Source organism: Chryseobacterium sp. MFBS3-17 (genome assembly GCF_020687745.1).
In the GTDB taxonomy this organism is placed as follows: domain Bacteria; phylum Bacteroidota; class Bacteroidia; order Flavobacteriales; family Weeksellaceae; genus Marnyiella.
On the sequence record NZ_JAJEWK010000002.1, the window covers coordinates 1 to 57,671 of the forward strand.

Sequence of the window (57,671 nt, forward strand, 5' to 3'; positions counted from 1 at the left end):
TAGTCCTTAACTCCTCCGGAGATTTTTTTTTGTAGCCATTTTATATGTTTTTTAGGGTTTAATAAAAACAAAATTACTAAAACGGCGAATGGGAAAGCTACCGGAGGTTTAGTTCAACAGTGTATTTGCAAAAAACGGGGTGAAGTTTTCCTTTGAGAATTTATTTTTAATATCCGCAAAAATGCTTTTCATCTTTCTTTTTTTTCTTAATTTAGAAATCTGAAAAAGCATTTTGCTCCAGGCGGTATTCTTTCCACTTTTGGTTTGCAGTAGCCCGTTCTTCGCAAATACTTTTTCGTTAGCCGTAATACAATTCAAGACACATAGAATATCAAAATAATAAACGCTGATTCCTTTTTGAAATCAGCGTTTATTTAAATACTTTAAAATCACATTAGGATTTGATTGGTTTTTAACCACAATCCATTGACTTTAAACTATAATTAAATTCTTCTTACTTTAACAGCCGCCAAGCCTTTCTGACCTTGTTCTGTATGGAAAGAAACTTTATCACCTTCTCTGATATCATCTATCAAATTTGAAGTATGAACAAAAATTTCTTTACCTGTTTCTTGAATTGTAATAAATCCAAAACCTTTTGAATCATTAAAAAATTTCACTGTACCTTCTTGCATAATAATTACTTTTATAAGAGAATTTATTATTTTAAACTCTCATATTCTTATCAACTTAACGTGTGATATTTAACGTTTAATAAAATGAGACTAAAATCAATAATAAATTGAATATATTGAAAGTAAAAATCAAAAGGGGGTAAAATACAGTAATTTAAGAAGTGTTTGGCTTGGCACCAAAAATTTAAAAATAAAGTAAATCAAACACTCTAGTTTGTAACTTATAATATATCATCTCTGATATTAGTGCAAATATACTAAAATAAAATTACTCTTGCAAATAAATTAAATAAAGGTTGTTTATCATTAAAAATCAATTTGTACTACAGCTAACAATGGTCGCCGTTGCACAACCCCAATTTTCTGCAAATAATGGCCAAAATGTGTAAAATATGACCTCTTCAGAAGCGATTTTGGGGAGGTTTTGATTTACGGTGGGAAAATTATTCGGGATTTCAGGTGGGCTTATACGCGGGCTGTAACGGTTCTGATGAGATGGTTCTGGCAAAACCACAAATTCATCCCTGGTACGGGTAGAATTTGGGCATTTCGGTGAACTTTTCGGGTAATACAATAAATCATTACCATAACCAACTGGATAACAATGTTTTACACGATTATTTTCAACAAAAACCCGTCGCCATCAAAAAATTAGTTTAACTTTGGAAAAGGAGTTGTGCAACAAGCACAAGGGTTTGGCGTCATGCGGGGTTCAGTGGTTAAATTCAAGTTCAGTTCTTCGATTGAACTTTTGTGCAAAACTGAACATTTGTGCTTCGATTTCCGCTCCTTCGCCAAGCTGCCGAACCGTTAGCTGCAACCTTATCAAAACTGCGACCAACAAAGATAGAATGGAAAATATTGACATTGAGAAAGTAGCAATAAATGACATTGACCAATTACAAAAAATTGGACGACAAACTTTTTACGAAACATTTTCTGAAAGTAACACCGAAGAAAATATGGAAAGTTATTTAGAAAATGGTTTTTCGACTGACAAATTAAAAACTGAACTTAATGACAAAAACGCAGAATTTTATTTTGCGAAAATTGACGAAAAAATAATTGGATATTTAAAACTGAACTTCGGACAATCTCAAACCGAACTAAAAGACGACAAAGCTCTTGAAATTGAGAGAATTTATGTGCTTAAAGAGTTTCACGGAAAAAAAGTTGGACAAGTGCTGTATGAGAAAGCAATGCAGATTGCCGAAGATAGAAAAGTGAATTATGTATGGCTGGGAGTTTGGGAAGAAAACCCAAGAGCCATCCGCTTTTATCAGAAAAATGGATTTGTAGAATTTGACAAACACATTTTTAGATTAGGAGATGATGAACAGACTGATATAATGATGAAAAAGTTTTTGTAAAAAACTATTTATAGGAGTTGCGGATGCAATAGGTGCAGCCGCTGGTGCTGTCGCAGGTTCTGCTACAGTTATAGGTGGTATAGCGGGTGGAATTGTTGGTGGAAGTGCTGCTAGTGCAGGATTTGCAAAAGCATGGGATTTGTTTGCAGAATAAATTATTCTTATGAAAATATTTAGTTGCATCCTATTGTTTATAGTTTGTCATAGTTCATTACATTCACAGACTACAGAAGATTGGAATTCTATTTCATCAGGAAAATGGGCCTTTGAAGTGAATCCTAGTTTGTTTGTGCTAAATTACAAATTGGATTTTTTTCTTTCATCTGATGATAAAAAATATTCAATAAATGAAATTTTGAAAAGTAAAAATTTAGATGTTGATGAGGGAAATGCACAAAAATTTAAACATGGTGATACTTTTTATTTAGTTACTAATTTTAAGAAAAAGTATAGAATATTTAGGATATTAAAAGAAAGGGATCGATATTATTTATTGTGCAGTGAGGATGAAAAAATATGTGATTGCAAGCAAAATAGTTTTATTTATTTTAAAAATAAGAATATTTTGCAAAGAGTCGAAAAACCTTTTTCATTTTCACTAAAAAATAATTTGATGGATAGATTACAAACGCAAAATATCCAGATACCTAGTAATACCGACACAATGTCTTATTGTGAAGTTTTAGAGTCTCTTTAGTATTCAAATATAAAAGAGTGTATTAAATGAGCACGACTTGATCGTGCTTTTTTTCCAAAGTTAAAGTTAATACTCCAATTTTAACCTGTCTGAAAAAAGCAGCCATGTACCGACTTCTAACTGGACTGGAATCTGCACAATATGGAAACGTAATAGTGACGTTAATCTCTGCAGTACTCCTTTCATTAGTCGTGACACCGCTGATAATGAAAATTATAAAACCGGCGACTGGATAGAAGTAATGCTTCCCGGTTTTTCAAACCGGCTTTTAACAACGATTCGCCAAAATATCCTATTTTTGTGTAGCTCGCCCAGAAGCAGCGCCGCTAAAGCAGTTTATGTCCCGCATTTTATTTTTAACCACCGCACACCAGTATGACGACGACCGGATTTTTTATCATCAGGCGCAGGAACTGCACGCCCGCGGTCATCAGGTGAAAATATGTAGCCTATCTTCTGTGTTTACTGGAACTCTGGCCGGCATTGAAATTGAATCCCGGGAGATGCTCCATTTGCCGGTACAGGAAAAAATATCAATTTTGCGCGAAATCTGTGCTGATTTTATGCCGCAATGCATCATCTGCTCAGAGCCTCTGGCAGTCGTGGCTGCCCGTCAGTTCGCCCGAAAGCATACCGCCACCGTCATCTATGACATTACAGAATGGTATCCCTCTCAGCGCATGCTACAGCGTTATCCGCACCCTGCGAAAATCTTCCACTTCTTCCGCTTCTTCCTGATTCATCTCTATGCCGGAGCCGTGAGCAACCGGCTGATTTTTGGCGAAAAATACAAGCAGTTCCCCCTGAAACAGTTGTTTCTCTGGAAGAAAAGTTTGCGTTCCACTTATTATCCGGATCAGAAGTATATTTCACCCGCAGTAAAACCGCTTACGCCCGGCGAAATCACCCTGGCCTATACCGGTTCCTTCAGTCGGGAGAAAGGCATTGAACAGTTTTTTGAAGCGGCAGATGTCTTCAGGAAAAACCGTCCGGACATCCGGACCCAATTATTACTGGTGGGATTCCGGGAGAAGGGCGGGGATTATTTTGAAGCGCTTCTGGGTAAGTACAAATGGGAATCCCTCATTATAAAACCACCGGCGGCATTCGAAGATTTTACGGATTCGTACGCAGAAGCGGATCTCTGTTTTGATCTGAGACCGGCAACTTTTGAAAATCACCATTGCCTGCCCATCAAATTGTTTTATTACCTGGGTTCCGGCAAACCGGTGATTTACAGTGATTTGAAGGCGATTAGAAAGGAAGCGCCTGTGCATCAGTTCGGATTTCTGGCAGATCCTGGAAATGCTGAGGAAATTGCGGCGAAAATTGCGTGGTATGTAGATCATCCGGATCAGTATCTGGCACACGCTCGTGCCGCTCGTCAGCTGTTCCTGGAAAAGTTTCACCGGGGAATCCTGCACAAGGATTTTGTGGAATTTGTAGAACAGGCAATTCCGTAACCTATGAGCAGGACTTTTATACACACCTTTCTGGCGCGGGCACTGATCATTGTCCTCAGCTTTGCCATCATCATCTGCACCACCAATATCTGGGGCAGCGAAGGCAAAGGCATTATTTCAATGCTGATTGCAGATCTGGCCATCATCGGGTTTGTGAGCAATGTTTTCGTGGGCGGCAGCATGACGTATTTTGCATCCCGCCACCGTACAGAGCAGATTGTTCTGTATGCGTATCTGTGGTCGGCAGTAGTGGGACTGGCGGTTCCGGTGGTATTTCACACTCTCATTCATGAAGTGTATGACCTCACGTATTTGATGGTACTTTCGGTGCTTTTTGCGCTATTTACGGCCAATATCAACCTCTTTATTGGTCAGCAGAAAATCCGGTGGTTTAATGTCTATTCCATTCTTCAACAGGCCGGGCACCTGCTCTTCATGCTTTTTTTGGTTTTTGGGCTGCAGATTCGTGAGGTGGATGCCTATTTTCAGTCGCTGGTGCTCTGTTATGCGCTTTTGTTTGTGCTGAGTTCCGTTCAGTTGCTCAGGAAGATGAAGTTTTCTGCCCTCAGTTTTTCGGGTAAAATCATCGCCAGTATGTTTTCATACGGCTGGAAATCCCAATTGAGTGCCTTTATGCAGTTTCTCAATTACCGGCTCTCTTTTTATTTCCTTGAATTTTTCCGGGGAATGGGCAGCGTGGGGGTGTTTTCTGTAGGTGTAGCGCTTTCTGAGGCCATCTGGGCGGTGAGCAGAAGTTTATCCCTGATTTTATATGCAAAAGTGGTCAATAGCGAAGACGAAAAGGAATCCCTGAAACAAACCAGAATTTCCCTGAAACTGAGTTTTGTGATTACCTTATTTTTTATCCTGATTATTTTCCTGATTCCGGCGCAGGTGTATACCTTAATTTTCGGTGCGGAATTCCATGAGGCCAAAATGATTTTTATGCTGCTGTCTCCCGGGATTCTGGCCATTGCGGTGAGTAACATCATTGGACATTATTTTGCGGGTATCAATGCGCTGGGCATTCTGAATGTGAAATCTCTCGCCGGCCTGGCGGTTACGGCGGTGGCCTCTTATTTTATGATTCCGCGGTGGGGCGTAGCGGGTGCATGTGTGGCAACCACGTTATCGTACTGCGTGTCATCCGGCATTTTATTGTTTAAATTTTACCGCATCACACATTTCAGTGTGAGAGATTTTGTACTTACCCGCGCAGAATGGCGGCTGGTGATAAGAAAATTCCGCCGTCATTAACGCAGGAAATGCCGGATATTTGATGGCCGAAAGGTTCAATTTTCTATCTTTGTTTCATGAAAAATCTTTTTTTCTCCTTCCTCGTACTGGGAACAGCCGTTCTTTCCTGCCGTCAGGATACAGATGAACTGCAGCGCATAGATCAGGTGGTACATCTTTATATAGATTCACTGGGTCAGGACATGCTGAATTCCAAAATTCCGGGATCATACTTCTCGGTAACCATGAACGATGTGGATGGCCAGACCGATAATGCTCCGGTAGCAGTGAGTTTAAGAAAAAATGAAGATACCCTGACCTATATTCAGTATACTGCCGGAGCAACCCGCATATTGACCGATTCTGTGAGTCCGGAACAGAAAACCTACCGCTCCCGCATTGCCCTGAACATGACCCGGCGCATTAATGACAGTACCACCGCGCTGACCAGTGATACGCTGGTACTGAATTACTTGTATACCGCTCAGGTTTTTCAACTTTCATCTGCCTTATACAATAATGTACAGGTCTTTACCAAAGCAGACGGCCAGCCAAATGTGATTCAAATCCATAAATAGGCGTTTCGGCAAGCAGAAAAATTGTAAATTTGCACGAATGGTGAAAAATAGTGCCTTTGCCTGATTTTCTGCAGGTCACGGGCTGTTATTCCCTATAATAATCACTCATCAATACGATTTTAGATGTTACAGGTTAATTTTTTGCGCGATAATAAAGAGCGCATTTCCGAAGGTTTAGTTAAAAGAAACTTCAAAGAGCTGCATTTGGTAGACGATGCCATTGCTGCTGATGATGAACGAAAAAAGTATCAGTTCGGGCTGGATCAGAATCTGGCAGAGATGAATAAAATCTCGAAAGAAATCGGGATGCTGATGAAGGAGGGCAAAAGAGAAGAAGCAGAAGCTGCCAAGGCAAAAACGGCTGAGTACAAGGAAAATTCACAACAACTGCAGCAGAAACTGAAAGAAACCGAATCCAGACTTCAGGAAATTTTGTACCTGATTCCCAATATTCCCCACAGCAAAGTAGTAGCAGGAACCGCTGCAGAAGATAATGAAGTGGTGTACCAGTCTCATGATGTGGAAGGTCTGGGCGAAGGTGCCATCCCACACTGGGAACTGGCAAAGAAATACAACCTGATTGACTTTGAACTGGGCGTGAAAATTGCCGGAGCTGGTTTTCCGGTCTATCTGGGTAAAGGCGCGCGTCTGCAAAGAGCACTGGTGCAGTATTTTCTTGATAAAAACACCGACGCGGGATATCTGGAAGTGAATCCGCCGCATGTGGTGAATGAAGCGTCAGGATACGGAACCGGACAGCTGCCGGATAAGGAAGGACAAATGTATTTTGTGAATGAAGACAATCTCTATCTTATTCCTACCGCTGAAGTACCTGTGACCAATATTTACCGTGATGTGATTCTGGACGAAAAGGATCTTCCGGTTAAAAATACGGCATTCTCACAATGTTACCGTCGGGAAGCAGGCAGCTACGGGGCGCACGTTCGTGGCCTGAATCGTCTGCATCAGTTTGAAAAAGTGGAAATTGTACGCATAGAACATCCGGAAAAATCTTATGAAGCTCTGGAAGAAATGGTGCAGCACGTGAAAGGAATTCTGGAAGATCTGGAATTGCCGTTCCGCATCCTCAGACTTTGTGGTGGTGATATGGGCTTTACCTCTGCCATGACCTATGATTTTGAAGTGTGGAGCGCCGCTCAGGAGAAATGGCTGGAAGTAAGTTCTGTGTCCAATTTTGAAACCTTCCAGGCCAACCGTCTGAAATGCCGGTACAAAGGCAGTGAAGGCAAGGCACAACTGGTACACACCCTGAACGGATCTGCTATGGCACTGCCAAGGATTATGGCCGCGTTGCTGGAAAATAATCAAACGGAAAACGGCATTAAAATTCCTGCAAAAGTGGCAGAATATGCCCGCTTTGATATGATCAGCTGATTGACGATTATTTGATCTATACTATATAATCCACCGCTTCAGCGGTGGATTTTTTTTTATTTTGATAACGAACGGTCTCGTATGACTTGATCTATTTGGTGTGCACCACAATTTTTTTGTCTTTATTCTTTAGTTTTTTATCCTCATCCCAGAGATCTGCAGTTCTTACGTTGACCCGAATAGTACGGTCATCCAGCTGTTCTACAAAGTCATGTTTCCCTACAATTTTCTGAATTGGCCGCTGGAATTTAAGGGTGTGCGTGAAGTTTCCATTCACCATTTTCATCAGATTAAGCATCCCGTCTGCCATTTGTCTGCCATAGGCTTCTACGGAGTCTGATTTCGTTTTGGGTTTGGGCAAGGGAGTACGTTCCGGCTTCTGCAGGTCGTAAAGGGTTTCCGCTATCTGAAATTTTTCGGTGTCTATTTCCAGTTTGCTGCCGTTCCACTGGGCAATATCCTGCAGCGGAATACTTTTCAGTTCCTTTTTATGGGCGAATAGTTCTGCAATTTCTTCAGGCTGCAGTTTATCGGATTTCAGTGAAATGCCCAGAATTTCACCTTTGTTTTTGTTCAGTTTTACAAACATTTTCTTCAGCGCACCCACTTCCTTTTCATTCAGCACGACTTTGCCGTCCTTCTGCATATCGTACAGACTCTTCCATTCCGTTGTAATCTGTTGCAGATCCGGCACAGCGTGAACTGTCTGGTCTTCTGTGCCCAGCATTTTCAGCATGCCCATCATACCCTGATCAATCAGGATACTGGATTCCATGCTGGTCGCCGCATCTTTATAGTACGTGGTTTCGGTGTTTACAGAACAGGATTGCAGCAGGATGAGTATGCCGGCTGCGAGCCATAGTCCGGATTTCTTGAGCATTTCTTTGATTTTTTCAAATGTATGATTCAAATAAAATGCCGAAGTTAAAGCAAATGTTCTCGGGTGATTTGAAGTGAAAAGACAATCTCAGATAAACCTGCGAATCTCATTGAACAAGATATTAATGACAGGTGGAATGATCTCCGTGATGATGCTCCGCAGAGTCATTGTGGATGACCTGCATGGCTTCTTCTTTTGGGGAAACAAGTGGGATGCCCAGTTCCATACCACGCAGTACAAATAATCCGCCGAGGATGAGCATGACTATAGGAACAATCTTCAGGACTTTCAGCCGGAATGCGGAACTCATCATACTTCCGAAGAAGACCACTGCAAACATAAAGGGAAAAGTACCCAGCCCAAAAGTGGCCATGTACAAAGCGCCCTGCCATATTCCGCCTGCTGCCAGAGATGCGGTGAGCGCCATATAGACCATGCCGCAAGGCAGAAATCCATTCAGCAATCCTGTAATGAACCGGGACGAATAGCCCGGACGCTGCAGGTATTTGCCGAGATTCATTTTTACAGACAATAAAAACTTTGACAGGAAGGGAATTTTTGAGGCAAAATCTTTTCCGCCGAATGAAAATACGGCCATAATCATCAGCAAAAGGCCTACTCCTATGGTGAGGTAGCGCTGAATGCCCGCCACGTGAAATCCTTCGCCTACAATGCCCAGTAAAGCACCCAGCAAAGCGTAGGTACATATTCTGCCCAGGTTGTAAGTGATATTTTGCAGTTGAAAGTTCAGTGCCTGTTCACGGGTGAGACCCATAGACAAGGCTATGGGGCCGCACATTCCTATGCAGTGAAATCCAGAAGCAAATCCCAGAATCAGTGCCGAAAGCAAGAGACCGGTTTCCATATTACCATTCTAAATCGTAATCCAACTGATAGTTTTTCTGATCTTTTACCCAGTGCATCCGCAGAACATAATGCCCGTTAACCATCACGTTTGCCGGTACAAAGATGCTGTTTCTGTTGTCCAGTTTCATATCCCGGATGATGTCCAGCCGCTGATCATCTGCGCGGTGCAGGTCTATGCGGAAGGTGCTGTTATTATTATTGATGGCTGCCGGGAAAACAATACGGATTCCTTCTTCGTTCTGTATATACTCAGGTTTTTCTGGAAGCTGTTCTGCCAGTGTTTTGGCATCAATTACTTTTTGATATTCAAGTTCTTCTTCGTAATAATTTTCGGTGATGAGTTCAGAATTGCTCATGGTACTGGTGAAATAGAAAATAAGTCCCAGTATAAATAGCATAAATGTTCCCAATGCGATTGCAACGCCGTGTCCCCACGATATTTTCTTCAACATATTTTTTTATTAAAACTGTAATTTAAACGGCCCTTCGAAATAGGTTTCATAATCATCAATAAGTTTACCATTTTCATCGTAAATACCAATGACAATGTTTTGCTTGGCACGGGTAATCTCCTTTTCCGGGAAACTCACAGAAACAGAACCTTTGGCCATTTCGTCTTTGTTTACATGAATGGATTTCTGGCCTATGGCTCTGACCTCGCCATGTGCCGGGCTGATGACTTTGATGGTGATTTCGCGGTCGTTGTTGGTTTTATTCAGCAAGGTGTAATTGTACGTATTATAGATGTAGCCGTCCCGTACCACGTATGAAGTTCCTACGGGTTTAATGAATTTTGCTTCCATTTCTGCACGGTTATACAGCAGGAATCCCAGGAATCCGATGAGCAGCATCAGCACTACACTGTAGGCTTTCATCCGGTTGGTAAATCTGAATGGTTTTTCCGATTCTATTTCATCTTCGGTCGCATACCGAATGAGGCCTTTTGGCAGACCTACTTTCACCATCACTTCATCACAGGCGTCTATACAGGCGGTGCAGTTTACACACTCCAGTTGTTGTCCGTCGCGGATGTCAATTCCTGTAGGGCATACTACCACGCACTGGTGGCAGTCTATACAGTCTCCTTTTCCTGCCGCTTTCCGGTCTTCATTTTTTCTCCATTTCGCACGGTTCTCGCCGCGTTTGTAATCGTAGAATACATTAATGGTCTGTTTGTCTATCAGTACCCCCTGCAGTCTTCCGTATGGACAAACCAGGGTGCAAACCTGCTCACGGAACCACGCAAATACAAAGTAAAACGCACCGGTAAAGAGAATCATGACCAGAAAATTGGTAGGGTGGGCGAAGGGACCTTCTGCCATAATTTGCAGTACCTGCTCGTAACCTACAATATACATGAACATGAAATGGGTAATGATGAGGGAAATGAGTGCAAAGATGAACCATTTCAATCCCTTTTTCCAGATCTTCTCAGTATTCCAGGGCTGTTTATCCAGTCGCATCTGCTTGTTTCTGTCGCCTTCTATGGCATATTCCACTTTGCGGAAAATCATTTCCAGAAATATAGTCTGAGGGCAGATCCACCCGCAGAATATTCTCCCGAAAACTACCGTAAACAGTAATATGAACACAATAGAAGCGATAGCGCCAAGTGCCAGGATAAAGAAATCCTGAGGATAGAACGGCTGCCCCATAATGTAAAACTCACGATCCAGCACATTAATGAGTAGCATTGGATTTCCGTTTATTTTGATAAATGGAATTCCAAAATAGATGATGAGTAAAACTACAGATACCAGGTACCTGTAATTGGTATATTTTCCTTTTGGTTTGCGGGGAAACACCCACTTTCGTTTTCCGGTTTGATCCATAGTTCCCACGGAATCGCGGAATGTTTCCGGATTTAAAACCTGTCCTTGCCCTCCTTTGTAGTTGGTATCTTCTGACATTATCTTTAGCAATTATTTTAAAAGAAAAAACATAATTCGCTACCTCTTCACTTGTGAATTAATAACGAATTATGTTTTCTATATTTTTCAAAGTTTCTTATTCTTTTTCCCAGTTGGCCGGGTCTCCTTGCGGAGCAGCCCCTCCTTCAGCCACAGTTATTGGTTGTTTTTCCTGGTTAATATGATAAATATAGGCAGCCACATTCTGGATGTCAAATCCTGTAAGTACCCCGTTTTTTCCGAATGCCTGCATGGTAGGGTTGTTCTGGGAACCGTTTTCAACCATGTGGAAAACCGTTTTGAAAAGCGTGGATTCCGGCTGGTTAATCCAGTAGTTATCTGTAAGGTTGGGCCCAATTCCTCCTTTACCATTGTCCATATGACAGGACACACAGTTGGTTTTAAAAACCTCTTCACCTGCAGCAATATTATCTGCAGAATATACTGCATTTTCTATAGTTGGTGGCGGCGTTTCTTCCATCCATTTAGCAATACTCGCAATCTGCTCTTTGTGCTCTATTTCATATTCCTTAATAGGATCTGCAAAATCCGTAAGGAAGAAAGAGGCCATGTACAGAACACAATATGCTACGCCGAAGTAGAAGAGTCCCAGCCACCATTTCGGCAACTGATTGTCCAGCTCCATAATCCCGTCAAACCCGTGGTCGATAAGGATATCTTTTTCTTCAGTATTAGACTGCTTCTTGAATGCTCCCTTGTACAGCCCTACGAAGTAGTTTTCTTTCTTCAGTTCCAGATACTGAGCCTTCTCTTCTGGAGATAATTTTTTAAAACGGTCGTTTTCTATAAGGTCACCAATGGCGTGGTGAATAAATGACATAATGATACCGATTACTACCGTTCCCCAAAAATAAGGCGAGGAGAAGAATGCTGTGCTTTGCACAAACATATAATAAACGATGAATAACAATACCAGTACAATAATAATGTTAATGTAAACCGGGGTTCTCTGTTTCATGATGGTTAATTATTTGAATTAAATGGTTGGTCATCGTCCAAAGGGGCACGCTCTTCATCACGATAATATTTTTTTGGCCTGCTGAATACATAAAATATCAGTCCCAGAAAAAATATCAGTAGTGCCAGCAGGGAGAATATCTGCAGTAATGATGCATAATCTCCGTTCGCCATTATATCCTTTAAACTTTGAGGTATCATAATCTTATTTACTGATGATTAATCGATACTTGCGGTTTGAATTTCGGTCGTTTTAATGTCTGTTCCCAATCTTTGCAGATAAGCAATCAGTGCAATAATCTCCTTTTTCTCCAGTTCGCCTGCCGGTCTTGTAGCGTATGCTGCTTTCAAATCCGGTGCTTCCGCATAAATATCTTTTACAATCTTGGCAGCCTGGTTATCTGCCCACTGGTCGGCACTGTCTATCTCTGCTTTGGTGTATGGAACATCAAACGTGGTTTTGAGACGATTCAGTTTTGCAGTCATAGTAGATCTGTCCAGGTCTTTGGCAATCAGCCATGGATATCTTGGCATAATGGAACCTGCAGAGGTAGATCTCGGGTTGTACATATGCTTGTAATGCCATGAACTTGGGTTCTTGCCTCCCTGTCTGTGCAAATCTGGACCGGTTCTCTTAGATCCCCAAAGGAACGGGCGGTCATATACAAACTCACCTGCTTTGGAGTATTGTCCGTTTTTACCGTTAAAACGTACCACTTCATCACGGAACGGACGAATCATCTGCGAGTGACAGGAGTTACAGCCTTCACGGATATACAGGTCTCTTCCTTCCAGTTCCAGTGGTGAGTAAGGTTTTACCGCCGAAATGGTTGGAACGTTTTCCTTGATGGTCAGCGTAGGAATAATCTGAACAGCACCACCTATCGCAACTGCCACGAAAGCGAGAATGGACAGCAATACCGGCATTCTTTCCAGCCAAAGGTGTTTACCTTCTCCTTCTTTACGTTCATTACTGATTTTGGCCAGTGCAGGTGCTTCTGCAGGAACTTCTTTCTGGAAAGAACCTGATCTTACAGTAGCAACAACGTTAATACACATCAGGATTGCTCCGGAGATATACAGGAATCCTCCTACAAATCTCATGATATAATAAGGAATAATCGCCGTTACAGTATCCAGCCACTGCTTATAAACCAGCGTTCCGTCCGGATTAAATTGTTTCCACATCAGTCCCTGAGTGAATCCGGCGATATATAATGGAACGGCGTAGAATATAATACCTAAAGTTCCAAGCCAGAAGTGCCAGTTGGCCAGTTTTACAGACCAAAGTTTGGTTCTCCACATAATCGGCAGCAGGTAGTAAATCATACCAAATGCCATGAATCCGTTCCAGCCCAGTGCACCTACGTGTACGTGACCGATTACCCAGTCTGTGTAGTGACCGATTTTATTTAAAGTTTTTGTAGCCAGCAAAGGACCTTCGAAGGTGGCCATACCATAACAGGTTACCGCAACCACGAAGAATTTCAATACCGGATTTTCTCTTACTTTATCCCAGGCTCCACGCAGGGTAAGAAGTCCGTTCAGCATCCCTCCCCAGGACGGAGCGATCAGCATGATGGAGAATCCGGTGGCCAGAGCTTGTGCCCAGCCTGGAAGCGCCGTGTACTGTAAGTGGTGAGGACCGGCCCAGATGTATACGAAAATCAGTGACCAGAAGTGGATGATGGATAATTTATAGGAGAAAACCGGGCGGTCCGCTGCTTTTGGCAGGAAATAATACATGAGCCCCAGAATAGGAGTCGTCAGTACAAAAGCTACTGCATTATGCCCATACCACCATTGTACCAATGCATCCTTCACACCTGAATAAGCGGAATACGATTTCCAGCCGGCAAAAGATACCGGAACTTCCAGGTTATTGAAGATGTGCAGCATGGCAATAGCAATCCACGTGCCCAGGTAGAACCAGATCGCTACATACAGGTGGCGCACTCTTCTTCTGGCAATGGTTCCGAACATATTGATTCCGAAAATCACCCAGATTACCGTAATCAAAATGTCTATCGGCCATTCATGTTCTGCATATTCCTTGGAGGTATTGATCCCCATGAAGAAAGTAATTACTACCGCTACAATCATTAACTGCCAGCCCCAGAAGTGAATCCACGAAAGGGTGTCACTGTACATTCTTGTTTTCAGTAAACGCTGCATAGAATAATATGCACCGGCAAAGAATCCGTTACAGACAAAGGCGAAAATCACGGCACTTGTGTGCAACATCCGGATTCTTCCGAAGCCAAATGCACCCTGGGAGTTGATCAATCCCTGAATGTTGCCGGCTGCAAGACTTTTGATGGTGTCATCATCAGTACCGAGGAAAAATTCCGGTAATTCGGGATAGAACAGCATGAGGGCTGCCGTAAGTCCGAACAGGAATCCTACCACACCAAAGACAACCGTCGCGTACAGGAATGCCCGGACAATACTATTGTCATAACTAAACTTTTGTGTTTCCATATCAATTAATCACTTTTTTCTTCTGATTTATTTGCAGATTTATTTTGGTCATCTTCGTGTCGGTCAGCAGGATTGTCACGGTCCAGCAACATCCTGATCGCGGGCGATTCATCATCTTCAAACTGCCCTTTTCTTGCATTGTAGATGAAGATAATCAGGAATACTACTCCTACAGAGACGCTGCAAATGATCATCAAGTAGAGTATATCCATATTGTAAGGCAAATTTAGTAATATATGAAAGCCCAAATTTAAAGAAAAATAATGATATTAATCAGTAAACACCAAAATCAATTAATTTAAAATGTTTCTAAATAAGACCAAAAATTCTTATTTAAAAAGGCTTCCCAAAGTACTTAAAACTTCTGATCCAGGTGGTTGCGCTCGTAAAAATCACCACACTGATGGAGCTGATGGGCATCAGTATGGCTGCAACCAGCGGTGACATATATCCCAGAACGGCAATGGTAAGGCCAATGACGTTATACGTAAGGCTCAGAGCGAAGGTACATTTTACAATGGTGATGGCATCCCGGGTAAGATCCAGGTACTGATCCAATACGGTGACTTTGTCCCCATGCATAATCACATCAGATGAGGGGGTGAAAGAGTGGGTGTCATCTGCCACTGCGATTCCCACATTACTCTGTTTCAGTGCACCGGCATCATTCAGTCCATCGCCCAGCATCGCCACTTTCTGACCTTGTTCCTGAAGTTCACGGATGAAATTCAGTTTGCTTTCCGGATCCTGGTTGAAACTCATTTTTTCTGCCTGCGGAATCATTGTCCGCAGATGTGTTTCCTCTGATGCATTGTCCCCGCTCAGTACATGGATGTGGAACCTGCGCAGTCTGCCGAATAATGCCTTCAGATTCGGGCGGTACTCATTCTTAAAGATAAACCGGCCCAGGTATTCATCATCTTTGCTGATGTACACCGCTGTTTCCAGATTCTGGAACGGCTGTCCGTTGTAGCCTGCCGAACCTATTTTGTAGACGTGGCCACGTACCTTTGCACTATAACCTTTAGAAGGAATATCCGTGAAATCTTCGGCAGGGAAATATTCATCTTCGGTTTTGATGTTTTCGTAAAGCGTTTTGGACAGCGGGTGATTGGAGTTTTTCAGCAGTGATTTGATGTTTTTTAAATCTGCTTCTGCAATTTCTGTCCCGGTATAGGTGATGTTTGATTTTTTACTTTGGGTAATGGTTCCGGTTTTGTCAAAGACCAAAGTGCGGATTTTCGAGAGTTTCTCGATGGTTAAAGTATCCTTTACATAGAATTTATTTCGGCCCAGAATCCGCATAATGTGCCCAAAGGTAAACGGCGCCGAAAGTGCCAGCGCACAAGGGCAGGCTACAATCAGAATGGCAGAAACTACCTGCCACATTTTTTCGGTATCAATCTGATACCAATAGATTCCGGCGGCCAGGGTAATGCCCAGAATGATGATGGTGAAATACTTGCTGATGGTATTGGTGAGGGTGTCCAGACCGGTTTCGTGCTTTTTGAAGGCTTCTTTGTTCCAGAGCTGGGTCAGGTAACTTTGATCTACATTTTTTATAGCTTCCAGTTCCAGTACAGATCCCATTTGCTTGCCACCGGCAAATATCTTATCGCCCGGTTTCTTGGTCACCGTTGCACTTTCACCCGTGATAAAACTGTTGTCTATATTGCCTTCGCCACTGATCAGGATGGCATCTACCGGAATAATTTCCTGATTGCGTACCATAATCCGGTCCCCGATTTTCAGCTCAGAAAGCATGATGTTGTTTTGCTTGCCTTCAAAATCGACCTTGGTTACGGCAATGGGGTAGAAAGATTTATAATCCCGGTCATAGGAAAGGGCGCTGTAGGTTCTGCGCTGGAAAACCTTGCCCAATAGCATGAAGAATAACAGTCCGCAGAGGGTGTCAAAGTAGCCAGGGCCATAGTCTGTAATCATTTCATAGATGCTGCGTCCATATAATACCAGTATTCCCAGAACGATGGGCACATCTATATTGATGACTTTATTTTTCAGTCCGTACCATGCCGACTGGAAATAGCCGGAAGCAGAGTAGAATACCACCGGTGTAGACAGCAGGAACAGGATATAGCGGAAGAGATGCTTGTATTTATCAAACCAGAAATCTGAGGAACCCAGGATTTCGCCGGCATATTCCGGGTAAGAGAAAAACATTCCGTTTCCGAAGGCAAATCCGGCAATGCCGAGTTTAATCAGTAAGCTTTTGTCCCAGTTTTCAGGGTTTTTATCTGCCGTTTCCAGATTAATGACCGGTTTGTATCCCAGATTGGTGAGGAATTTTGCCAGTTCACTGAGGGGTAATTTCTGGTGATTAAAGGAAATCTGAACGGTTTTCCGGGTGAAATTGACATGCGAATATTTAATGTCCGGATGCAGCGTGTGCAGACTTTCCAGCAGCCAGATGCATGATGAACAATGGATAACAGGAATTTTGAAAGTCACCAGCGTGGTTTCACCTTCAGAAAAATCGGTTACGGCATCAAAAATCTCCCGGGTGTCCAGATAATCAAATTCCTGTGTGTTTTTGTCCGGACGGATGCCGGAACTTTTATTGAGTTCATAAAAATTCTGCAGTCCGTTCAGGTTTAATATTTCGTATACAGATTTGCAACCGGTGCAGCAAAATACCTTGCCGTCCAGTGTTATGCGCTCTGTATCTGCAAGTTGTCCGCAATGAAAACAATTATCCGCCACTCTTCTTTTTTATTGAATGTACAAAATTAGGGTAAAAAACTTTGTGCCTCCGTTTAAAAAGCCCTATTTTTGCTGATAAATATCATAAAAATGTCTCAGGAAAAACAGATGATGCTGGAGAAGCTGATTCGGGATGTATTCAGTGCGGAAGAACTGCAAAAACGACTCTCTGCCGAAGATTTTAAAAAGTATCAGCATACTACAGAAAATGTGAAGTACCGCAAAGGTGAAATGCTTTTTGATGAACAGGAACTTCCTCAGAATGTGTATCTTATAAAGAAAGGAACCGCAAAGCTTGCCAAGCAGGGCTCCTATGGCAAAGAGCAGATTCTTCGTTTTATTAAAGAAGATGATCTCATAGGCTACCGTTCTATTCTTTGTGGTGAAAATTTCCAAGCCCGGGCAGAAGCCATGACCGATATTGAGGCAGTGAAAATTCCGGCAGAATTTTTCATGTATCTTTTGGAAAACGATGGTAAACTTTCTTTTGTCATGCTTCAGAAGACCGCTTTTGAACTTGGCGAAAGTGCCAATACCGTAACATTCCTCGCTCAGAAAACCGTACGCGAAAGACTGGCAGAAATTCTGCTTTTACTGGAGCAAAAACTGGGAACAGACCCTGAAGGTTTTATCAATATCTCACTTACCCGAGAGGAAATTGCCAACCTCATCGGAACGGCTACTGAAAGTGCCATACGGCTCATTTCGGAGTTCAAACAGGATAAACTGATTGAAACTGAAGGCAGAGCCATTAAAATTCTGAATCACGACAAGCTCATTAAATTAGGACACGTTATCATTTAATTTTATACAGCCAGCAATCAGCAGCCGGCTGTTCTTTTATTCTATTTTCTGCATTGCTGATGGCAGAAAACCAAATACCAGACTGCGCTATGTCCGTTCACTCTGAATTAAAGAAAATTACGACAGAAACTTTGCGAAAAATGAAATTCGACAAAGAAAAGATAACCATGCTTACGGCTTATGATTTTACTACTGCAAAAATGGTGGATGCCGGCGGGGTAGATTCCATACTGGTGGGTGATTCTGCGGCCAATGTGATGGCCGGGCATGAAACAACGCTTCCCATCACCCTGGATCAGATGATTTACCATACGCAATGCGTAGTACGGGGTGTAGACCGTGCGCTGGTGGTGGCAGATCTTCCTTTTGGGACTTACCAGAGCAACCCGGAGAAAGCGCTGGAATCTGCGGTAAGAATGATGAAGGAAGGAGGTGCGCACGCCATTAAAATAGAGGGCGGTGCAGAAATAGAAGATTCCATCCGCAAGATTGTGAATGCAGGAATACCGGTGATGGCACACCTGGGACTTACGCCACAGTCCATCTATCAGTTCGGTACCTATAAAGTCCGGGCCAAGGAAGATGCCGAGGCAGAAAAATTACTCAGTGATGCGCGCCTGGTGGAAGAACTGGGATGTTTCGCTCTGGTACTGGAGAAAATTCCGGCCGGTCTGGCCAAAAAAGTAACCGAAAGCATCTCTATTCCTACCATAGGAATAGGTGCAGGGGCAGATTGTGACGGACAGGTGCTGGTGTATCATGATATGGTGGGGATGAACAAAGGATTTTCGCCAAAATTTCTGAGAAGATACCTCGATTTGCATTCCGAAATTACCGGAGCAGTTTCACGGTATGTAAGTGATGTGAAAACCGCTGATTTTCCTAATCAAAACGAAAGTTATTAATGAAAAATTTACAAATGATACAGGGGATTCTTTCCCTGGCAGCAATATTTTGTCTGGTGGCGGGTTGGATGAATCTGTTTTCGCCGGAAATCAATGATTTTCTGTACCGGAAGGTGTTTTTTGTGCTCATAGGGGCCAGTTTTTTATTCATGGCGCCTGTAATCTCCAATAAAAATTTCATCTATCCTATGTATATTGCCGGTGTGCTTTGCATAGCCGGTTCTTTTATACCGGAAGAAAACCGTTTTGCCGCTATTAAAACAATCGGGTTGTTTGCGGGTGTCATTATTTCCCTGTTTAACAGACCTAAAGTGCAGCGTGATCAGTCATGACCCGTCATCACAAGAACTTTGACGCATCGCAGATTGTTTTTGAAGACAACCATCTGCTGATTATTAACAAAAAAGCCGGCCAGCTGGTACAGGGAGATAAAACCGGTGACGTTTCATTGCTTGACTTCATCAAGGATTTTATTAAAGAAAGAGATCAGAAACCCGGAAATGTGTTCCTGGGTCTGGTGCATCGTATAGACCGGCCTACCTCGGGTCTTGTGATTTATGCCAAGACATCAAAAGCACTCACCCGCCTCACCGTGATGGTAAAAAACCGGGAGATCAGGAAAATCTACTGGGCAGTGGTGGCCAAAGAAATGATTCCGCAGCAAGGTCGTTTGATTCATTATCTGCAGAAGAATGAGAAAACCAATAAAGCCACGGTCTTTACAAAGCCTACGGAGAAAGCAAAAGAAGCCATCCTGAATTACGAAATTATTAAAGTTCTGGATAATTTTCAGTTGCTGGAGGTGGATCTGGAGACCGGTCGTCATCATCAGATTCGTGCACAGTTATCTCGACTTGGGGTGCCTGTGAAAGGTGACCTGAAGTACGGCTCGCCGCGTTCCAATCCAGATGGGGGCATTCATTTGCATGCCCGCCGGCTGGAATTTGTGCATCCTGTGACCAAAGAATCAATGGTCATTACTGCGCCGGTGCCGGCTCGTGATGCGTTGTGGGCCGCTTGTGAATAAGGTGCTACTTCTCCCCGTATGATGTGTTTGATGATACTAAAGTAAAAAAATCCTTCAAAGCTTGGCTCTGAAGGATTTTTAATAGTTTGGAAGATCCGTTTAGTTCTCCATTTGCTTAATCAGGTTCAGTGCAGAACCGGCCTTAAACCAGTCAATTTGCTGAGCATTGTAGGTGTGATTGGCAATAATCGTGTCCTGAGTACCATCTGCATGGGTAAATACCAGGGTCAGTGGTTTGCCGGGAGCAAACTGATCCAGATCCGTGAAATCTACCGTATCGTCTTCCTGAATTTTATCATAGTCCGCTTTGTCTGCAAAAGTCAGACCCAGCATACCCTGTTTTTTCAGATTGGTTTCGTGAATTCTCGCAAAGGATTTTACCAGTACTGCTTTCACGCCCAGATGTCTTGGCTCCATGGCCGCATGTTCTCTGGAGGAGCCTTCACCGTAGTTTTCGTCTCCTACTACGATAGACGGGATGCCGGCAGCTTTATACGTTCTCTGCACCGCCGGTACTTCACCATACTCGCCGGTCAGTTGGCTTTTTACATGGTTGGTTTCCATATTGTAAGCGTTTACGGCACCAATCAGCATATTATTGGAAATATTGTCCAGGTGACCTCTGTATTTCAGCCATGGTCCTGCCATTGAAATATGGTCTGTGGTACATTTTCCGAATGCTTTGATAAGTACCTTCGCACCGGTAATGTTTTGTCCGTCCCATGCCGGGAATTCCTCCAGCAACTGAAGTCTGTCTGAGGTCGGGCTCACATTCACCACTACAGAAGAACCGTCTTCAGACGGCGCCTGGTAACCATTGTCGTCCACATCAAAACCTCTTGGAGGCAGTTCATATCCTTTTGGTTCGTCCAGTCTTACCTGTTCTCCGGCTTCATTGGTCAGGGTATCGGTAATCGGGTTGAAATCCAGTCTTCCGGAAATAGCCACTGCTGCAACCATTTCAGGGGAAGCTACGAAAGCATGGGTGTTCGGGTTTCCGTCTGCTCTTTTGGCAAAGTTCCGGTTAAAAGAGTGGATGATGGAGTTTTTCTCTCCTTTTTCAGCACCTTCTCTGTCCCATTGGCCAATACATGGTCCACAGGCATTGGTAAAGATTCTGGCAGATTCAAATTTTCTGAAGGAATCCAGGAAACCGTCTCTTTCTGCGGTGTATTTTACCTGTTCGGAACCAGGGTTGATTCCCAGGATTGCTTTTGGTTTTACGCCTTTAGCAAAAGCGTCTTCAACGATGGAAGCTGCTCTGGAAAGGTCTTCGTAGGAAGAGTTGGTACAAGAGCCGATCAGTGCCCATTCTACCTCCAGCGGCCATCCGTTGGTTTCTGCTTTTTCTCTGAATTCTGCTACCGGTGTAGCCAGATCCGGAGTGAACGGTCCGTTCAGGTGGGGAGTCAGTTCAGAAAGGTTGATTTCAATTACCTGATCGAAATATTGTTCAGGGTTGGCATATACTTCTGCATCACCGGTAAGGTGTTCTGCAATCTGGTCTGCTGCATCTACCACATCCTGTCTTCCGGTAGCGGCCAGATATCTTCTCATAGAATCGTCATATCCGAAAGTGGAAGTAGTCGCTCCGATCTCTGCACCCATGTTACAGATGGTTCCTTTTCCGGTAGCGGACAGAGATTCTGCTCCCTCACCGAAATACTCCACGATGCATCCGGTTCCGCCTTTTACAGTCAGAATTCCGGCTACTTTCAGGATCACGTCTTTGGCAGCGGTCCATCCGGACATTTTGCCGGTCAGTTTTACCCCGATTAGTTTTGGCATTTTCAGTTCCCATGCCATCCCTGCCATTACGTCTACGGCATCAGCGCCACCTACTCCGATGGCTACCATGCCCAGACCTCCGGCATTTACAGTATGAGAGTCTGTTCCAATCATCATTCCGCCCGGGAAGGCATAGTTTTCCAGAACTACCTGGTGTATAATTCCGGCACCCGGTTTCCAGAAACCGATTCCGTATTTGTCACAAACAGAACTCAGAAAGTTGAATACTTCAGAGTTTTTGTTAATCCCTTCCTGCAAATCTGCCTCGGCGCCTACTCTGGCCTGGATCAGGTGATCTGCATGTGCCGTAGAGGGTACTGCCACTTTTGCTTTGCCTGCCTGCATGAACTGCAATAATGCCATCTGTGCTGTTGCATCCTGCATCGCCACGCGGTCTGGTGCGAAATCTACATAGGAATTTCCGCGCTCATAATTCTGAGTCGGATTTCCTTCCCAAAGGTGGGTGTAAAGAATTTTTTCTGAAAGGGTAAGCGGTTTTCCCACAACTTCTCTTGCCTTGGCAATGCGCTCCGGGTAACGTTCGTACACCTTTTTAATCATATCAATGTCGAATGTCATATCTGTATAATTTTGATTAATTTTTTAAGGACTTCAAAAATACGAAATTTTTAAGTGGAAATCGGGAATATGATATTTAGAATAAGTATAAATATGATGCAGAAATTCTATTTTTTATTATATTTACACAAACAATCAATAATGGAAAACACACATCAAAACATGGGAAATCAGGGTAACTTTGGTGCACAGCCGCCTAAGAACTGGCTGGTAGAGTCTATTCTGGTCACTTTATTCTGCTGTCTGCCACTGGGAGTAGTAGGCATTGTGTATGCCGCCGGGGTAGAGGGTAAATTTGCCCGCGGTGATGTAGACGGAGCTTTCAAGTCTGCGCAAACGGCAAAAACCATGGTGTTGATTTCTGCTGTTTCAGGGATTGTGGGATTGGTGATATATTTTGTGTTCTTCGGAGGAATGATGCTCCTGAGTGCCGCCGGTGTCTAAGATTACCCGTAGATATCTTTATTTTTCTGTCTCGGTTGTTGTCTTCATTCTGGGACTTTTGTATTTTTTTAATAACCCGGCAGACTCTGCCTGGTTTCCCAAATGTCCTTTCCTCTCGGTCACGGGGTTGCAATGTCCGGGGTGCGGTTCGCAGCGCGCTGTTCATGCATTGATGCACTTGCGTGTGGGCGAGGCTTTTGCGCACAATCCGCTTTTGGTCTCTGCTGTTCCGTATCTGGCTGCCGGTATATTGTTTCGCCGGGCTTCTGTGCAAAGGCGGTTTCCGAAGATGCGGGCATTTCTTTTCGGTCAGACCGCAATTTTCGTTGTTCTGGCAGTGGTATTATTGTTCTGGGTGCTTAGAAATGTGACCTGAGGGCGTGCTTTTATCAGAATGAAGGCGGTGTTTGTCCTGTTGTGAAATGGTTTCGCGTGTCCATTCTATTCGTTTTACAAAATCATGCTGTCTTACCGGGCATTCTGCAAGCTGGCAAATCTGACAGGAAAAGGGTTTGCAGTCGTCCAGATGAAAATTAAATTCAATATGCCGTTCTGTATTTTCTGCAATAAGTTTATAGACTTCCTCCATTTCATCATGCGCTTCGCGAAGCTCAAAATACCAGGGCAGCGTAAGGTGAGCGTCTATATGAAGACCGCTCCCGAACTGCTGAATCCGGGTGTTGTGCAAATCGACCCACTGGGTTTTTCGGTTTTCATTCAGGAATTTGGCCAGTCTGTTGATGAGTTCCAGATCAGCCTCATCCATAATCCCACTCAGTGCTTTCCGGATAATTTTATACCCTACAAAAATAATATAGCCGCCAAAAAGTATGGCTGCCACAGCATCCAGCCAATAGAGTCGGGTATAATACACCAGTATTAAACTCAGAATCACTCCTACGGTACTCAGGGTGTCACTCTGGAGGTGTCTGCCGGAGCTTTGCAAAACGAGCGAATTATGCCGGAGGCCTTTCTGATAGGAAATATAACCCAGCAGATAGTTGATTAAAGCGGTGACTCCAATAATGAGGATTCCCCAGTCCAGTTTTTCCGGGATATTGCCCCGCACCAGTGAGTTGATGGACTGAATGATGATGACAATGCCCGCAAAAATAATCAGCGCTCCTTCTATTCCGGAAGTCACAAACTCTACCTTGCCATGGCCGTACGGGTGTTCTTTGTCTTTTGGCTTGGCTGCCAGGTACAATGCATACAATCCCATAAATGCGGCAATGATATTGACGGTACTCTCCATCGCATCAGAGAAAACTGCATCAGAATGGGTCAGTTTCCATGCGGCAAGTTTGGCAATGAACAGTAATATGCCGAAGATCGCCACATTACGCTGAAATGTAAAACTTGATTTTGTACTCTGTTTCTTGATGACGGGCATTGTTTGAGTTATTTTAAGCCAATTGTTTGAGGGGTCTAATAAAAAATGCTCACCTGTGTGAGCATTAGTTTATACCAGTTTGTTTTCTATTAAATATTCTGCAATCTGTACGGCGTTGGTGGCAGCGCCTTTCCGCAGATTGTCTGCCACAATCCACATGTTCAGTGTCCTGGGCTGTGACGGATCGCGGCGTATGCGGCCTGCGAATACCTCGTCTTTTCCTTCGGAATAGAGCGGCATGGGATAGATGCCGTTTTTCACATCATCCAGTACCTGCACACCCGGAGTTTCTGCTAAAATGCGGCGCACTTCTTCCAGATCAAACTCCTGTTCAAATTCGATATTCACACTTTCGGAATGCCCGCCCTGCACCGGTACACGAACAGCTGTTGCGGTGAGGCTGAAGGTATCATCATTCAGAATCTTTTTGGGTTCAGTCATCAGTTTCAGTTCTTCCCGGGTATAGCCCTCATCTGCAAATACATCACATTGCGGTAATGCATTTTTGAAGATCTCATAAGGATAAACTTTGTTTACCGGCGCCGATTCGGGATTTACTGCGTTTTCAATTTCTGCATTCAACTGATCTACTGCGTTCTTGCCGGTTCCGGTTACTGACTGATATGTAGATACGACTACGCGCTTCAGGTTGTATTTCTGATTCAGCGGATGCAGTACCATGACCAGCTGAATGGTGGAACAGTTGGGATTGGCAATAATTTTATCGGTCTGCGTCAGTTCGTGGGCGTTGATTTCCGGAACGATGAGTTTTTTGTCCGGATGCATGCGCCAGGCAGATGAGTTATCAATTACGGTAGTGCCTGCTTCTGCAAATTTTGGGGCATATTCCAGGGACGTATCTCCGCCTGCAGAGAACAGTGCAATTTCCGGTTTCAGATCTATGGCAGTCTGCATGGAAACGATGGGGTAGTCTTTATTCTGAAAGCGGATGGTTTTGCCCACCGATTTTTCCGAAGCCACAGGAATGAGTTCTGTGACCGGGAAATTTCTTTCTTCCAGGATTTTTAACATGACCTGACCCACCATGCCGGTAGCGCCTATAACTGCTGTTTTCATTTGATAGAGATAATCATTTATTTAACCAAAAATTCTGACCGTGCAAAAATCAAAGTTCACACCGTCAGAATATAGGGTATAGGTATTTATTAACCGAAAAGTCTGGTCCACTGGAATGCCCATAGCATCAGTGCCAGAGCAAAGAAAGCCATGATGACCCATGACATTTTCAGTTCATCGTTTGTTTTCAATTTTTTGTTAACGATGGTAAGCAGCACTGCCGCTACAATCATCGCAAACGGGTGCTCTACATAGGTGTTTCTTGCTGTAGCGTCACTCATGAGTGTTCCTGCTTCAGTAGCAGCCTTGAACCCCGGAGAGAAGAAGAACAGCATCACCAGACCGATGAGCGCCTGAACGTGAAAGAAAATCATGGTAAACAGGGTAGATTTTCTGAGGAGTTTGGTGATTTTGCCGGAATAACCGAACATGGCCGCCAGCAGAGCGATGACGAATATAGCCATAAGCAGCAGAATCAGATAAGCGAAGCCGCGGTGGGCCTGAAGCATGATGTTGAAATCCATAATTTTCTTTTTATAGTGATGGACAAAGATAAAAAAAATCCCGGTGATTAAGCCGGGATTTCAAATTTAATAAATGCTTAAAAACAGCATTAGAACGTATATTTCATACCGAACATGGCAGACCATGTGGTGAATCTTGAACTATCTGCTCTTTGCGGAGAGGTCACCAGTGAGTCACCGCTTCTGAGCATCTGGAATGTTGGATTCGGAGAAAGCGCTCCGCTTCTTCCCAGAATTGCTGCACCATAAGAACTTACATTGTTGTCCTGGATTCCCCAGTCTGAATTCAGCATATTACCGAAGTTGATGACATCCAGAGTCAGCTGGATTTTGTCTCCTTTCTGAATCATATTTTTGAACAGGTTCTGGCTCAGACGAACATCTACACGGTTCAGCCAAGGCATCAGGAATTCGTTTCTTGGTAAGATTTGACCTCTGTATTCTTCCAGCCCGTTGTCAGCAATGAACTGATCAAACGCTGCTCTTTGCTGATCTGCTGTAAACAGAACCACCTGATTGGCACCGCTGCCGGTGGTGATGTCCGCAAATTGCATGCTTGCTGTATTGGTTGGGATATACATCAGGTCATTGGCAATACCATCTCCGTTTACGTCATTAGAGTAGTAATAAGAGAATCTTCCCTGGTGTGCACCGGAATAGTATACACCGATTGTAGTTCCGGTAGCTTTAATGTCATAAGAAACATTGGCTACTATTCTGTGTGGAACAGAGTAGTTGGAAATGCTCAGGAAATCCTGATTCGGGGAATCCACTGTTGGTGATCCCTGCCATGCAGAAGAAGCGCTGGATCCGGAGTTGGAAGAAACTTCTTTCGCATCAGAATACGTATAGAACACAGATCCGGACAGTCCGTTCCATGGTCTCATTGACGCCCCCACAGTTGCAGAAAATGCATAACCCTTGGTGTCTGTATTTGTTAGTACAGTAGCATTATTTGCTCCGATGGCGGTGTTGTACTGATAGGAAGCGGCATTAGGGTAATATGCACGGTCTGCATATTCCATTCTTGCGGTCGCTTCTTTTCTGTTTGCCCCGAACTGGAATACAGAATTGACGTCTCTGGTGTATAAAATATCAGAGATTAAGGTTACCGGTGAGTTCGGTATTCTGTAGTCTATACCTAAACTTGATCTCCACACAGAAGGCATTTTGAAGTCCTGATCTACCAGAGCAAATGAAGAAGGTGCACCGGCATTTGGAGTAGAGATGAATACGTTTTCTGCGCCTGCAGGTACATTATTTACATAATAGTAGATATCTTGTGGCTGGAAGGTAATGTTATTAATCCATCCGGCTACCTGGGAGTAAGATCCCGGCTCTACAGTATTTTGCAGTACCCCTGCGTTGGTAGGCATGTTGGTTAACCAAACAAATGGCACACGTCCGGAGAATATCCCGGATCCACCGCGAAGGGTCAGCGTACGGTCTCCGAATACATCATAGTTGAAACCTAAACGCGGAGAAAGCATAACGCGTGATTTCGGCCAGCTTCCTGAAGAATAATTCTTAGGATTTCCGTTTTGATCCAGAAGTTCCAGCGCATCAATCGATGGGTTAGGAGTAAGGTCGTTCAGATACATAGGCAACTCAGCTCTTAACCCAACAGTAAAGTTGAACTTGTCGGTAAGGGCAATTCTGTCCTGTACATAAGCAGATGCCAGACCAAAGTTAATTCTGGAATAAGTGTCCTGATTGGCATAAGGATACGTAAGACCGAACATGATAGGCGCTACTTCATTTGCTGTTCCTGTAGTAAGGAAATCTTCTACTGAAGCATATCTGTAGTATCCTGTTCCCATACGGGTGTAGGAGTTACCGAATTTCTGAAGTTCATAAGCTACACCCCCGGTTACAGTATGTTTGCCTACGTTATAAGTCAGGTTGTTGATGATGGAGAAGTTGTCATTATATACATCATTCAGGTAAGAGAATAATTCTGTACCAAAGCTGATGTAGTTCCCCCCGGTAGCAGATCCGTCCCAGATGTCTACAAACGGGAACAGCGTGTCTGAAGGCGTAGTTCTGAGGTCCTGAATTTTGGAGTAGGTAAAGAGGAGTTTGTTGGAAAGGCTTGAATTAAAAGTAGAGTTTAATTCCGCAGTCAGTGACTGAACTTTATTCTGGAAGCCGTAGTTTCCGTTTTCGAAGGTCATGGCTCTGTCACTTACACGTCCCCAGGATGATCTGGGAGAAGGTCCTGAAGAGGCATTGGCCACCTGCATGGAAGTTCCGTCCAGAATGTTGTATCTGATGGCAAATTTATGCTGATCACTGATGTTCCAGTCCAGACGGGCCAGGAATTTATCACCTTGCTGCTCAGCTTCATTGGCATATCCCTGATATCTTCCCGGGTCATAACCCCAGCGGTTAATCAGGTGATTTCTTACGGCAATCAGATCAGACTCTTTTACTCGGGTGATATTGTTGGCCGGATCAGAAACTCCGTCCTGAGAGGCTTTCCAAAGGTTAGCTCCGGATGCATTGGCTCCGGTAGCAGTTTCTCTTTCTGCACTTACAAAGAAGAAGAGTTTATCTTTAATGAGCGGTCCGCCTACCGTGAAACCATTGGTTATTCTTCCGCCTGTTACTTTTTCTATTTCCTCTCCGTTTATTTTCCATCCGTTCAGTTCTTTACCATTGTAATAGCCATACAGGGATCCATGGAAAGTGTTGGTTCCGGATTTGGTTACGGCATTAATCCCGGCGCCGGTAAATCCGGATTGGGTCACATCAAAAGGTGCAATGTTCACAGAAATCTCCTGGATGGCGTCCAGTGAAATAGGTTGTGAATTCCCACCTGGCAAAAGGTTGCTGCTCAGTCCGAAGCCATTATTAAAACTGGCACCGTCAATCTGCAGGTTGTTGTATCTTGCATCCCGGCCGGCAAAGGAATTTCCGTTTGCCTGAGGAGTCAGTCTGGTAAATTCTGTAATACTTCTGGAGGTTTGCGGTAATTCCTGAATTTGTTTTTGACCCACGTTGGTAGCGGCTCCGGTTTTATTGACATTGGATCTTCCGCCTCCTGTAAGCACCACTTCGGCAATTTCTGCGGTCTTGGTTGCATCACCCACTACAGGGTTCAGTACAAAAGGCTGCCCCAGTTCCAGGTACAGATCTTCGTATACTACAGGTTCTTTACCGGCGTAGGTAATTTCTACACGGTAAGGCCCACCTACCCGCATATTGGACAGGTTGAAGTTTCCTGCGGAATTTGCAGTTGCAGAATACACTGTTCCGGAAGGTACGTGTGTAGCCTTAATCACAGCTCCACTGGCGGTTCCTTCTGTGGTAGAAACGATACCGGTCATGTTACTGGTCGTCACCTGGGCATGCAGGGTTCCGTATCCACAGAACGCAATTGCAGCAATCAATACTGATTTTTTTAATGAATTCCCTTTCATAAATATAATTTTAGACTATAATCAGCGAAATTTTTTTGCAAAAATCGTTAAAAAATAACAAACAATCATTAATAAATTGTTAACATTTAAATTTATGTTAAAATTTTAGTTAAAATACTGATTCAGTATGAATTAAAAATTCACTAAAGATGCTTTGTTATTTGTTATTCCGTGCATAATTAATAAAAATAATGATTAATTGGTGTTATATTGTTAAAAATAACTATACCGCTTTCAAACTTAAATCAACATTGTGTGCAGAGTGCGTAAGGGCGCCCGCTGAAATATAATCTACCCCCGTGGCGGCAACGTCCTTCAGTACTTCTCTGGTAATGCCGCCTGATGCTTCGGTTTCTGCCTTCCCGCCAATGATTTCTACTGCTTTTTTCATCACCGGCACATCCATATTGTCCAGCATAATGCGGTCTGCGCCTGCTTTTACTGCTTCTTCTACCTCCTCCAGATTACGGGTTTCTACTTCTATTTTGAGTTTTTTCTTCTGGGTTTTCACATAGTCTTTTGCCATCTTTACGGCATTGGTAATGCTGCCGTTATAGTCTATGTGGTTGTCCTTCAGCATAATCATGTCATATAAACCATACCGGTGATTGGTGCCGCCGCCTATGGCTACAGCCCATTTTTCGCAGATTCTGAAGTTGGGCGTCGTCTTGCGGGTGTCCAGCAATTTGGTTTTGGTTCCCACCAGCCTGGAGTCCCAGTCATGGGTAAGGGTGGCAATGCCACTCATGCGCTGCATACAATTCAGAACCAGTCGTTCTGTAGAGAGGATAGACCGGGCACTTCCTTCCACGTAAAACGCAATATCGCCTTTTTTGGCATTTTCACCATCATGGATGAACACTTCCACCCGAAGGTTTTTGTCAAAGGTTTTAAAAATCATCTCAGCCATTTCTACCCCGGCCAGGATGCAGTCTTCCTTCACCAGAAGTTTTGCTTTTTGCTGTAAATCTTTGGGAATTGTAGCGAGTGTGGAGTGGTCACCGTCCTGTATGTCTTCGGCCAGTGCGAGTTTGATGAACTCTTTCAGTGCTTTGTCGGTTACGTATGCGGGTCTTTTCATGAAATAGCGTTAGTTTATTGATTTAAAGCAAATTATAAAGATAATATGAAAGGATGTTACGCTTGTTTTCCTTCATGGTTCATCTGCAAAGATAGAGAATATATCCATGAGATGTGATTATGGTTTTCCGGAGAGGGTAAGTGGTCTGGTGGCAAGGTCTTTATTATAGAAGGAACCTTTGTTCTCTTTCATAGCGATGGAATGTTTGATGATGAGATAAGAAATGTTGACCAGATTCCTGAGTTCTGAGAGTTGAGGAGACAGTACCGAATAATTGTACAATTCGGTTACGGCTTCAAATATTTCCTGCTGCTTGCGTTTGGCCAGTTGCAATCTTTCGTTACTGCGTACAATGCTCACCAGGTCGCTCATCATTTCCTGCAGTTGTCTCCGCAGATAGGAAACCATGACCATCTCATCCAGTATTTTCATGCCTTCTTCATTCCATTCGGGCACTGCTTTCAGATCGTCAAAGTTAAACTGATTGGCTTTAAGAAGTTCCACCGTTTTCATGGCGGCATTATGTCCGAAGACCAGTCCTTCCAGCAGTGAATTGGAGGCCAGGCGGTTGGCGCCATGCAGACCGGAATTGGTACATTCTCCTACGGCAAAAAGATTTTTAATGGAACTTTGCCCGTCCATATCTATGTCTATACCGCCCATCAGGTAGTGGCAGGCAGGTACTACAGGAATCAGCTGGCTGAAGGGGTCTATGCCTTCGTCCATGCATTTTTTATAAATATTGGGGAAGTGCTCCATGAATTTTTCACGGTTCATTTCGCGGCAATCCAGTCCTACATAATCGTCGCCGGATATTTTCAGTTCATTGTCTATGGCGCGCGCTACAATGTCGCGGGATGCCAGTTCTTCACGCTCATCATATTTGTGCATGAATTTTTCGCCATTTTTCAGGCGCAGTTTGGCACCATCGCCGCGCACGGCTTCAGAGATCAGAAACAGCATGCCGTCACGCTTGGAATACAGTGCGGTAGGGTGAAACTGATAGTACTGCATATTGGAAACCTTGCCTCGGGCACGGTGTACGAAGGCAATGCCGTCTCCGGTAGCAATAACGGGATTGGTGGTGTTTTTATAGACATGTCCGGCACCACCGGTAGCTACGAGGGTGATTTTTGCCGTGATTTTTTTAATTTTTTTGGTGTGCTCGTCCAGTATATATGCACCGTAGCAGTTATTGTCCTTAAAATCCCACTCTTTGCCCGGAACATGGTGCTGGGTAATGAGGTCTATGACGTAATGGTGGGCCAGAATTTCAATGTTTTCGGATTTGTTGGCTGTTTCCAGCAGCGCCCGTTCTATTTCAAATCCGGTAATGTCTTTGTGATGGACAATGCGGTTTTCGGTATGGCCGCCTTCGCGTCCCAGTTTGAAATCGCCTCCCGACTCGGTATCGAAATGGGTGCCCCATTCCACCAGTTCATGAAACCGGTCCGGGCCTTCTTCAATCACCATTTTTACGACTTCGGGATTGCTTTCGCCGTCCCCGGCACGCAGCGTATCGTCTATATGCTTCTGGAAATTATCATTATCGAAATCTGTAACTACCGCCAGACCTCCCTGGGCATATTTGGTATTGCTTTCGTCTTCATCTGCCTTGGTCACGATGATGATTTTGGCTTCCGGAAGCTGTTCAGAAATTTTGATGGCATACGATAATCCGGAAATTCCCGAGCCTATAACCAGTACATCTGCTTTAATCATGTAAATACTGTAGTTTGAGATTTAAAAATCTAAATTACATAAATTTGAACAGTTTGTCATTGGGTTTCCGCACTTTTTTCAGATTCTGGAAGTGATCTTCTGCAGATCTGTAGCCCAGCGCAAGGGTGACACAGGTTTTTTCTTTCTTCGGATCCAGATTCAGGATTTCGTCAATAACCTCCTGCCGGAAGCCTTCCATGGGGCAGGTATCCACATTTTCCAATGCTGCGGCAAACATCAGATTTCCCAGCACAATATAGCCCTGTTTTTCGGCCCAGCTCATAAGGCTTTCGGGCGAAAGGCGGTTCATATGGCTGTCAATGCTTTTTCGGAACAGTTCCAGATTATCAAGCGGAATTTGACGGGTGTCTGAAATATGTGAAAAATAATTGTTGATGTATTCGTCGCCAATGCCGTTTTTGGCGGTGATGACCATCAGATGAGAGCAGGTGGTAATCTGCGAAGGATTGTAAAATGCAGGTATGAGTTTTTCACGCATCTCATCGCTGGCAACTACAATAATCTCGTAGGGTTGCAGGCCCAGTGAACTGGCAGAAAGTTTGCCGGCTTCCATTATTCTTTCCAGGATCTCCTGCTGGACTTTCTTTTCGCCGTCGAATTTTTTTACAGAATATCTCTTCTGCAATTGCTCCAAATAATCCATTCTGCAAAGATAGCGATTTCCCGATTTAGATAACTGTCGGAGTCTGATGTTAAAACAGCCCGCTTTTTTTTTGTTGCTCAAAGTATTCGTCTGTAAGCAGTGTGGCAGATTGCGCTGCTTTTACCGCCAGCTGGTCACAGATTTCATTTTCGGGATGGCCGGCATGACCCTTTACCCAATGAAAAGTAGGTTGATGCAGCTGCAAAAGTGGAATCAGGCGCCGCCACAAATCCGGATTTTTTACATTTTTAAAACCCTTTTTAATCCAGCCATAAATCCATTTCTGGTTGATGGCATCAGATACATATTTGCTGTCTGTAAACACATGGATGTCATTGTCCGGAGATTTTAGTTTCTCCAGTGCTACAATCACTGCCAGAAGTTCCATGCGGTTATTGGTCGTAAGCCGGTAGCCTTTGGAGAATTGTTTTTCGTAATTTTTTTCCGGGACTTTCATTACAATGCCGTAGCCGCCTCTGCCCGGGTTTCCGCTGCAGGCACCGTCTGTGTAGATTTCTATTCTCAGCATCGGCAGTTAGTATTGGAAATCATCGTCATCATCCAGATCATTCATGGAAGAGCCGGACAGGCCGGAATTATCAGGAATGTCAAAGGCTGCACCCGGCGTGGCGGGAGTGGTGATTTTATCGAAGCCAGACGGTTCATCCTGTTGGCCGAAATTGGAAGACTGGTAGCCGTATCCGTTATTAAAAATATCCAGATCTGCAAAACGTGCAAACTGTTTGTGGAAAGACAGTCTTACATCTGCAGTAGCTCCGTTTCTGTGTTTGGCTATAATGAGTTCTGCCTGGTTTTCTGTGGTAGATTGTACGCCATCTTCGTCATTGTCCCAGGTGGCAATTTTGTAGTATTCCGGCCGGAAAATAAAGGACACAATATCCGCATCCTGCTCTATGGCTCCGGATTCCCGCAGGTCTGAAAGTTGAGGTCTTTTCCCCGGTCTTGTTTCCACACTTCTGGAAAGCTGAGACAGGGCAATTACCGGAACATTTAATTCTTTGGCAATGGCTTTCAGGGAACGGGAAATGGTCGCAATTTCCTGTTCACGGTTGCCGGGTGCCCCTTTTCCGGAATTGGCAGTCATCAGTTGCAGGTAATCTACCATAATGATTCTTACACCATGCTGCATAACCAGACGGCGGCATTTTGCCCGGAAATCAAATACCGAAAGTGACGGGGTTTCATCTATATAAAGGGGGGCATTTTCCAAAGCAGATACATTGGAAAAAAGTCTTTGCCACTCTTCATCACTCATCTGTCCTTTTCTCAGTTTTTCTGAAGAAATTTTGGTTTCGGAGGCAATCATACGGGTGATGAGTTGCACCGAGGCCATCTCCAGAGAAAACAGCGCCAGCGGTACCTGATGCTCTACGGCAATGTTCCGCGCCATGGACAGAAGAAAAGCAGTTTTACCCATTGCAGGGCGGGCAGCAATGATGATGAGGTCTGAGTTCTGCCAGCCACCGGTTTCTTTGTCCACATCCTTAAAACCGGAGGGAATCCCGGAGAGTCCTTCTTTGTCCTTCAGGGACTTGATGGTTTCTATGGCCTGCTTTACGAGGCTGTTGGCGGTGTCAAACCCTTTCTTAATAGTGCCGTTGGTGATTTCAAAAAAAGACTGCTCTGCTTTGTCCAGCAGTTCAAAGACGTCTGTAGATTCTTTATAGGAATTATCAATCACATTGGCCGAAACATTAATCAGACTTCGCAGTATGAATTTTTCCAGAATGATCCGGACGTGGTATTCGATGTGGGCACTGGATGAAACACCCAGCGTTAGTTCAATGATATACTGATCTCCGCCGGCAGCACTTAGTTTTCCTGCTTTTTTCAGTTCGTTGATCAGGGTCACCATGTCCACAGGGTGGTTTTCCAGATACATTTTCTGTATGGTGTCAAAAAGAATCTGATGGCGGGGGTCGTAAAAAACCTCCGGTGTCAGTAAATCAATAGAGTAATCCAGTCCCTTTTTATCAATCAGAAAAGTTCCCAGTACCAGCCGTTCAAATTCTAAAGCGTTCGGGGGTTGCTTGCCATCTGAAATGGAAAGTTCCCGTGCAAAATTCCCGTGAATAAGTGAGGATAAAGTTTCTTTTTGAGCCATAGCGCAAAGATAGCTTTTTTGGCGGTGATGGGGAACAGGAGTAATCAACAAGAATTTTGAGTTCCGGATTAATGTGCTGATTAATAGTTTGATATGGTGTTGATAAAATAAATCACCCCGATTTTTCAACCGGGGTGATTCTGATTCATTATTTTTTGTGGATGCTGCTTAATCTCTGTTTTTTACCAGAATCCAGCCATCATATTTTACCGGAATGTCGGTGTCCGGTTCGTTCCAGGTAATGGTGTACCAGTAGGTACCGGTAGGCACTTTTTTGCCTCCGGATCTTCCGTCCCATTTATACTGGTTGTTTCTGTTGGCTTCAAAAATTTTATTTCCGTAGCGGTTATAAATGGTAAAGACCAGGTTCTTTTTATAGTGAAGAGCAGAATAATCCACATAATCATTCACGTTATCTCCGTTCGGAGTGATGGCATTGACCAGATTCGGTACCGTTACTTCACGGATTATGGGTTCACAGTTGTAGCTGTCTCTTACAAAAATAGTAGCTTGCCCTCTCGGAACCTGGTTGAATACATTGGATGTCTGCCATTCCACGCCGTCCAGAGAGTATTCATAAGGTGCCATACCTCCGGAGATGGTTACGGTAATGGTATTATTGGTAATATCCAGACCGGTAATTACTGGTGCAGGTGCAGCATTTACTTTTACGATTTGACGGGTAATACAATTGTTTTTGCCCAGATCTACCCAATATTCACCCACGGTCACATTGGCAATGGCCTGTGTGGTTTCGCCTGTGCTCCACAGATAAGAGTCAAAGCCCGGACCTGCGTCCAGCGTAGTGCGGTCTTCTATACAGATGGTTTTATCAGTCAGCACCGAAGAATAAGAAGGTGGAGTGACCACCAGGGTGATTTTAGCAATGCTCCAGCATAGATTTTCTCCAAATACCCGGGCATATACCGATCCGTTTTCAGAGATATAGACGTACGGATTGGTAATCATATTGGTGTCATTCAGGGCATCCATCTCGGTCAGATAGAACTGGCTGATGGCTCCCGGAGCTGTACTTACCGGTGCGGTAGTCAGATCAAATTCCCCGAAAGTAGGCAGATCTGGCAGGAAGCAGGTGATAAGTGTTGCGGCCTGGGTTACTACTACCGGATGAAAGTCCAGCGTAATCATGGTGTAATTTTTACAACCCTGAGCGCCTGTTACTTCTACATACACTTGTCCCTGTGCGCTGAGGTACTGTTGCGGATTGGTAATTTCATTTGTATCAGCCAGTAAATCAGTCAGTGACGGATAGAATTTCTTGGGTGCGGCAGGATCTGTATACACATCTGCTGTAGTCAGGTCAAAGTAAGCGACCCCCGAATTGTTATTGTTACAGGCGGTTAATGTAGCCGGAGTTAAAGGCAGCAATGGATTAAATGCCAGGGTCACAGTTCCCACATTGGTACAACCCAGCGTAGTGGTAACCAGCGCATAAACCTGACCGGCAGCACTGGTGTAGGCTGTGGGGTTGGTGATGATATTGGTTCCTGCATTGGCATCCGCTAAAGTAGGATAGTACTCAATGGTAGCCGTGGGATCCGGGAAAACATTGGCGGTGGTAAGATCAAAAACACCGATATTGGTATTGTTGTTATTACAGGTAAATATCGTTGGATTGAACACTGTGATGGCTCCGGATTGAAACTGTATGGTACCGTATTCTTTACAGACATTGGCCGGGTTACTTGGGTTGGTAGGGTCTGTATAGGAAATTGCGTAGTAATACGTATTGGCGGTACTTACATTAATGGGCGCGGTAATAGGATTGGTTCCCGTGATGGCGTCATTGGTATTCAGGTAATACGCAATAGAGAAATTGGGATTTCCATTCAGAATTCCGGCAGATAATGGAGCAAAATCAAATAGCTGCGGATTGGTACAAATCAGAATCACACCATCCTGGTTCGGACCCGGAGGGATAAACGGATTAGGCTGTATGGTCGGAGTAAACGGTGATTGCAGAGATGCAGATCCTTCCCAGGTAAGTTCAAAACCATAAGGATTACTCGGAATATAATTGTCAATAAGGAGTACATAGGTTTCGCCTGCCACTACATTGACCAGGGGATTCCACTGGCCGCCGGTCTGAGTAGCACTGAGACCCGTGGGTCCACTGGCTCCGGAGAAGTTACAGCTGATGGGCGTTCCGTAGTTTCCCGTGTTACAGTCGAAATTAGGGCCATACAGTGCAAAGTCGTAGTCATAGTGAGTGGTACCCGGCACGGTGTTCGGAGTAATGGTAAATCCCAGAGTTCCGGTATTGGCTGCCGTGAAGGTGTACCATACAGAATAATGCTCATCGGCCAGGCAGCTGGGATTGGTAGGCTCCATAATATTCCCGGCACTGCTTGGGTTATAGGAAATACTGTTGTTTCCACATACCGGAATCGCCGAAATACAGTCTGACTGAGCGTAGACTTGCTGGGCGAAAATCAGCAGGAACAAGTATATAATTCTTTTCATAGGTTCTGATATTTGCGGTAATAAAGTTACTTAATTATGGACAGGTAATAACTGGTGTCCTCCAGTCCCCAGGTAGGGTGCTGCGGAGTGGCAGGCTTGTATTTCTTCAAGTTTTCGGCAGCCCGTTCAAAAAGATATCTGATGTTTTTGTCCGTGTTTTTATCTTTCAGGTAATAGTACTCCAGTTGAGCCCTCATCAGGTCAAATCTCGGGTTTTGCGGATCAATATGCTGCGCACCATAGAGAATTTGTCTGGCCAGGCGACCTTCGGTCACGTATTTTTCGGCAGGGTTTACGGCCATCCGTAGAATGTGGCTGTAGGCTTTCAGCAAGCGGATTTCCGAGTTTTGAGGATGAGAATCAATCAGAGGCAGAATCAATTGGTCTGCTTCAAGGGTCAGTTTCTCAATTTCTGATAAGCGGTTGGCCCGTAAATGCCTTTCTGCAGCTTTCAGTGAAGCAAGGGCGGTATGATAATCTGACTGCCAGTTTTTCACATCAGTACTGGACTCGCGGGACAAATCCTGTGAAGCAGCTGCGGTATTTTTTTCTGCTTTTTTTTGGTTCAGATTACGGGTCTGTTGGGTCTGGGCTTGCAGCATTATGGCAGAAGCCATCAATACAGCGGTATACATGATCTTTCTCATTGAGAGGTATTTTTTTGATTGGATAAAGATTGGCCAATTTATCAGTTTTTGATTAATTGGCCAACATTTTTTTTAATTATCTGTTTTTTACCATAATCCAGCCGGAGTACTGAACCGGGATTTTGGTTTCGGGTTCTGTCCAGCTTATGGTGTACCAGTAATTTCCGGTAGACAACTTGTCTGCACCGGTTCTTCCGTCCCAGCGGTAATTGTTCTTTTTGTCTGCCACATGAATCGTGGTTCCGTAGCGGTCAAAGATGGAAATCTTGAGGTTATCCTTAAATGATAAAGCACTGTAGTCCATGTAATCATTCACGCCATCATCATTCGGGGTAATCACGTTGATGAGGTTCGGAACAGTAATCAGCAGAGCTACCGGTACACATTCGTACGCATCTTTAATGTATACGGTGGCCTGTCCGCGTGGTACATTGGTCAGCACATTGGAATCCTGCCAGTTAATGCCGTCTAGAGAAAACTGGTATGGAGCCGTTCCGCCGGTTACCATAAGGGTTACCGTGTTATTCGAAATGTCTATTTTGGTTACTACCGGAGATGGGGCAGCATATACCCGTACGGTCTGTCTGGTGACACAACCATCGGTCATCAGATCTACCCAGTATTCACCTACCGATACATTGCTGATGCTCTGCGTGGTGGCACCTGTGCTCCACTGGTAGGACTGGAATCCCGGACCTGCATCCAGCACCGTTCTTTCTTCCAGACAGATGATTTTATCCAGAAGCACAGAAGAGTAAGCAGGAGGTGTCACTTCCAGATGAATGGCGGCTATGCTCCAGCAATTGTTGGCATCCATCACGCGGGCGTACACAGTGGTATTGCTTGTGGAGTACGCGTCGGGATCGATAATCATATTGGTGCCATTCAGAGCATCCTGCATAGATGGATAATACTTTCTCGTATTAGGCATCATGGCGGTAACATCGGCTTCTGTAAGGTCAAAAACAGCAACATTTGGAGTTCCCGGGGTATAACATTCGTTCAATGTGTCCTCATAAACTTCCATCACCGGGTAGAATGTCAGGTAGATTTTGACATAATTTTTACAACCCAGGGCACCTTCTACTTCTACATAGACATATCCTTCTGCGCTCGTGTATTGTGTAGGATAGAGGATTGCATTGGTGCCCTGTACCAGGTCATTGATGCTCGGATAATAAATTTTGGGGGCGTTCGGATCTGCAGGATAAACATCTGCTGAGGTCAGATCGAATGTGGCCACACCGGAGTTGTTATTGTTACAGGAAATCAGCGTTTGTTCCACCAGGGGAAGTGCCGGTGAAAGATCCAGTGTTATGGTCGCAATATTGGTACAGCCTAAAGCAGTGGTCACCAACGCAAAAACCTGTGTAGCCGGAGTGGTATAGTTGGTAAGATTGGTAATCTGATTGGTTCCTGCCGCCAGATCTGCCATATGGGCATAGTATTCTATGGTAGCCGTCGGGTCATTGAACACCGGCGAAGAGGTAAGGTCAAAGGTTCCGATTCCCGTATTGTTAATGTTGCAGGACAGAATAGTAGGGTTGTTCACGGTAATGGCTCCGGAGGAGAACGTGATGTCGCCATACTCCCTGCACCGGTTTATGGGATCATTGGGATTCGTGGGGTTCACATAGTAAATCGCATAATAATATGTGGTCGTAGTATTGACAATAATAGGGGTTGTAATGGGATTGCTGTTAGACAGCGCATCATTGGTACTGTGATAATAGTTGACGTGGAAATTAGGGTTTCCGTTTACAATTCCTGCCGTCAGCGTACTGAAATCAAACTGGGTGGGATCCAGACAAATAAGCACATTACCATCCTGAAACGGTCCCGGCTGAATAAATGGATACGGCTGTACCGTAGGATCATTAAACGGAGATGCCAGTGTGGCCGTGCCACCCCAGGTCAGTTGAAAGCCGTTGGTGTTCTGCGAGAAGTTATCCACTACCATATAATAGGTCTCACCCGGTAAAACATCCAAATATCTTACAAAACCATCTCCGCCTGCACCTTCAGAAAGGTCTGTAGCGGTAAGATTCATTCCCGTCAGAATGCCGGATCCAGTTCCGGCATAGGAGCAGCGTATCGGAGCTCCCAGCGCACCGCATGCCGTATTCGGTCCGTAGATGGCCCAGTCATAATCGGCCTGTGCATTGGGCGTAATCAGCATGGTAAGTGTACCTGCAGTTCCTACTGTGAAGGAATACCACACCGTATAATGCTCATTGGATACCAGACAGCCGCCCAGAGTTTCGGAGACGTTTCCAGGTCCGCTGGGGGTATAGGAAATGGCAGAGTTACCGCAAAGGGGGATGGCAGAAACACAGTCGGATTGTGCAAACCCATACTGTGACATCAGCAGTATAAAAAAGAATAGAATTTTTTTCATAAGAAACAATATTTGGTTCTATAGGTAATTTGCTTTAACTTTTGCTTAGTGAAGTTTGTTTTTTTGAATGGTGAGAAGTTCCATCAGTTTTTGACCATCTTTCTGGTCTGCTGGCACGCCCCCGCTCAGATATTTGTACGCTACTGCATGAGCCTCTGCTGCGGCAGATTTCTGATCTTCCTGTATTAGGATTTCAGCTTTTTTGTACTGGGTCTGAGCGGCAAGATAATATGCTTTCCACCGTTCTGGTGTCTGTGTGGTCACTAAATTTGCAAAATTGATGAATAATGCATCCAGCTCATGAACAGTGCTTGCCTTTTCCAGTTTGACGCTGTTTTCCTGAATGCTTTTTTGAAAACTGTTTTGTGCCAGAACCAGGCTTCCGATCAGCATAAAACAAAGAGAGAAATATAGTTTTTTCATAGAGTTAAATTTTTCTGTTGAGCTACCGTTGTAGAATTTAAACAAATTTAATCTTTTTATTAGTAGGTACAAGTCTTTTAGGGTGAAAATATAGATATTTCACAAAAATGTCTTGAGGTTTCTTTTAATGTATTATGCAGTGAATATTAATTAATACTTCATGCGCCTCAGGGAAGGAAAGTTTTTGCCTACAGCTAATGCAATAAGTAAAGTCATACTGCCCCCGAAAATCACAGAACGTACCACTCCCAGAAGTTTAGCAGCAACACCACTTTCAAACTGTCCCAGCTCATTACTGCTCATAATGAAAATGGAATTGACACTCAGTACACGACCCCGGATTTTTTCCGGTGTTTTCAGCTGGACGATGGTGCCGCGGATTACCACAGAAATACCATCCAGAATCCCGCTCATCATCAACAAAATAAAAGAAAGCCAGTATAATTTCGAAAGCCCGAAACCAATAATGCATAATCCGAATCCACCCACTGCAAAAAGCAGAATTTTGCCCTGGTTTTTCCGCAGCGGTACTATTGATAAGGTGATGATGACCATCATGGCCCCAATGTCTGACGCCGCATTCAGCAGTCCGAAACCCTGAGAGCCCACCATTAAGATATCACTGGCAAAAACCGGAATCATGGCCACCGCACCACCGAAAAGAACCGCAAACATATCCAGCAACAGGGCTCCCAGAATTTCTTTGGTCTTGTAAATGTACCGTAAACCTTCTTTCATGCTCTCCATGATTTTCGTCTGAAGGCCCAGATTTTCTGAAGGGTGCCTGGGGATGAACCAGAAAAATACGGAGGCAAAACTCATGATGCTTACAATGATCATCAGGGTGCCGGGAATCCCGAACCAATGAATCAGAAAACCGCCCAGTGCATGGCCGGATACAGAGGCAGTAAGAAATGTAGCCTGGTTAATGGTAATGGCTGCAGGGAGCCTGGCACTTCCTACAATTTTGGGAATCATGGTAGGAACCAAAGGCCCGATGAAGGCCCGGCAGATACCGGTAAGAAAGATGGTGCCGTAAATAAACCAGGTAAGCTGCCTGTTGGTATACATGTGCAGCTCACTTTCAAAATACGCCAGAGCGGCCAGGGAGCCAATCAGTACTACATAGGCATAGTTGCAGATCAGCAGAAGCCTTTTCTTCTCCGAATTGTCTATGACATGACCGGCATACAGCGCAGAACTTACCGCCGGAATCACTTCCGAAAGTCCAATGAGGCCGATGGCAAAAGGGTCTTTGGTAAGCTGGTAAACCCACCAGCCCAAAAGGGTAGCCAGCATTCGGAAGGCCAGGACCAGAAAGAAACGGCCACATATTAAATTCCGAAAGGCTGGAATTCTGAGGGTCTTAATGGGATGTGTGGATATCATGAAACGGTGCGCCACATGGGATAAAGAAAATGATCTCCGGTGAAAATGCAGCCGGAGACCATCTGTACTATTGTTTTATAATGACTATGCATTCAGTTTCGCCCATAGAGACGGGTGCTAAAGCCGTATTCAGAGAAATGCTTCCGCCGACAGGTAAACAAAGCCGGTCATCACAACGTGCCGTGAACAGGTATTCTTTATGGCCCTTCTCTGTTCTGAAGAATCAGAAGCTAAAACCTGACGGCTAAAGGCTTTTGCTACTCGTCGTTTTTGGTAGCTCTGGTAGAACTCAGTACAATTGCAGCCACACCTACCGTGCCAATGACATAAGCAGCAGTATGAATATTGGCCTTTCTCAGATCTTTGGATTCCAGTACATTATGTTTCGCAATGGCTATACGGGTAGAGTCTCTCTTTGTGGAATAGCCGATGATGCTGTCCTTGGTAAGGTTAGAAAAAAGCATTTTCTTTCTTTCGGTGCTGCCTTTCAGTTTAAAGCTGTAGGGTTTCCCCGCACGCAGGTCAGAAAAATTGTTCTGATCTACATTGTCTGAATATTTTGTGGTGGCACAGGATGAAAATACAAATGCCGCAGTCAGTAAAATTGATTTTGCCGATAAAGATAGTCTCATTAGATTTTTTATTTGCTCAAATTTATAAATTTTTTTCACAAAAGCAGAATCCCGCCCCAAATTGTTCCTATTTTTTGAATTTCGTTAAAATATCTGCAATGCTCCGGTCATTGGCAAGACGTGGCGTTTTGTTTTGTCCGCCCAGTTTGCCCGCCGCTTTGGCGTATTCATGAAATGCATTTTTGCTGAGGGCAGAAATCACTAGAGGCTGCAGAATGTTCCCTGAAATCAGATCATCATAATAGCTGTTCCGCTTGCGCATTTCCTGGTCCAGACAGCGCCTGAATTCCTCTGTATCTTCCGGGTTTTTCTCAAATTCTATAAACCATTCATGATACGGAAGGCCACTTTCCGGATTGACCTGCGGAGCCAGGTGGAACTCGGTAATCTGTGCCGGATGCAGTGCAATGGTTGCCTTCATGGCCTCTTCCACTTCAAAGGCAATGACATGTTCGCCAAAGGCAGAGGTGAAATGCCGGGTGCGACCGGATACCAGAATCCGGTGTGGCGATTTGGATATAAAGCGTACTACATCACCTATAGAATAGGCCCACAGACCGGAATTGGTGGTCAGAATCAGGGCGTAATCCTTATGAAGTTCTACTTCATGCAGGGTAAGCCGCGGGGCATCGGGTTTCCCGTATTGCTCCAGAGGAATGAATTCATAAAAAATGCCATGATTGGTAAGCAATAACAAACCTTCTTTTTCATAATCATCCTGAAAGGCAAAAAAGCCCTCACTCGCTGGAAAAGTCTGCACGATATCTACCGTACCACCCAGCAGTTCGTTCATTTTCTCACGGTAAGGTTCGTAATTCACACCGCCCGTTACAATGAGCTGCAGATTCGGGAACAGTTGCAGGATTTTCTTGCCGTTTTTTTCGGTAAGTTTTTCAAAATACATAATCAGCCACGGGGGTATGCCGGAAATGAGGGTCATATTTTCATTTTCGGTTTCCGTTACAATCTGGTCTACCTTGGTTTCCCAGTCTTCTATGAGGTTGGTTTCCCAGCTGGGCAGTCGGTTTTTTTGAAGATAATCTGGAATATGATGCGCCACAATGCCGGATAGTCTTCCGGTTTTGATGCCATAGACTTCTTCCAGTTCGGGACTTCCCTGAAGGAAAATCATTTTGCCGTTAACAAAATCAGCATTGCCTTTTCTGGCAATATAATGAAACAGAGCACTTTGGGCACCAGCCACCTGATACGGCATTCCTTCTTTGGAAATCGGGATGTATTTGGATCCGGAGGTGGTGCCGGAGGTTTTGGCAAAATATTCCGGAGTTCCGGGCCAGAGAATATGACGCTGTCCCTTTTTTACCTTTTCAATATAGGGTTTCAGACCTTCATAATCCTGTACGGGAACCAGCCGCTGATAATCTTCCACAGATTTGATGTCGCCGAAATGATGTGTCCTGCCGAAGAGCGTCTTCTCTGCAGTCTTTACCAGATTCAGGAGTAACGCATCCTGCAGAGCCGGCCCGTTTTCCTTGAAATCCCGGGTTTGTTTCACATGGCGTCCGGCCCAGATCAGAGCCACTGTTTTTTTCAGAAAACCTATCATTGTACAAAAATACACAAGAAACTGTAAATTTATATTTAAATATGTGTTAAAACAGAAACCAGTTGTTGTTTTTAACCGTAATAAAAAACTGCTCCCCGGAGGAAGCAGTCTGAAATTCTCAAAACTTGTGTTTTTATTATCGGGTGCAGTCGGCAGTCCATGTTTTATTGCCCTGAACATAGAAGATGTCCAGTTTGTCATTGTCAATTTGTATAAATGCTGTAGCTCCGTTGCCCACGTTAATCATAACGTTTCCGTTTTTCTCAAATTCAATCCCGTTCAGATTGGGAATGTTATTGGAGAACGCAAAATTGTATTTGGTACTGCTTCCTACTTTGGTGACGAATACTTTACCATCATTGGTAGTGATACTGGTATTGGTGTCCGGGTCGGTATAAGATACAGAGCCGTTATAGGTTCCGGCAAAGAAATCGTTGTCTGCAGGATCATCGTCCCGGCTGCATGCGGTAATGATAAACAATGACAGTACACAAATACCCAGAATTTTCAAGAGGTTTTTCATAATTCAAATTTTAGATTAGTTAATATGTTATGGTTTTAATGTTTGTTATCTGAAGGGGTGCTTTGGTGGTTTCGGCGGTCTTTTGGGTTTTGCCGGCCGGTCCCCAGGATACAATTTTTTCCCGTCCGGTGTAATGATGTAGGGTTTTTCTCCCGCACGTGGCGGCCGGGGTCGTTCTTTGTTCGCTTTGCTTTTGTGCAATTGATTTGGGTGTGCAGGTTTCTTCGGTTTCGGCGGAAGTTTCTGTGCCGGGGAACAACTGTACCCTATTAACATCATTGCGGTGAGTATGAGATATTTCATAATGGTCACTTTATAATGAAAAGTAAATTCAATAATGATGCAGGAATTTGTTGAAAATGAGAATTCTGTATGATTTTATGATAATATTGAAAAGGTGTTTTTCTTAATATTATGTTAAATCCCTTTGGAGTAGGGGGATTAGTCGGGCCCCATGTATTGAAAAAAAACACCTTTACCCGGGGGTAAAAGTGTTCAAAATTAAAATTAAATGAAAAAATCAGGACATCAAATTTTGTAAAGTATTTACTTCACAATCATTTTAATTGTTTTGATGGTATTTTGCTGTTGGTCTGCAACTTTCAGCAGATAATGCCCCGGTTTTAGTTTCCCGCTGAGGTGGAAATGCTGGATTTTTGCCCGGTGCAGATCCTGATGATGAATGACCCTTCCGGCAGCATCATATACAGTGAGATTCAGTTCTTTCTTGCTCAGTACATCTCCCTGAAGACTAAAAGAACCATGGTTCGGATTGTCATAAAGAACCAGATCATTGGCGGCGTTGATCTCTGTTGTGTTTAATTGTTTAATGTCAAATTTTGCAAGGAAAGTCACGTTTTTTTCTTGCCCGGTAGCGGTAGGGTTATTGTCGATCATCTGCGTTTGCCAGCTGCCCGGTGTGGCGTAACCGGTAGTGCCTGTAGTTTCGCCATAGAGGTAAAGAGATGAATTGTGAACGGCTATATTGATGGGTTCATTAAACCCGGGATAGGAATTTCCAAAATAGGATGCCCATTCCAGGGAGCCGTCGCCGCTGAATTTCGCAAAAAAGTGGTTCACCAGTCCTGAGCCTGTCTGGGTGGGAGCGCTCTTATAGGTTCCGGGGGTTGCAATATTATTGGTATATCCTATGGTGCGGGCAGTGATGTACGCATTGTCTCCATCTATGGCGAGAGGCTTCATGCCGCCTTGTATAAGCTCGAGACCGGTTCCTCCAAAGTAGCTGCTCCAGATCCGGTTTCCGCTGTGGTCAAATTTACTCAGATACATATCTCTGCTGCCGTTATTGGTGGTTTGGTGGGCACCGGGTGTTCCGAAGTAGCCGGCATTGGCAGCATCACTGGTGGTGTCGCCCACTACAAATAAGCCTGAATCGTTTACGGCGATATATTGTATGTTATAGTTGTTACCTGTGGTATGTCCGTAGAAGGTGCCCCAATCCCGCTGCCCGGTTGTGGCGTTAAACTTTTGCAATACATATAGGGTAGGAGTAGACTGAAATGCATTGGCTGTGGCCAGCACATTGGCAGGAATGGTCTCTAATCCGCCGCCGGTGAAATATAAGGAACCGGCGTGATAATCCATAAACATAGGAAAAAACGGAAGATACGTTCCCCAGAGTTGTTCACCGGTAGTGCCATTGAGTTTTACCATATAGCCGTTCGCCTGTTCATAGCCATTGACCATAATGTTCTGGTATTGATCCTGAAAGGAACCGGGCGTGGCAATGCCGGTGTCTTCATAGGTACCAGAGGAAATATAGATATTGCCTGTTTCATCACTTTTGACATTGATGCTTGGGAAAATACCATAAATGTAAGTTTCCGGAATCACCGGAATATAGGTGGACCATAGTGTGGTGCCCGACGGGGTTTCTTTCACAATCAATGTACCCAGCTGCGGGTCGCTGGGATTCTGCTGCCAGGCATTGGCAGTGGCAACTAAGGGGAGCAATGTAAGTTGCGCCGCATATTCATAATAGAAATTGTTGTCCTGATCAATGTGCTTCAGTTTTTTTCGGTAACCGGTTTGATTAATCAGACTGTTGTAATACTGATAACGGTTTAAGGTGCCTGCCTGATTGAAGGTGGCTGCAAAACCGTTCTGATGGCTGTTTGAGACAGTGGTCATGTTGAAGTTTTGCCCGCCGCTTCCCACCAGAAACTGATCGTAATAGGCATGGGCGTAATTATTCGGGTATCCGATCGCCAGTCCGGTAAGGTGGATATTCTGATTGGCATCAAACTGAATGGGCGGAGTAGCAGGCTCGGTCCAGGATTTGGCACCCACGGGTCCAAAATAGGTGCTCCAGGAGAGTTCGTATTCAAAATTGCTCTGTGCATGGACGGTAAACAATGACAAAGCGAAAAATAAAGGGAGTAGTTTTTTTACCATATTGATGAAGATTTTGGGATTTGTGATGGTAAATATATAAAAATAATGTCACACAAATGTGATTCGTTATGGTTCTTTTTCAAATAATTTGATTTTTGTTAAAGTACAGGTTCGGGTTTTCTGCTTTTATGTATCTTTGCAGGCGGAAAACGGTTTCAGAAATCAACTGAACCCGTTTTTCGTCGTTCACTACCATCAGCTTATGTCGTTAAAATCCATTCAGGAAACTTTAGTTCCTTATTTGCTTCAAAAAGAATTTGGCAAAGAAATCATTCAGCAATCAGATATTCATCCCTGCTTATCGGTATCGGGATATGCAGGCTCGTCACCGTCGGTACTGGCTGCAGAAATATTTCTGACCACCCGCAAAAACATTCTGTTTCTGGCAGATGACAAGGAAGAAGCACTTTACATGACCGCTGAGCTGGAAGACATGGCCGGAGAGGAAAACGTACTCTATTTTCCACCATCTCATCTGGAGCCTTATCAGATAGAAAAAGTGCAGAATGCCAATCTGGTGCTGCGCACCGAAGTGCTGAACCGGCTGAATTCTGATCACCGCCCGAAAGTCATTGTAGCTACCTACGCCGCCCTGAATGAGCGAATCATCCGGAAAGAAGCGCTCCAGGCCATTACCCATACCATTGCTGTGGGCGACAGTCTGGATTTTGATTTTATAGAAGAATTGTTGGTGCAGTATGGATTCCACCAGACCGATTTTGTATCAGAACCCGGTGAGTTTTCGGTGCGTGGAGGGATTGTAGATGTGTTTTCATACTCCGGCGAGCAGCCCTTCAGGATTTCTTTTTTCGGCAGTGAGGTAGAAAGCATTAAGATTTTTGATCTGGAGACGCAGTTGTCCCGGGAGAAAGTAGAGTCTTTTCAGTTGGTTTCGAATATGAATTATTCGGTAACCGGCACCAAGGTTTCCTTTTTTGAGGTACTGGCAGAAAACAGTTATATCATCAGCAAAAATGCATATCTGGGATACAAACGGGTCCGGGAATTCTTTGCCAAAGCGCAGGTAAACTATGAAGCGCTGAGTAAAACGCTGAAGCATGAAACGCCCGAAGAACTTTTTATTTCTGAAGCGGTGTTTGATGAAGGCTTACGCCGGTTCCGGTGGATGGATTTCGCTCCACAGGCATTGTTTCCGGATGCTGCCGTTGCGCTGCATCAGCAGCCGCAACCTTCTTTTCACAAGAATTTTGATTTACTGGCCGAGGATTTTAAGGAGAAAAAAGAACAGGGATACGACTGCTGGATTTCCTTTTCTACAGAGAAACAAAAAGAAAGGCTGGAAGGAATTCTGGAAGAGCTGAATCATGAGGTGAGTTTCAGAACTTTCAGATCAGAGTTGCACGAAGGCTTTGTAGATACTGACGAAAAAATTTCCGTTTATACAGATCACCAGATTTTTGACAGATACCAGCGGTATAAAGCCAAAAATTCCTTTGCCAAATCTGAACAGATTACCCTGAAAGACCTCATGTCACTGAAGGTAGGCGATTTTATAGCCCACATAGATCACGGCATTGGAAAATTCATGGGTCTGGTAAAAGTGAACAACAACGGGAAGATACAGGAGTGTTTCAAGTTGGTATATAAAAATCAGGATCTGCTTTATGTGAGCATCCATTCCCTGCACAAAATTTCCAAATACAATGGTCCCGACGGCAAGGAAATTACCCTTTCTAAACTGGGTTCACCGGCCTGGAAAAACCTCAAACAAAAAACAAAAGCCAAGGTAAAGCAAATCGCTTTTGACCTTATCAAACTCTATGCACAGCGAAAAACAGCAAAAGGCTTTGCTTTTACGCCGGATTCATACCTGCAGCACGAGCTGGAAGCCAGTTTTATATATGAAGATACGCCGGATCAGGAAAAAGCCACAACAGATGTGAAGAAAGATATGGAAGCCCAAACCGTGATGGACAGGCTGGTCTGTGGTGATGTGGGATTCGGGAAAACCGAGGTGGCCATTCGTGCCGCCTTTAAGGCTGCTACAGACGGAAAACAGGTGGCGGTGCTGGTGCCGACTACGATTCTGGCTTTTCAGCATTACCGGAGTTTCCGGGAAAGACTGAAGGATTTTCCGGTAGAAATTTCATACCTGAACCGTTTCCGGACGGCTAAACAAAAATCTGAAGCACTGGAGAAACTGGAAAACGGCAAGCTGGATATCATCATCGGTACCCACCAGCTGGTATCAGACAAAGTGAAGTTTAAAGATTTGGGCCTGTTGATTATAGATGAAGAGCATAAATTCGGGGTGTCTGTAAAAGATAAACTGAAAACCATGAAAGCCAATGTAGATACCCTGACCCTTACTGCAACACCTATTCCGCGGACACTGCAATTCTCACTCATGGCTGCCCGGGATTTGTCCGTGATTAAAACGCCGCCGCCCAACCGCCAGCCGGTAGAGACGCAGGTCATCGGGTTTGATGAGGAACTGATCCGCGATGCGGTTTCCTACGAAATTCAGCGGGACGGACAGGTGTACTTCATCAACAACCGTATAGAGAACCTTAAAGATATTGCCGGGCTCATTCAGCGGCTGGTTCCGGACGCCAGAGTTATTACCGGTCATGGTCAGATGGACGGCAAGCAACTGGAGCGGAATGTGCTGGATTTTATGGAAGGGAAATACGATGTGCTGGTTTCTACCACCATTGTGGAAAGTGGGGTAGATGTGCCCAATGCCAATACCATTTTCATTAATGATGCGCAGAAATTCGGAATGGCAGACCTGCACCAGATGCGGGGCCGCGTAGGACGGAGCAACCGAAAGGCTTTTTGCTATCTCATTACCCCTCCGTTTGATATGGTGACTTCTGATGCACGGAAAAGACTGGAAGCCATAGAGCAGTTCTCTGATCTGGGCAGTGGATTCCAGATTGCGATGAAAGATCTTGAAATCCGTGGTGCCGGAGATTTGCTGGGAGCAGAGCAGAGCGGATTTATCAATGAAATGGGATTCGAAACGTATCAGAAAATTATGCAGGAAGCATTAGAAGAACTTCAGCATGATGATCAGTTTGAGAATCTTTTTGATAATGAAGAAGAGCGCAAAAAACTCATTCAAACGACAAGGGATGTCAATGTGGATACCGATCTGGAACTGATGTTGCCCGATCACTATGTGCAGAGTACAGAAGAGCGCCTGAGTCTTTATCAGAAACTTGCGGAAATACAGAATCCGGCCGGACTGGAGCAGTTCCGTGCTGAACTGAAGGACCGCTTCGGAACCTTGCCGGAAGAGGCAGAAAATCTGCTGAAATCTGTAGAACTGAAGTGGAGTGCTGCTGAAATCGGCTTTGAAAAAATTGTGGTCAAAAACAGTGTGTTTCTGGGCTATTTCCCGTCTAATCCTCAGGATAAATTTTATCAGAGCGAAAAATTCAGAAAAATCATTGCCTATTTATCTCAGCACCCTGCGGAGGCCACTCTGAAGGAAAAGCAGGACAAAAACGGAAACCAGCTCATGATGCGGAAAGATCACGTCAATCATATTGATGAGGTGACCCGCCTGCTGGAAAGAATATTAGGTTAATTTTTCCCGGAAACTGATTTTGAATGCGAAAAAAAGTTAGATTTGTTGGATAAAATTTAATCAAATGAAGAAAACACTACCTTTTTTCAGTATGCTATGCGTATTATTCCTGTTAAGTTCGTGTGTGCCGCCCGATCCTGCTATGGTGTACGGCTGGAATACCAATACCCCCGGAAGTACCATTACCGGTCCCAGAATTTTGCACAAAATAGACAGTGCAAATGTTACGGTTACGGAATATGTTTCTACCTCAGCGGGAGTTTTGCAGCAAGTGAAATACCACGCCACCAGTAACGAAATGGATGTGTTGTACAACAGTGACAACAAGGTAAACCAGATGGTTTTGCAGGATGGCACTGTGATTCTGGACCTGAGTCTCAATTACGACACTGCGGGAAAGGTGACTTCAGCGGTGATGGTGCAAACTCAAAATAATGTCAATATGGGCGAAACCCATTTTACCCTTACCTATAACCCTGCCGGCAAAGTCATTAAGCTGGATAAGAAAGTGAAAAATCCTGTTTTTTCAAATAATTTCACCCATTATGGAGTGGTTTCACTGGTTTGGTCGGGAGATAATGTGGTGAAAGCTACAGAGAATACTACCGGCATTATTCATGCGGACGGAACCCTGGAGCCTCTGGATCCCAACGGAAATATAACCTACAAGTTTGAAGAGTATGATTCCAAAATCAATCCGTACAGTACGTTGCCAAAAGAGTTTAATCTGGGTATGGGCATGATGGGTACCGTGGCTTTCGCGCAGTGCAGTTTTAACAATCATCTGAAAATGCAGCTGGAGCCTTTTTTCAATATTCCACCTATCGTAACCACCGGCAGTTTCGTGTATGATACGTCCAATTATCCTGTGTCTGACCAGCAGGACGTTTTTAAATTCATCTATAAAGGCATTCAGTAAATGACCTTATTTGCTGTTTTGCCTTATAATTGTTCAGTTTGGCTGAGCAATGAGAAACTTTAACATCAAAAAATTGCAGTATCTTCAAAAAAAAATTAGTTTTGTAAGTCAATAAAATATAAATCATCAATATGAAGAAATTTTTACAACTTCTAAGTCTTATAATAGTAGCGTTTGTAATACATTCCTGCCGGGATTCTGATCCGGCTACGGTGTATGGCTGGGATGATCCGGAAGATATTTCAGGTCCCAGAATCATCAAGCGTGTTCATTCTGATAACAAAACACTGGAAAGTTACCAGTTGAACGGCAGTAGTTTGTTTAAAGTTGAACGTTTTGTCTATGATGGCAGTGCTACAGAAGAAAATCAGACCGTTTATGTATTCTATCTGGGAAACAGAATTTCCAAAATAGAAGTCACCGGTACCTATGCGGGTAGTGCGGTAGGCGGCAGACACGTCCTTACCCCCAATTACGACAATGCTACCGGCACCATGGTGAGCCTGATGGATGATTTCTATGCCTCAGGAAGTGTACATACCTTTCATTCCATCAGTGTATTTCAGTATGATGCAGAGGGACGGATTATTCAGTCTTTTAAAAAGACAGCTCCGGTAAATCCGGCAACGCCCAATGTATATGTGTACGGCAATACCGTGATGAATCTGATTACACATGACGGGCCGAACGTGACCAAGATCCAGTCCAGTGATAATATCGTGAACCCAACTACCGGTGTCGTTCAGAGCTCTGTGCAACATACGTACACTTATGATAATTATGACTGGAGAAATAATCCGTATAAAAGGGTTTCAGATAATTATCTGATTATGATGAGCAGCCTGTTTCCGCAGATGTATTCTTATATGTCCGATAACAACCCGGCAAAATTAACCGTGAAGAAAGATGCAGACCCGGCAGTAGTAACGCAGTATCAGTATAAATTTGATACGCATAACTATCCTACCACAGATGGTTTCAGAAATTTCAGCTATCAGCCTGCACCTTAATTGCAGATATGCTAAAAACCCTTATTGATGTGAGGGTTTTTTTAAAAATTAAAGCATAAGAAATGCTTTGTATTCAAAAAAAATTATATTTGTATCCAATTATTAAAATTTCCTTGAAATGAAAAACATATTATATCTGGCCATGTCACTTTTTTTGGTTCTGTCTGTTCAGTCCTGTAAAGAAATGGGAGACGCAGACAATAACCTGCTGAATGACATGGGACTTAACCAGGGAGGGCTGGGCGAAGACCGTTTCCTGTATCAGGAAGTAACCTCGGCAGATACCATTGCAGAATACCATTATAACGGCCGAAAACTTGTGGAAGTTATAGGAGACAGCACCATTACCAAAATTAACTATTCCGGAGAACAAATCAACAGAATTGATTTTGTAGGGGTGGTTGAAGGAGACAGCATCAGCTATACACAGTTGTATAACTATTCGCCTACAGACCATACCAAACTTACCACCATCACTGAAACCAGAAGCGTGTACGAAGACATTGCTTCGCAAACGGCACCGCTTGTTTTTGAGAAATCAAGATCTCAGTTTGATATCAAGTTCAATGCAGCGGCAAAACTGGATTCTGTAATCATGAAGCACGGGGTAGAAATACCGGCTCAGACCTTTGAGTTCACTTCTTATAAAAAAACCGGATATACCTATGATGCATTGCAAAATGTGGCGAAGGTGGCCAATCTGTATGGAGGTCTTGCCGGTAATGTTTTCCTGGCGCCCATGGTAGAGGAATCTTTTGAGTTTACAGAATATGACGCCGGTAGAAGTCCTTATACACTGATTCCGTTCGGATATTTATTGCATAAAACTTTTGAAAATTCTTATAACGGATATCGTTTTTCACCCAACAACCCAAAAAGAGTACTGTATGCCAGCAATCAGATTCCGGTGCCGGTAGGTTCCAATACCTTATTCACCTATGACGCACTGAATTATGCAATATCCGGTTGGGGGGTTAATTATGAGTACCGACCATTTTAAAAAATATTATTTGGCAGATGAAGATGAAAACAGCGTATCATAAACTGGGAATATTTCTGGCAGCAATGCTGCTGGTGGTTTCATGCGGCGGGTCTTCCGGAGATCTGGTAGGTCTGGGAGATTTAATTCCGGATTACACCAATTCCAAATTACTGAAAAAAGTGACGGTGACCGAAACCGGAAGCCCTTCTTATGATGTGAATTTTGGATATGGAGCCAATAAACTTTCCACGGTAACCACCACGAACAATTCCTATGAGTTTGACGTGCTGTACACCGGGAATCAGATCAGTAAAATTACAAAAACAGATGCGCAGGGTGCGCAGCCTCAGGTGATTACCGCCATGCTGGGCTATACCGGGGCATTGCTTACCGCAGTAACCGGAACCATTGCTGAAGGCGGAGTAGTGACGGCAGATTTTACCACAGATTACAGCTATAATGCTGCTAAGGCAGTACAGGTGAAAACCACCTTTTTTACACCGGGTACTACGGTAGAAACAGGTTCGGTAACCAGCCAGTTACAGTATGCCGGAGACAATATTTCGAAATGGATCATGACCATAGCTGCGCCTGGCGTTGCCGATATCGTAGTCAATACAGATTTTTCAGATTATGACAACAGTCAGAATCCGTATCGTTTGCTGCCCAGAAGTTTTACTCTGGCAACCTGTAATTTCGAAACGAGTGGCACAGGCCCTACCGGACTTTCTGCCAATAATTACAGAAACGTTACAGTACAGTCTGCAGCAGGCACCCTTTCACAGATATTTACTCATACCTACGACGCTCAGGGTTTTCTGTCTGAAAGCAGTTCTGCAGATGTGAGTTTTGACTTTGAATATCAGTCGCTTTAAACCAAAATTTGATCAGTTATATTTCCCGGCGTATGTCCGGGATTTTTTTTGCTTATTTTTGCATCTGAATCTTAAGAAAACGGCTCGTGAAGTATTTAATTGTCGGTTTGGGAAACAAAGGCGAAGAGTATGCGGAAACCCGTCATAATATCGGTTTTAAAGTAGCTGAGAAAATTGCAGCAACCATGGAGGCTCCTTTCAGCAGTACAAATTTTGGCTGGCTGGCCGAGGGTAAACACCGTGGCAGAAAGGTTTTGGTTCTGAAACCCGATACGTATATGAACCTCTCCGGCAAAGCGGTAAAATTCTGGATGCAGAAGGAAAACATCGCACTGGACCACGTGCTGATCATTACGGATGATCTGGCGCTGCCTTTTGGTACCCTGCGGATGAAAATGAAAGGGTCTGATGCCGGTCATAACGGCCTGAAAAGTATTCAGAACGAACTGCAGACTCAGAATTATGCCCGCCTGCGCTTCGGAATCTCTGCCGAGTTTGATGAAGGCCGGCAGGTAGATTATGTCCTGGGAACCTGGAATGAAGAGGAAAAAGAAAGACTGTCCGAAAGAATCGAACAGTCTTCTAAAGCTTGTCTTTCATTTGTTTTTGCGGGTATTCAGAATACCATGAGCGCCTATAATGGGAAATAGCGTATTTTCCCGTTAATCATTTATCCAGGTCACAACACCGGATTTTACACAGTAATTGGCACCGGCAATTTTTATTTTTCCATTCAGCTCCATGTCGCGAAGTGTGGCACTTCCGGTGCGGATATCCTCCATGGTTCTGTTGATGTTGCAGATATTCAGGCGCTCCAGTAGATCTTCATTTGCGGAACTGCGTTCTTCACCGTTATTGATGATTTTTTCTACACAACCATCAAACTGATGAATCAGGTGGTTAAGGTTTTGCATCCCCAGTTTCTGTACTTTGGCATAATCCAGACTTCCCTTCAGAGCGCCACATTTGGTATGGCCCATTACGACTATGAGTTTGGAACCTGCTATGTTACACGCAAACTCCATGGATCCCAGGATGTCCTGATTAACAAAGTTTCCGGCAATCCGTATGCTGAAGATATCTCCCAGCCCCTGATCAAAGATGAGCTCTGTAGAAGTTCGGGAGTCTATACAGCTGAGTATTACTGCAAACGGCCATTGGCCCTCCCGGGTGTCATTAACCTGTTCCAGCAGATTCCGGTTTACTTTCAGATTATTGACAAACCTTTGGTTGCCTTCCTTTAAGTATTGCAGTGCTTTTTCTGGTGTGATGGTGGATTGTGTTTCGTATGTGTGTGCTTTCATTATTCTTTTATTAATAGACAGGTGGCGGTAGCTCACCTGCCTGGTTCAGTAATTATATTTTTTGTTTTTATCGTTACATGGCTCTTCTGTGATGGATAGTAATATGCGAATGCTGATCGCGCGCATACTGGTCATAATTGGTCCGGAAACCAATAAGTTGCACCTGTATATCATCTTCACGTGCCCGGATATTGGCAAACTCCTGAATCATTTCAAGTACATCTGCCGTAATGTAAGAAGTAGATTTTGCATCAATCACCACTCTGGAGTTGGGGCGTATGTTTTTTAGGGTTTTTTTGATGGCCGCTTTGTTCAGAAAAGACACTTCTTCTGCCAGTTTCAGCGTGATTTCGTCTGCCTGGTCCAGTTCTTCTTTACTGAAGTAATAGGCCCGCTTCATATTTCCCTGTAAAATAAAGAGTATGGCGATTCCCATTCCGATTGCGACGCCGGTAAGCAGATCCGTAAAAACAACGGCAGTTATGGTGGCAATGAATGGCAGGTACTGAAATTTTCCCTTGGTAAGAAAGTGTTTGATTTTCTGGGGACTGGCCAGTTTGTAACCTACCAGAATCAGCACTGCCGCAAGGGTGGCGAGTGGTATCAGATTAAGTACAAACGGGATGCTTACCGCGCAGATGAGTAACAAAACACCGTGAATGATGGCCGACAATTTAGTGGTGGCCCCTGCCCCTGCATTAGCAGAACTTCGCACTACTACAGAAGTTATAGGCAGTCCGCCAATAAGCGAACTTAGCACATTTCCGATTCCCTGCGCGCGTAATTCCACATTGGTGTCTGTAATTCTCTTTTGGCGGTCCAGTCTGTCTGAAGCCTCAATGCAGAGCAGTGTTTCTATGGAAGCTACTACTGCAATAGTTATTGCCGAAATCCATACTGCGGGATTTGTGAAACCGGAAAAATCCGGGAAAGTAGCCAGGGAGGTGAGTGCCGAGAATGATTCCGGAACTGGCAGATTCACAAGATTTTGTGCAGTGACGGCCAGGGGGCTTCCGGTGATTTTGAATACTTCATTGATCAGCACTCCCACAAGAACGGCCACCAGGGCGCCCGGCAGCATTTTCAAACGCCTGAGAAGACTAACCTTGTCCCAGATCAGCAAAATGGTGATGGATATTGCCGTTATAATGATGGATCCCGGGTGTACAGACTGTATCACATTTTGCAGATATAGCGTGATATTGGTTAGGTTGATTCCGTTTTCAAAGAGTTTTTCACCGGCAAAGGAACTGCCGGTGTATCCTATGGCATATGGTATTTGTTTTAAAATGATGATAATTCCGATACCTGCCAGCATCCCTTCTATTACGCTGTTCGGGAAATAGTTGGAGATGCTTCCCGCCCGAAGAATGCCCATGAGTACCTGGATCAGTCCCGCAATTAAACCGGCGCACAGAAATAATTCAAAGGTGCCGAGTTCGGTAATGGCAGAAAATACGATGGCAGCCAGACCTGCAGCAGGGCCGGATACCGAAATATTAGAATTGGACAGGCTGCCGATAATGATACCGCCCACGATGCCGGCGATGATTCCGGAGAGCGGGGGTGCGCCGGATGCAAGGGCAATGCCAAGACAAAGAGGTAGTGCGACAAGAAATACCACAAGACCTGAGGGGAAATTCTGTTTAAATCCACCCAATAAACTTTTTACTTTTTCCATTGTTTTGAAAATAGTTTAATATACAGTCCCAAGAAAAGACTATATGGTTTAGAAATTTAATTTTTGAAATGTAAAAGGAGCGCATTCGAATTTCGGCAGC

General features: G+C 44.1%; 50 protein-coding genes. 18 read left to right on the top strand and 32 right to left on the bottom strand.

Features of this window, described 5'->3' with window-relative positions:
• Positions 1 to 443: 443 nt before the first annotated feature.
• Positions 444 to 635 (bottom strand): cold-shock protein, encoded by a 192-nt coding sequence (locus LKO26_RS00135; RefSeq protein ID WP_124985582.1) that lies wholly within the window; start codon positions 633 to 635, stop codon positions 444 to 446.
• Positions 636 to 1,486: 851 nt separating this feature from the next.
• Between LKO26_RS00135 and LKO26_RS00140 the strand changes: the two genes are divergently transcribed.
• From LKO26_RS00140 to serS, 6 genes are all read left to right on the top strand, one after another.
• Positions 1,487 to 2,005 carry a GNAT family N-acetyltransferase gene (locus LKO26_RS00140; RefSeq protein WP_227585770.1) on the top strand — a complete coding sequence of 173 codons (519 nt, stop codon included), beginning with the start codon at positions 1,487 to 1,489 and terminating at the stop codon, positions 2,003 to 2,005.
• A 163-nt stretch (positions 2,006 to 2,168) separates the two neighbouring features.
• On the top strand, positions 2,169 to 2,702 hold the full coding sequence (locus tag LKO26_RS00145; protein ID WP_227585771.1) for a hypothetical protein: 534 nt from the start codon (positions 2,169 to 2,171) through the stop codon (positions 2,700 to 2,702).
• A gap of 338 nt (positions 2,703 to 3,040) precedes the next feature.
• Positions 3,041 to 4,165 carry a glycosyltransferase gene (locus LKO26_RS00150; protein WP_227585772.1) on the top strand — a complete coding sequence of 375 codons (1,125 nt, stop codon included), beginning with the start codon at positions 3,041 to 3,043 and terminating at the stop codon, positions 4,163 to 4,165.
• Positions 4,166 to 4,168: 3 nt separating this feature from the next.
• Complete coding sequence (locus LKO26_RS00155) at positions 4,169 to 5,422, top strand: polysaccharide biosynthesis C-terminal domain-containing protein (RefSeq protein WP_227585773.1); 1,254 nt, start codon at positions 4,169 to 4,171, stop codon at positions 5,420 to 5,422.
• A 56-nt stretch (positions 5,423 to 5,478) separates the two neighbouring features.
• Complete coding sequence (locus LKO26_RS00160) at positions 5,479 to 5,979, top strand: hypothetical protein (protein ID WP_227585774.1); 501 nt, start codon at positions 5,479 to 5,481, stop codon at positions 5,977 to 5,979.
• Positions 5,980 to 6,102: 123 nt separating this feature from the next.
• Positions 6,103 to 7,374 (top strand): serine--tRNA ligase, encoded by a 1,272-nt coding sequence (gene serS / locus LKO26_RS00165; RefSeq protein ID WP_227585775.1) that lies wholly within the window; start codon positions 6,103 to 6,105, stop codon positions 7,372 to 7,374.
• A 91-nt stretch (positions 7,375 to 7,465) separates the two neighbouring features.
• Here the strand turns inward: serS and LKO26_RS00170 are convergent, their stop codons facing one another.
• The 9 genes from LKO26_RS00170 to LKO26_RS00210 form a co-directional block, all read right to left on the bottom strand.
• Entirely contained in the window at positions 7,466 to 8,254 is a 789-nt protein-coding gene (locus LKO26_RS00170; RefSeq protein ID WP_227585776.1) for a hypothetical protein, read from the bottom strand.
• 121 nt (positions 8,255 to 8,375) lie between these two features.
• The gene (locus LKO26_RS00175; protein ID WP_227585777.1) at positions 8,376 to 9,119 is read right to left on the bottom strand and encodes a sulfite exporter TauE/SafE family protein; all 744 of its coding nucleotides are present in this window, start codon (positions 9,117 to 9,119) and stop codon (positions 8,376 to 8,378) included.
• Position 9,120: 1 nt separating this feature from the next.
• A complete protein-coding gene (locus LKO26_RS00180) occupies positions 9,121 to 9,573 on the bottom strand; it encodes a FixH family protein (RefSeq protein ID WP_317206362.1) in 453 nt (150 codons plus the stop codon).
• 9 nt (positions 9,574 to 9,582) lie between these two features.
• Positions 9,583 to 11,031 (bottom strand): cytochrome c oxidase accessory protein CcoG, encoded by a 1,449-nt coding sequence (gene ccoG, locus LKO26_RS00185; RefSeq protein ID WP_227585778.1) that lies wholly within the window; start codon positions 11,029 to 11,031, stop codon positions 9,583 to 9,585.
• Positions 11,032 to 11,128: 97 nt separating this feature from the next.
• Positions 11,129 to 12,010 carry a c-type cytochrome gene (locus LKO26_RS00190; RefSeq protein ID WP_227585779.1) on the bottom strand — a complete coding sequence of 294 codons (882 nt, stop codon included), beginning with the start codon at positions 12,008 to 12,010 and terminating at the stop codon, positions 11,129 to 11,131.
• Between the two features lie 5 nt (positions 12,011 to 12,015).
• The gene (locus tag LKO26_RS00195; RefSeq protein ID WP_227585780.1) at positions 12,016 to 12,183 is read right to left on the bottom strand and encodes a cbb3-type cytochrome oxidase subunit 3; all 168 of its coding nucleotides are present in this window, start codon (positions 12,181 to 12,183) and stop codon (positions 12,016 to 12,018) included.
• A gap of 45 nt (positions 12,184 to 12,228) precedes the next feature.
• The gene (ccoN, locus tag LKO26_RS00200; RefSeq protein WP_227585781.1) at positions 12,229 to 14,490 is read right to left on the bottom strand and encodes a cytochrome-c oxidase, cbb3-type subunit I; all 2,262 of its coding nucleotides are present in this window, start codon (positions 14,488 to 14,490) and stop codon (positions 12,229 to 12,231) included.
• Between the two features lie 5 nt (positions 14,491 to 14,495).
• Positions 14,496 to 14,702 carry a cbb3-type cytochrome oxidase assembly protein CcoS gene (ccoS, locus tag LKO26_RS00205; protein WP_227585782.1) on the bottom strand — a complete coding sequence of 69 codons (207 nt, stop codon included), beginning with the start codon at positions 14,700 to 14,702 and terminating at the stop codon, positions 14,496 to 14,498.
• Positions 14,703 to 14,823: 121 nt separating this feature from the next.
• Positions 14,824 to 17,211: a heavy metal translocating P-type ATPase gene (locus LKO26_RS00210; RefSeq protein WP_227585783.1), complete on the bottom strand. Its 2,388-nt coding sequence runs from the start codon at positions 17,209 to 17,211 to the stop codon at positions 14,824 to 14,826.
• 90 nt (positions 17,212 to 17,301) lie between these two features.
• On the opposite strand from LKO26_RS00210, the gene LKO26_RS00215 reads away from it, so the two are divergent.
• From LKO26_RS00215 to LKO26_RS00230, 4 genes are all read left to right on the top strand, one after another.
• Complete coding sequence (locus LKO26_RS00215; protein ID WP_227585784.1) at positions 17,302 to 18,015, top strand: Crp/Fnr family transcriptional regulator; 714 nt, start codon at positions 17,302 to 17,304, stop codon at positions 18,013 to 18,015.
• Between the two features lie 89 nt (positions 18,016 to 18,104).
• Positions 18,105 to 18,920, top strand: coding sequence for a 3-methyl-2-oxobutanoate hydroxymethyltransferase (gene panB, locus LKO26_RS00220; protein WP_227585785.1), 816 nt, complete (start codon positions 18,105 to 18,107; stop codon positions 18,918 to 18,920).
• The gene (locus LKO26_RS00225; protein ID WP_227585786.1) at positions 18,920 to 19,252 is read left to right on the top strand and encodes a hypothetical protein; all 333 of its coding nucleotides are present in this window, start codon (positions 18,920 to 18,922) and stop codon (positions 19,250 to 19,252) included. Before panB ends, LKO26_RS00225 begins: the two co-directional genes overlap by 1 nt.
• Positions 19,249 to 19,947, top strand: a complete 699-nt coding sequence (locus LKO26_RS00230; RefSeq protein WP_227585787.1) for an RluA family pseudouridine synthase — start codon at positions 19,249 to 19,251, stop codon at positions 19,945 to 19,947. Before LKO26_RS00225 ends, LKO26_RS00230 begins: the two co-directional genes overlap by 4 nt.
• Positions 19,948 to 20,046: 99 nt before the next feature.
• Here LKO26_RS00230 and LKO26_RS00235 read toward each other — a convergent pair whose 3' ends face one another.
• A complete protein-coding gene (locus LKO26_RS00235) occupies positions 20,047 to 22,314 on the bottom strand; it encodes an aconitate hydratase (protein WP_227585788.1) in 2,268 nt (755 codons plus the stop codon).
• Between the two features lie 141 nt (positions 22,315 to 22,455).
• Between LKO26_RS00235 and LKO26_RS00240 the strand changes: the two genes are divergently transcribed.
• Positions 22,456 to 22,758 carry a CD225/dispanin family protein gene (locus tag LKO26_RS00240; protein ID WP_227585789.1) on the top strand — a complete coding sequence of 101 codons (303 nt, stop codon included), beginning with the start codon at positions 22,456 to 22,458 and terminating at the stop codon, positions 22,756 to 22,758.
• Positions 22,751 to 23,134: a DUF2752 domain-containing protein gene (locus LKO26_RS12790; RefSeq protein WP_227585790.1), complete on the top strand. Its 384-nt coding sequence runs from the start codon at positions 22,751 to 22,753 to the stop codon at positions 23,132 to 23,134. The genes LKO26_RS00240 and LKO26_RS12790 overlap by 8 nt, the downstream gene beginning before the upstream one ends.
• On the opposite strand, the gene LKO26_RS00250 is transcribed toward LKO26_RS12790, so the two are convergent.
• The 19 genes from LKO26_RS00250 to LKO26_RS00340 form a co-directional block, all read right to left on the bottom strand.
• Entirely contained in the window at positions 23,102 to 24,151 is a 1,050-nt protein-coding gene (locus LKO26_RS00250; protein WP_410681348.1) for a cation diffusion facilitator family transporter, read from the bottom strand. The genes LKO26_RS12790 and LKO26_RS00250 overlap by 33 nt on opposite strands.
• A gap of 69 nt (positions 24,152 to 24,220) precedes the next feature.
• Positions 24,221 to 25,228, bottom strand: coding sequence for an aspartate-semialdehyde dehydrogenase (locus LKO26_RS00255; RefSeq protein ID WP_227585791.1), 1,008 nt, complete (start codon positions 25,226 to 25,228; stop codon positions 24,221 to 24,223).
• A gap of 89 nt (positions 25,229 to 25,317) precedes the next feature.
• Positions 25,318 to 25,752, bottom strand: coding sequence for a hypothetical protein (locus tag LKO26_RS00260; RefSeq protein WP_227585792.1), 435 nt, complete (start codon positions 25,750 to 25,752; stop codon positions 25,318 to 25,320).
• Positions 25,753 to 25,841: 89 nt separating this feature from the next.
• Complete coding sequence (locus LKO26_RS00265; protein WP_227585793.1) at positions 25,842 to 29,174, bottom strand: carboxypeptidase regulatory-like domain-containing protein; 3,333 nt, start codon at positions 29,172 to 29,174, stop codon at positions 25,842 to 25,844.
• A gap of 223 nt (positions 29,175 to 29,397) precedes the next feature.
• Positions 29,398 to 30,255 (bottom strand): carboxylating nicotinate-nucleotide diphosphorylase, encoded by an 858-nt coding sequence (gene nadC, locus LKO26_RS00270; RefSeq protein ID WP_227585794.1) that lies wholly within the window; start codon positions 30,253 to 30,255, stop codon positions 29,398 to 29,400.
• 117 nt (positions 30,256 to 30,372) lie between these two features.
• Complete coding sequence (nadB, locus tag LKO26_RS00275; protein WP_227585795.1) at positions 30,373 to 31,977, bottom strand: L-aspartate oxidase; 1,605 nt, start codon at positions 31,975 to 31,977, stop codon at positions 30,373 to 30,375.
• A 34-nt stretch (positions 31,978 to 32,011) separates the two neighbouring features.
• The gene (locus LKO26_RS00280; RefSeq protein WP_227585796.1) at positions 32,012 to 32,641 is read right to left on the bottom strand and encodes an NAD(P)H-dependent oxidoreductase; all 630 of its coding nucleotides are present in this window, start codon (positions 32,639 to 32,641) and stop codon (positions 32,012 to 32,014) included.
• A gap of 49 nt (positions 32,642 to 32,690) precedes the next feature.
• Positions 32,691 to 33,167 carry a ribonuclease HI gene (gene rnhA, locus LKO26_RS00285; RefSeq protein ID WP_227586025.1) on the bottom strand — a complete coding sequence of 159 codons (477 nt, stop codon included), beginning with the start codon at positions 33,165 to 33,167 and terminating at the stop codon, positions 32,691 to 32,693.
• Positions 33,168 to 33,176: 9 nt separating this feature from the next.
• Positions 33,177 to 34,766 carry a replicative DNA helicase gene (gene dnaB / locus LKO26_RS00290; protein ID WP_227585797.1) on the bottom strand — a complete coding sequence of 530 codons (1,590 nt, stop codon included), beginning with the start codon at positions 34,764 to 34,766 and terminating at the stop codon, positions 33,177 to 33,179.
• A gap of 168 nt (positions 34,767 to 34,934) precedes the next feature.
• On the bottom strand, positions 34,935 to 37,250 hold the full coding sequence (locus LKO26_RS00295; RefSeq protein WP_227585798.1) for a gliding motility-associated C-terminal domain-containing protein: 2,316 nt from the start codon (positions 37,248 to 37,250) through the stop codon (positions 34,935 to 34,937).
• Positions 37,251 to 37,276: 26 nt separating this feature from the next.
• Positions 37,277 to 37,897 carry a hypothetical protein gene (locus tag LKO26_RS00300; RefSeq protein WP_227585799.1) on the bottom strand — a complete coding sequence of 207 codons (621 nt, stop codon included), beginning with the start codon at positions 37,895 to 37,897 and terminating at the stop codon, positions 37,277 to 37,279.
• Between the two features lie 76 nt (positions 37,898 to 37,973).
• Positions 37,974 to 40,295 (bottom strand): T9SS type B sorting domain-containing protein, encoded by a 2,322-nt coding sequence (locus LKO26_RS00305; protein WP_227585800.1) that lies wholly within the window; start codon positions 40,293 to 40,295, stop codon positions 37,974 to 37,976.
• A 45-nt stretch (positions 40,296 to 40,340) separates the two neighbouring features.
• The gene (locus LKO26_RS00310; RefSeq protein ID WP_227585801.1) at positions 40,341 to 40,718 is read right to left on the bottom strand and encodes a hypothetical protein; all 378 of its coding nucleotides are present in this window, start codon (positions 40,716 to 40,718) and stop codon (positions 40,341 to 40,343) included.
• 150 nt (positions 40,719 to 40,868) lie between these two features.
• Positions 40,869 to 42,107, bottom strand: a complete 1,239-nt coding sequence (locus tag LKO26_RS00315) for an MFS transporter (RefSeq protein ID WP_227585802.1) — start codon at positions 42,105 to 42,107, stop codon at positions 40,869 to 40,871.
• A 257-nt stretch (positions 42,108 to 42,364) separates the two neighbouring features.
• Positions 42,365 to 42,739 carry a hypothetical protein gene (locus LKO26_RS00320; RefSeq protein ID WP_227585803.1) on the bottom strand — a complete coding sequence of 125 codons (375 nt, stop codon included), beginning with the start codon at positions 42,737 to 42,739 and terminating at the stop codon, positions 42,365 to 42,367.
• 67 nt (positions 42,740 to 42,806) lie between these two features.
• Positions 42,807 to 44,306, bottom strand: a complete 1,500-nt coding sequence (locus tag LKO26_RS00325) for a GH3 auxin-responsive promoter family protein (RefSeq protein WP_227585804.1) — start codon at positions 44,304 to 44,306, stop codon at positions 42,807 to 42,809.
• Positions 44,307 to 44,442: 136 nt separating this feature from the next.
• Positions 44,443 to 44,829, bottom strand: a complete 387-nt coding sequence (locus tag LKO26_RS00330) for a hypothetical protein (RefSeq protein ID WP_227585805.1) — start codon at positions 44,827 to 44,829, stop codon at positions 44,443 to 44,445.
• 45 nt (positions 44,830 to 44,874) lie between these two features.
• Positions 44,875 to 45,132: a hypothetical protein gene (locus LKO26_RS00335; protein WP_227585806.1), complete on the bottom strand. Its 258-nt coding sequence runs from the start codon at positions 45,130 to 45,132 to the stop codon at positions 44,875 to 44,877.
• A gap of 243 nt (positions 45,133 to 45,375) precedes the next feature.
• Positions 45,376 to 47,244, bottom strand: coding sequence for a T9SS type A sorting domain-containing protein (locus LKO26_RS00340; protein ID WP_227585807.1), 1,869 nt, complete (start codon positions 47,242 to 47,244; stop codon positions 45,376 to 45,378).
• A gap of 202 nt (positions 47,245 to 47,446) precedes the next feature.
• Between LKO26_RS00340 and mfd the strand changes: the two genes are divergently transcribed.
• The 6 genes from mfd (at position 47,447) to pth (ending at position 55,236) form a co-directional block, all read left to right on the top strand.
• Entirely contained in the window at positions 47,447 to 50,800 is a 3,354-nt protein-coding gene (gene mfd, locus LKO26_RS00345) for a transcription-repair coupling factor (protein WP_227585808.1), read from the top strand.
• Positions 50,801 to 50,864: 64 nt separating this feature from the next.
• Positions 50,865 to 51,719, top strand: coding sequence for a hypothetical protein (locus tag LKO26_RS00350; protein WP_227585809.1), 855 nt, complete (start codon positions 50,865 to 50,867; stop codon positions 51,717 to 51,719).
• 131 nt (positions 51,720 to 51,850) lie between these two features.
• Positions 51,851 to 52,729, top strand: coding sequence for a hypothetical protein (locus LKO26_RS00355; protein WP_227585810.1), 879 nt, complete (start codon positions 51,851 to 51,853; stop codon positions 52,727 to 52,729).
• A gap of 118 nt (positions 52,730 to 52,847) precedes the next feature.
• The gene (locus LKO26_RS00360; RefSeq protein WP_227585811.1) at positions 52,848 to 53,729 is read left to right on the top strand and encodes a hypothetical protein; all 882 of its coding nucleotides are present in this window, start codon (positions 52,848 to 52,850) and stop codon (positions 53,727 to 53,729) included.
• A 17-nt stretch (positions 53,730 to 53,746) separates the two neighbouring features.
• The gene (locus LKO26_RS00365) at positions 53,747 to 54,586 is read left to right on the top strand and encodes a hypothetical protein (protein ID WP_227585812.1); all 840 of its coding nucleotides are present in this window, start codon (positions 53,747 to 53,749) and stop codon (positions 54,584 to 54,586) included.
• An 86-nt stretch (positions 54,587 to 54,672) separates the two neighbouring features.
• Positions 54,673 to 55,236, top strand: coding sequence for an aminoacyl-tRNA hydrolase (gene pth, locus LKO26_RS00370; RefSeq protein ID WP_227585813.1), 564 nt, complete (start codon positions 54,673 to 54,675; stop codon positions 55,234 to 55,236).
• Between the two features lie 12 nt (positions 55,237 to 55,248).
• Here pth and LKO26_RS00375 read toward each other — a convergent pair whose 3' ends face one another.
• Together LKO26_RS00375 and LKO26_RS00380 are read right to left on the bottom strand one after the other, a co-directional pair.
• On the bottom strand, positions 55,249 to 55,890 hold the full coding sequence (locus tag LKO26_RS00375; RefSeq protein ID WP_227585814.1) for a carbonic anhydrase: 642 nt from the start codon (positions 55,888 to 55,890) through the stop codon (positions 55,249 to 55,251).
• A 73-nt stretch (positions 55,891 to 55,963) separates the two neighbouring features.
• The gene (locus tag LKO26_RS00380; RefSeq protein ID WP_227585815.1) at positions 55,964 to 57,571 is read right to left on the bottom strand and encodes a SulP family inorganic anion transporter; all 1,608 of its coding nucleotides are present in this window, start codon (positions 57,569 to 57,571) and stop codon (positions 55,964 to 55,966) included.
• Between the last annotated feature and the right edge of the window lie 100 nt (positions 57,572 to 57,671).

Bases quoted from the DNA above. Each gene is read 5' to 3' on its own strand.
- LKO26_RS00135 (WP_124985582.1), bottom strand. From the start codon at position 635: ATGCAAGAAGGTACAGTGAAATTTTTTAATGATTCAAAAGGTTTTGGA.
- LKO26_RS00140 (WP_227585770.1), top strand. From the start codon at position 1,487: ATGGAAAATATTGACATTGAGAAAGTAGCAATAAATGACATTGACCAA.
- LKO26_RS00145 (WP_227585771.1), top strand. From the start codon at position 2,169: ATGAAAATATTTAGTTGCATCCTATTGTTTATAGTTTGTCATAGTTCA.
- LKO26_RS00150 (WP_227585772.1), top strand. From the start codon at position 3,041: ATGTCCCGCATTTTATTTTTAACCACCGCACACCAGTATGACGACGAC.
- LKO26_RS00155 (WP_227585773.1), top strand. From the start codon at position 4,169: ATGAGCAGGACTTTTATACACACCTTTCTGGCGCGGGCACTGATCATT.
- LKO26_RS00160 (WP_227585774.1), top strand. From the start codon at position 5,479: ATGAAAAATCTTTTTTTCTCCTTCCTCGTACTGGGAACAGCCGTTCTT.
- serS (WP_227585775.1), top strand. From the start codon at position 6,103: ATGTTACAGGTTAATTTTTTGCGCGATAATAAAGAGCGCATTTCCGAA.
- LKO26_RS00170 (WP_227585776.1), bottom strand. From the start codon at position 8,254: ATGCTCAAGAAATCCGGACTATGGCTCGCAGCCGGCATACTCATCCTG.
- LKO26_RS00175 (WP_227585777.1), bottom strand. From the start codon at position 9,119: ATGGAAACCGGTCTCTTGCTTTCGGCACTGATTCTGGGATTTGCTTCT.
- LKO26_RS00180 (WP_317206362.1), bottom strand. From the start codon at position 9,573: ATGTTGAAGAAAATATCGTGGGGACACGGCGTTGCAATCGCATTGGGA.
- ccoG (WP_227585778.1), bottom strand. From the start codon at position 11,031: ATGTCAGAAGATACCAACTACAAAGGAGGGCAAGGACAGGTTTTAAAT.
- LKO26_RS00190 (WP_227585779.1), bottom strand. From the start codon at position 12,010: ATGAAACAGAGAACCCCGGTTTACATTAACATTATTATTGTACTGGTA.
- LKO26_RS00195 (WP_227585780.1), bottom strand. From the start codon at position 12,183: ATGGCGAACGGAGATTATGCATCATTACTGCAGATATTCTCCCTGCTG.
- ccoN (WP_227585781.1), bottom strand. From the start codon at position 14,490: ATGGAAACACAAAAGTTTAGTTATGACAATAGTATTGTCCGGGCATTC.
- ccoS (WP_227585782.1), bottom strand. From the start codon at position 14,702: ATGGATATACTCTACTTGATGATCATTTGCAGCGTCTCTGTAGGAGTA.
- LKO26_RS00215 (WP_227585784.1), top strand. From the start codon at position 17,302: ATGTCTCAGGAAAAACAGATGATGCTGGAGAAGCTGATTCGGGATGTA.
- panB (WP_227585785.1), top strand. From the start codon at position 18,105: ATGTCCGTTCACTCTGAATTAAAGAAAATTACGACAGAAACTTTGCGA.
- LKO26_RS00225 (WP_227585786.1), top strand. From the start codon at position 18,920: ATGAAAAATTTACAAATGATACAGGGGATTCTTTCCCTGGCAGCAATA.
- LKO26_RS00230 (WP_227585787.1), top strand. From the start codon at position 19,249: ATGACCCGTCATCACAAGAACTTTGACGCATCGCAGATTGTTTTTGAA.
- LKO26_RS00235 (WP_227585788.1), bottom strand. From the start codon at position 22,314: ATGACATTCGACATTGATATGATTAAAAAGGTGTACGAACGTTACCCG.
- LKO26_RS00240 (WP_227585789.1), top strand. From the start codon at position 22,456: ATGGAAAACACACATCAAAACATGGGAAATCAGGGTAACTTTGGTGCA.
- LKO26_RS00250 (WP_410681348.1), bottom strand. From the start codon at position 24,151: ATGCCCGTCATCAAGAAACAGAGTACAAAATCAAGTTTTACATTTCAG.
- LKO26_RS00255 (WP_227585791.1), bottom strand. From the start codon at position 25,228: ATGAAAACAGCAGTTATAGGCGCTACCGGCATGGTGGGTCAGGTCATG.
- LKO26_RS00260 (WP_227585792.1), bottom strand. From the start codon at position 25,752: ATGGATTTCAACATCATGCTTCAGGCCCACCGCGGCTTCGCTTATCTG.
- LKO26_RS00265 (WP_227585793.1), bottom strand. From the start codon at position 29,174: ATGAAAGGGAATTCATTAAAAAAATCAGTATTGATTGCTGCAATTGCG.
- nadC (WP_227585794.1), bottom strand. From the start codon at position 30,255: ATGAAAAGACCCGCATACGTAACCGACAAAGCACTGAAAGAGTTCATC.
- nadB (WP_227585795.1), bottom strand. From the start codon at position 31,977: ATGATTAAAGCAGATGTACTGGTTATAGGCTCGGGAATTTCCGGATTA.
- LKO26_RS00280 (WP_227585796.1), bottom strand. From the start codon at position 32,641: ATGGATTATTTGGAGCAATTGCAGAAGAGATATTCTGTAAAAAAATTC.
- dnaB (WP_227585797.1), bottom strand. From the start codon at position 34,766: ATGGCTCAAAAAGAAACTTTATCCTCACTTATTCACGGGAATTTTGCA.
- LKO26_RS00295 (WP_227585798.1), bottom strand. From the start codon at position 37,250: ATGAAAAGAATTATATACTTGTTCCTGCTGATTTTCGCCCAGCAAGTC.
- LKO26_RS00300 (WP_227585799.1), bottom strand. From the start codon at position 37,897: ATGAGAAAGATCATGTATACCGCTGTATTGATGGCTTCTGCCATAATG.
- LKO26_RS00305 (WP_227585800.1), bottom strand. From the start codon at position 40,295: ATGAAAAAAATTCTATTCTTTTTTATACTGCTGATGTCACAGTATGGG.
- LKO26_RS00310 (WP_227585801.1), bottom strand. From the start codon at position 40,718: ATGAAAAAACTATATTTCTCTCTTTGTTTTATGCTGATCGGAAGCCTG.
- LKO26_RS00315 (WP_227585802.1), bottom strand. From the start codon at position 42,107: ATGATATCCACACATCCCATTAAGACCCTCAGAATTCCAGCCTTTCGG.
- LKO26_RS00320 (WP_227585803.1), bottom strand. From the start codon at position 42,739: ATGAGACTATCTTTATCGGCAAAATCAATTTTACTGACTGCGGCATTT.
- LKO26_RS00325 (WP_227585804.1), bottom strand. From the start codon at position 44,306: ATGATAGGTTTTCTGAAAAAAACAGTGGCTCTGATCTGGGCCGGACGC.
- LKO26_RS00330 (WP_227585805.1), bottom strand. From the start codon at position 44,829: ATGAAAAACCTCTTGAAAATTCTGGGTATTTGTGTACTGTCATTGTTT.
- LKO26_RS00335 (WP_227585806.1), bottom strand. From the start codon at position 45,132: ATGAAATATCTCATACTCACCGCAATGATGTTAATAGGGTACAGTTGT.
- LKO26_RS00340 (WP_227585807.1), bottom strand. From the start codon at position 47,244: ATGGTAAAAAAACTACTCCCTTTATTTTTCGCTTTGTCATTGTTTACC.
- mfd (WP_227585808.1), top strand. From the start codon at position 47,447: ATGTCGTTAAAATCCATTCAGGAAACTTTAGTTCCTTATTTGCTTCAA.
- LKO26_RS00350 (WP_227585809.1), top strand. From the start codon at position 50,865: ATGAAGAAAACACTACCTTTTTTCAGTATGCTATGCGTATTATTCCTG.
- LKO26_RS00355 (WP_227585810.1), top strand. From the start codon at position 51,851: ATGAAGAAATTTTTACAACTTCTAAGTCTTATAATAGTAGCGTTTGTA.
- LKO26_RS00360 (WP_227585811.1), top strand. From the start codon at position 52,848: ATGAAAAACATATTATATCTGGCCATGTCACTTTTTTTGGTTCTGTCT.
- LKO26_RS00365 (WP_227585812.1), top strand. From the start codon at position 53,747: ATGAAGATGAAAACAGCGTATCATAAACTGGGAATATTTCTGGCAGCA.
- LKO26_RS00375 (WP_227585814.1), bottom strand. From the start codon at position 55,890: ATGAAAGCACACACATACGAAACACAATCCACCATCACACCAGAAAAA.
- LKO26_RS00380 (WP_227585815.1), bottom strand. From the start codon at position 57,571: ATGGAAAAAGTAAAAAGTTTATTGGGTGGATTTAAACAGAATTTCCCC.